The sequence below is a fragment of the Corallibacter sp. genome, from assembly GCF_048381695.1.
GTDB classification, from domain to species: Bacteria; Bacteroidota; Bacteroidia; order Flavobacteriales; family Flavobacteriaceae; genus Corallibacter; species Corallibacter vietnamensis.
On sequence record NZ_JBLXHI010000011.1, the window covers coordinates 1 to 57,671 of the forward strand.

Sequence of the window (57,671 nt, forward strand, 5' to 3'; positions counted from 1 at the left end):
TATTTGAAGTTATTAGAACTCATTTTCACGAAACATATAAAATGATTAATTCTGTTAAATTTTAAAGAATAATTTAATTACTAGCATCTAAATTACTTGGATCTATTAATAATGCTACTCATTATATAAGTATATAAAGTTCTATTCTAAACTTAATCTATTAAATACCACTCAAAAACATTATCTAGTATTTAGGTTTGTTAATAGTTATGATAACATACCTTATAACTTGTTAATAAGTGTTCACAAGTCTTTAAAACTAAAATTAGGTTTATTCATTAATTTTTTCAAACAAAAATAGAGATGAGATAACCAAATAAGTTAGTTGTTTTTTTCGCCGAAGTTATTAAACATCATTTGTAGTGAAATGAACAAGATTTTAAAATAAACATATCAGTCATTTCTATTAACATTCGTTATTAACAGTTGTTAATAGCTTTTTAATTTAGCTTAAAAATGAAGCGTTTAGATGTAAACTTAATGTTAACTAAAATGTTGTAAAATGTAAATTACGATTAATCAAAATAAAACTTCAAAAAGTTATACTAGCTATTAACAGACTATAATAACCATTATTTTATTTTTTAAATTTTAAAAGAAAAATGATAATATGTATATATATGTTGATAACATCGTTTTTTAGCAATAATGACTAATTATTAGAATTAAAAATCTAATAGATTTATACTTCTTAGATTTTCTTGTTTTTAAAAATAAATTTCCAACGTTTAAATTATCGCTATTTAAAAGTGTTTACTAAATACGTTAAAAATAAACTTCTGGTTTATATGCAGTAGAAATAGAAACTACCTAAAGAAAAAGGCGATAAAAAGTTGATTATAGACTAGTTTTAATACTATACTTTTAAAGCAAAGCTCTGTGAAATTTACAGTGCTTTTCCATTAATTTAACGTTCTATAAACATCATTAAAAAATTAAAACGTAACTTTGTAGCAAACTTAATAACCTCTCTTCGCCTTAATTAAGTTTTAAATTAGAATTCCTATCACTTATAGGAAATGAATATGATTACAAATTAAATGACAAAAAAGAAACACAGGAAACCTTCACATAACAAGATTTCCAACCTTACAAATACAATTCTTAGTATTTTAAAAAAAGAAAGAAACTCAACTTTTAACTATAAACAAATTGCAGCTAAACTAGGCGTTAATGATGCTAGTAGTCGCAACCAAATTATAAAGAAACTTCAACAACTTAAAGCAAAACAAGAGATTGAAGAAGTAGAACGTGGTAAATTTAAAGCTATAGTAAATACAGAATATCATACAGGTATTTTAGATTTAGCAGCTAAAGGAAACGGTTATATTATTTGCGATGATTTTGAAGAAGATATCTTCATCGCTTCAAACAATATTAATAAAGCTTTAAATGGAGACGAAGTAGAGTTCTATGCCTATAAACGAAAACATAGAGGCAAACAAGAAGGAGAAATTACTAACATTATAAAACGTGCAAAAACGGAATATGTTGGTACCATTCAAATTCATGAGAAAAAGAATTTTGCCTTTGTTGTAGCAGATAGCAATAAAATGTATACTGATATTTTTGTACCTATCAATAAAATTAATAAAGCCGAAGATGGTGATAAAGTATTGGTTGCTCTAGAAGATTGGCCAGAAAAATCAGATTCACCAAACGGTAAAGTTATTGAAGTACTTGGTAAACCAGGTGAACATGGTACTGAGATTAACTCTATTATGGCAGAATATGGATTACCAATGGAGTTTCCGCACGAAGTTGAAGCATATGCTAACAATATTGATTTAGAAATTAAACCTGAAGAAATAGCAAAACGTCGCGATATGCGTAAAGATTTAACCTTTACCATAGACCCTAAAGACGCTAAAGATTTTGATGATGCCTTATCCTTTAAAGTTCTAGATAATGGCTTATATGAGATTGGAATTCATATTGCAGACGTTTCTCACTATTTACAACCCGGAACGGTTTTAGATGATGAAGCTTACGAGCGTGCAACCTCTATTTATTTAGTAGATAGAGTAGTGCCTATGTTGCCAGAAGTTTTATCTAATGGAGCGTGTTCATTACGTCCACACGAAGAAAAATATACCTTTTCTGCAGTGTTTCAAATGAATGATAAATGCGAAATTAAAAACGAGTGGTTTGGTAGAACCGTAACCTACTCTGATGCGCGTTTTGCATACGAAGAAGCACAAGCTATTATTGAAAATAATGCAACAATTAATGAAGTTGATGTATTAAAACACAAAGAAAAAATTGATACAACTATTCCTGCTGAAGTATCGTTAACTGGAGAAGAATACCAAACTTCTGTAGAAGTAGCTCAAGCTACAATTAAAATGAACCAGCTGGCACGTAAAATGCGAAATGCACGTATGCGAGATGGTGCTATTTCTTTTGATAAGGTCGAAGTAAAATTCGATTTAGATGAAGAAGCAAATCCAGTAGGAGTATTTTTTAAGACTAGTAAGGATGCTAATAAAATGATTGAAGAGTTCATGTTATTAGCGAACAGAAAGGTGTCAGAATTTGTTGGAAAACAAAAGAAAACCTTTGTGTATCGTGTGCATGATGAACCAGATGAATCAAAATTAGCTCAGCTTCAAACTATTGTAGCGCGTTTTGGACATAAATTAAATTTTAAAGATAAAGGAAGTATTGCATCATCTTTAAATAACTTACTAAAAGATGTTGTTGGTAAAAAAGAACAAAATTTAGTAGATACACTTACTATAAGAACCATGTCTAAAGCCGAATATACCACACATAATATTGGTCATTACGGTTTGGCATTCGATTATTACAGTCACTTTACATCGCCAATTCGTCGTTATCCAGATGTGATGGCACATCGTTTATTACAACAGTATTTGGATGGCGAAAAATCTGCTAACGAAGAGATTTACGAAGAACGTTGTAAACATTCTAGTAATATGGAATATTTAGCTACAAAAGCAGAACGTGATTCTATTAAGTATATGCAAATTCGTTTTATGCAAGATCATCAAGACGAAGAGTTTTTAGGTGTAATTTCTGGAGTTACTGATTGGGGCATTTATATAGAAATAATTTCTAATAAATGTGAAGGTATGGTTAGTGTAAGGGATATGAAAGATGATCATTACCAATTTGATCAAGATCAATATGCTATGATTGGTAATAAATCAAAAACCATGTATCAACTCGGAGATGAAGTAATTGTAAAAGTTAAAAATGCAGATTTAACTAAAAAGCATTTAGATTTTTATATGGTTGGCAAACCAGAAATAAGCAATGAATAATTACAATTTTATACTGTTATGAAGAGGTTTTAAAAACTCATTAAAAACAATTAGAATTGTAACTTTACAGTATAAAACGTACTATTAAGAAAAATATTCAAATTATGATCCTGACCACAACCAATTCAATAGAAAACCATAACATAATAGATTACTTAGGCATAGTAACAGGAGTTGCAATTAATAAAGAAGCTATTTCAATGGGTTTTAGTATGTCTAAGTATTATACCAAACTGCAAAATAACATAGAAACTGTAAAAGAAGAAGCATTTCAAAGTTTACAAAATAATGCTGCAAAACTAAAAGCCAATGCAGTTGTTGGAATAAAAATAGAAATTGAACTCACAGCAAGTAATTATGCTATGGTTTCTGTAACAGGAACTGCTGTAAAAGTTGCCGTTTAATTATGCAAACAAGTACAAAAGCTAGTATTTATGTTTTCCTAATATTCTTAATCACTTATTTAATTTTAAGGTTTGGAATTCAAATGCTATTCGAAGATATTAACATCTATTTATTAACAGCTATTTCGGCTATATTAACTTTAATTTTATCACCACAAAGACGTATTGTAAGAAAGCGTTCTGGTGATGAAATTCAATTGAAATGGATATTTAGTAATAAGGTAATTGTCTTGAAATAAAATATTTAAGCACCTTCCTATATTTTTCGTTTAACCATTTATACCGTTTTACAAGGTGATGGACTAAAAACGTATGTAATATCAGTTGAGTTTCTTACATTTGTGTAAACCGCAAGTTTTACATGTTAGACGATATCTTAACAGCCATTCCCTTCGGAATAATCTTAGCCTTTACCATTGGTCCTGTGTTTTTTGTTTTATTAGAAACCAGTGTTACTAAGGGGTTTAGAAGCGCTATTGTATTTGATCTTGGTGTTATTTTTGCAGATATTGTTTTTATCCTCGTTATTTTTAAAAGTACAGATACCCTTTTAGATAAAATAAAAGACGATCCAAAATTATTGGTTTTTGGAGGAACTTTATTAGTTATTTACGGACTCATTAGTTTTGTAAAAACTTCAAAATCATTCCGATCTATAGTTAGAGAACATCACAAAATTGTACTTCCCAAGAAAGATTATGGTAAGCTCTTTATTAAAGGGTTTTTACTCAATTTTATTAATATTGGTGTACTGTTAGGTTGGTTAGGTTTTATTGTCATTGGGACATCTATTACAACTTCAGATAATGGAGTTACCATATTTATTGTAACCATGTTAGTGTCTTATTTTTTAGCAGATCTTTTTAAGATTGCAGCTGCAAAACGTTTAAAAAGTAAATTAACACCTAGACGTATTTTTAAGACTAAAAAAATTGTATCTCTAATTATTTTAATTTTTGGTATTATACTTCTAAGTCAAGGCTTATTTCCAGAGCTTTATGAAAAAAGTATGGAACAAATTGAAAAGGTTAATCCTATAGATTAAGCATTTCCACAGATTTTGTTGGTGTATAAAATAAGTACTAAAGCTATTTTATAATATTATTAGTAAATTCAACGCCATTGTATTTCTGTTTTCTACTAATTCTTGGAATAAAATTAACCTCAATAGATATAATAAAGGCATCACACAATCCATCAATTATTTTACAACAGATGCTACTATTATTAAAGCGTATGAAATCGATGAAAATAAGCTACTTCAAAATGCCAACACAAAAGCAGCATTAGTTAAGAATAGCAATCATGTACCTAAAGTATTTTCATTTTTTCGCTGTTATTTATAAACACTCAAACGAAACTCATAGAAATTAAATTATCGTTTTGGAACTATCTTAATGTTGTAAAAAATAGCTGGCATGAGCTATCATCCTTCAAAAGGATGGTTTATAGTTTTTTAATAGGAGTCCTAATACTTGGGTATTTACTCATAAAAGTACTATCTATCCTGTTTAATGCGCTAACGCTTAGTATTAATTCATTTACAACCTTAGGTTTTGGGGAAATTCCTATTAAAGGAATCGGTAGATATTTAGCCATAGTAGAAGGCTTTATTGGTTGGATCTTTCTAACCTTATTCAGTGTGACTTTAATCTCTCAAATATTAAGTTAGATTAGTAAAACACCTTATAGAAGTTGAAGGTGTTTTGAGGTCATTAAAACGTTAGAATTCGAACCTCGTATCTATTAATCTAAGTTTCCTACTAAATTATAAATAGAAACGTCTCAACATAAATAGAAGGCTTTTTGAGGTCACTAAAGGTTAGGATTCGAATCGCGTATCTATTAATCTAAATTTTTTTAAAATTTAAAAATAAAAAAAGCTTCTAAGAAAACTTAGAAGCTTTTTGAGGTGTCGAGCGGATTCGAACCGCTGTAGATGGTGTTGCAGACCACTGCCTAGCCACTCGGCCACGACACCCTTTTTTTCCTTTGAAAAAGGAATCTCATCAATTTAAATTTGATTTAACGAGAGCGCAAATATAAAAATTATATATGTTTTAGCCTAAATAGCTTTACTTTTTTCGCTTCTGGCTCATTTTTATTGTAACCATTTCAACGTCACCACCTATTGGCGGATTAATTTTACTCACAGCAACTGTAGCTTTGGTAATTAATGCTTCTTCATTAAAAACACGATTCAAAATACGCTTAGCAACCGTTTCTAAAAGCTTAGATGGTTTAGCCATTTCTTCCCTCACAATTTTATTCAGTAATACATAATCTACAGTATCATTCAATTCATCAGATGCTGCGGAGGTTTTTAAATTAGCCTTTACTTCAATATCTACTCTGTAATCACTACCAATAGCGGTTTCTTCTTTTAAACAGCCATGATTAGCAAATACTCTTATATTTTCAACTTTTATAATTCCCATAAAGCAAAAATAATATAAAAGATAATAGAGCGAAGCAGTCTTTACGCTTTTCTAATTCGTAAACAAATCAAAAATATTACTCAATGCACCAGTTTTAGCTTTATAGAATTCAGTATACGTGCACTTTTTACAAGTAACAGATGTAAATTTTTTGTTTTAAATATCAAAGATATTTGAAAACGTGTCACCAGTGCTTTTCAATTGCTCTACTGTACAAGTAGTATTATGACATTTCGGACATTTGTAATTCATAATGGTATTAGATTTTTGATTTATACTATCATTATAAAAACATAAATAAATGTTACAATTTGTTTAATTTTACCACCTGGAATAATGATGTTGAGAATTTTAGCTGTATAAGGGTTTTACCTAACAGCTAATACTTAACAGCTAACACCTAAATAATGTCAGAAGAAACAAAGTCACTCAATTTTATTGAGCATATTATAGAAGAAGATTTAGCCAACGGTTTGTCAAAAGATAAATTGCGCTTTCGTTTTCCACCAGAGCCAAATGGGTATTTACACATTGGTCATACCAAAGCTATTGGTATTAGTTTTGGGTTAGGAGAGAAGTACAACGCACCTGTAAATTTAAGGTTCGATGATACCAATCCTGCCAAAGAAGAACAAGAATATGTAGATGCTATTAAAAAGGATGTCGCTTGGTTAGGTTATCAATGGGAAAATGAATTGTATTCTTCAGATTATTTTCAACAATTATACGATTGGGCAGTACAATTAATTAAAGATGGAAAGGCCTATGTAGATAGCCAGTCGTCTGAAGCTATGGCAGAACAAAAAGGGACACCAACACAACCTGGTGTAGATGGTCCATACAGAAATCGTTCTGTTGAAGAAAATTTAGACCTTTTTGAACGTATGAAAAATGGTGAGTTTGAAGAAGGTGCACATATTCTGCGTGCAAAAATAGACATGCAACATCCTAACATGTTAATGCGTGATCCTATTATGTATCGTGTTTTAAAGAAACATCATCACCGTACAGGTAATGATTGGTGTATTTATCCTATGTACGATTGGACACATGGAGAAAGCGATTATATAGAGCAAGTATCTCACAGTTTGTGTTCTTTAGAATTTAAGCCACATAGAGAACTTTATAACTGGTTTAAAGAGCATATCTATAACTATGCTTCAGATACGCTTCCAATGTTACCTAAACAACGCGAATTTGCACGTCTTAACCTTAGTTATACTATAATGAGTAAGCGTAAATTACTTAAATTAGTAGAAGAAGGTATTGTGTCTGGTTGGGATGATCCGCGAATGCCTACGATTTCAGGTTTACGTCGTAGAGGTTATACCCCAAATTCTATTAGAAAATTTATAGAAAAAGTTGGTGTAGCTAAACGCGAAAATGTCATTGATGTCTCGCTTTTAGAATTCTGTATTCGCGAAGATTTAAACAAAACAGCCAATCGTGTAATGGCGGTTTTAGATCCTATAAAAGTAGTGATCACTAATTATCCTGAAGATAAAGAGGAATGGTTAGAAGCTGAAAATAATCAAGAAGATGATTCAGCAGGCTATAGAAAAGTACCATTTTCTAGAGAAGTTTATATAGAACGAGACGATTTTAAAGAAGAAGCCGGAAACAAGTATTTTAGGTTAAAACTTGGAGGAGAAGTCCGATTAAAAAATGCTTATATCATTAAAGCGAATGATGTGGTAAAAGATCAAAATGGAGCTATTCTTGAAGTGCATTGTACCTATGATGAAGATACATCTAAAAAGGTTAAAGGAACCTTACATTGGGTGTCTATAAAGCATGCTATTATAGCCGAAATTAGAGAGTATGATCGTTTGTTTAGTCATGAATCTCCTGATAGTGATAAAGACAAAGATTTTATGGAATTTATAAATCCGAAATCTTTAACCATTAAAACAGGTTATTTAGAACCAAGTTTAGCAACAGTTGAAGTAGGAGAGCAGTTTCAGTTTCAACGTTTAGGTTATTTTAATGTTGATGATGATTCTACAGCTGAAAAATTGGTATTTAATAAAACTGTAGGATTAAGAGATAGTTGGGCTAAGCAAAAACCAAAACCTCAGAATAATCAAAATCAGAATAAAGCAAAACCGCAACAACAAAAACGTTCCGCAATTAGTGTAATTCAACAGTTTGGAAAAAAATATACCAATTTATCTGAAGAAAAGCAGTTAAAAGTTAAATCTGAAATACAAGAGCTAGCTAAAGATGTTTCTTACGATGATTTAGAGCCTTTATTTGGCACTGCAGTAAAAAAAGCAGGTACTCGTATCGCAGTTTTAATTGCGTTAAAAGAGTTGCTTAAAAATGGCTTAGAGCGAAATGATGCAATTAACGAGTTTATTGAGAAGGCTAAAGCGGATAAAAATGAGGTGTTAGTTGCTGAAGCTTCTGAAATTTAACAATTTTTTGAGAGATATTTTGTCTTAATATTCATAAATTTAGGGATATACCATACAATTATGAATATATCACAAAAATTACTTACAGAACTTTCAACAGTTACAAGAGACATTGAAGACAATTATCCTGAACTTCAAAAACATTTAGATGAAACTAGAAGTACATTGCCTCAAGGGGCTAATGGTACAGCAAGTATCAATGAAGAAGATTTGAAAAATTATTTAAATGAATTAAAAGAAATTCGAGATAAATATAAAGAAGAAGGACATTAGCACTTTATATGATTTTAATTTTATTAGAAACCTCATAAATCAAACTTATGAGGTTTTTTTGTACATTTAAATTCTAACTAACACATTAAAATTCATGGAATTACCAATTAACCCAATCGCTATTCCAATTGCAGCAGTAGCTGCTTTATTTGTAGGTGCTTTATGGTATAACCCAAAATTTGGATTCGGAATCGCTTGGATGCGAGAATCTGGAATGACAGAAGAGCGTATAAAAAGTGGAAATATTGCAATTATTTTTGGCTTAACACTAGTGTTTGCTACTATGTTGAGTTTTTTATTAATGCAATTTACTAATCATCAATGGGGAGCTTTAAGTATGGTAGGAGCAGAGCCAGAATTAGCAAAACCATCTTTTGAAGCGTTTATGGCCGATTATGGAGACACATTTAGAACGTTTAAGCATGGTGCCTTACATGGGGCTATGTTTGGAATACTAGGTGCACTTCCAATTATAGGAACTATCGCTTTATTTGAGCGTAAAAGCGCAAAATATATTTTTATAAATTCTGGTTACTGGATTGTAACGTTAGCAGTTATGGGAAGTATTATTTGTGGTATGTAATATGTGAATATAAAAAAACCTCTAAATATAATTTTAGAGGTTTTTTCATGCTATAATATTCTATTTAGAGTTTTTCAACTTTAACATCATCTTCTGGGATGTCTAGTGCAGTTTCAAAATTTGGTAATATATTATCTGCTAAAGCCTTATTTTTAAGTTGCTTTGCTTCAATAAACCACCAATGTTTACCAGTTTCATTATAGATACCTAAAAGATAGCTTTTAGAAGAAATACGTTGTTCAGACATTTTCATCTGATTATAACCTTCAACGACACAACGAAATTGATCTTGTTCTTTTACAATTTCAGAAACACTAATGATATCAGCTTTTTCAAATACAAAACCTTGTGCTTTCATACCATCAAAAGTTGTTTTTAAAACTTGCATAGCAGCATCTTTTCCTCCCATCATATCCAATACAGAAGGAAGTGTATAATTGAGAAGCGTTTCAAAATCCATATCTAATGTGGCTTTTGAAGTTGTTTTAGCATCCTTTAGAGCATCTGCTTTTGTTTGTGAAAACACATTTACACTTGTAGCTATTAAAACCAATAGCATTAATTTTTTTAATTTATTCATCGTTCTTTTTTTTGTTTTTAGCGGCTTTCATGGCTTCACCAATTTGGTTACTTGCAGTAAAACTAGCAACCATATCGTTTAGCATTTGACTTCCTGCTTGTGGTGAATTAGGTAATAATATTAAGTTACTATTGGTTTCTTGTCCAATAGCTTGTAATGTATCGTAATGTTGGGTAACAACAATTAATGCAGAAGCTTCTTGTGAGTTAATACCAACTCTATTTAAAACATCTACAGATTCTTCTAATCCTCGAGCAATTTCACGACGCTGGTCTGCAATACCTTGACCTTGTAAGCGCTTACTTTCAGCTTCTGCTTTTGCTTTTTCTACAATTAAAATACGTTGCGCATCACCTTCATATTGTGCAGCAGTTTTTTCTCTATCGGCAGCATTAATACGATTCATTGCTATTTTTACTTGTGGATCAGGATCAATATCGGTAACTAAAGTTCTAATAATGTCAAACCCATAGTCCATCATTGCATCATTTAATTCTGCTTTTACCGCTAAGGCAATATCGTCTTTTTTAACAAAGACATCATCTAATTTCATTTTTGGTACTTCAGCACGTACCACATCAAAGACATAACTCGTAATCTGTTCATGTGGATAATCGAGTTTATAAAAAGCATCATAAACACTTTCCGTTACAACTTTGTATTGCACAGAAACTTTTAGTTTTACAAATACATCATCCAAAGTTTTAGTCTCAATAATAACATCTAATTGTTGAATCTTTAAACTTAATTTTCCAGCAATTTTATCTACTAACGGAATTTTAAGTTTTAATCCAGAATGTCTAATACTGTGAAATTTACCAAAACGCTCTATAATGGCTGCTGTTTGTTGTTTCACCACAAAAAATGATGAAACTAAAATGATAAGTCCAAAGAATATAATTGGAACGAAAATAAATTGACCCATAGCACGTTTTTTTAAGGTTAAACAATACGAGACTCTAAAAGTAAATTATTTTACTTAGGTTTGCCTCTATCAGCTTTAAAAATAGCATGAAAAACATACAATCTCTCTTATTAGTACTTATTTGTTTAACATTTGTTACAAATAGTTTTGCTCAGCGCAAAAATTATAAAATTCAAAATGGCATTGGTTTACAAGGTGGAATTACCCAATTTGATATTCAAACAGATAATTTTGAAACTAAAAAAAATTCAGGTTATATAGGTGGAATGTCAGCATCTGTAGATATTCCGCATCGATGGTATAATGTGAGCTATAACATTCAATTATCTGAAAATTATGTAGATATTAAAGCGTTAGCATTAGGAAACTTAACTGAAGAATTTGTTGAGTACAAACTATTTGTTGCTAACATTTCGTTTTTATTTCATATAAAACTTATAAGTAATAATTTAACCTTAGATGTTGGTCCTATGTTACAATACAATAGTGAGTTAGAGCTTAAAGATGAAGCCAAAGAAGGATATTTTATTAAAGGTTACAACAATTTATTAACTGAAGATATAAGCGATATTTCAAACTTTAATGTTAATGGAGCTGTTGGTTTATCCTTAGGAGTAAGACGTTTATTGCTTAGAGCGCAGTATATGTATGGTTTTACCAATATGTTAGGTAATTTAAACAAGCAAGACCTTGATATTGGAACTAACAAAAAATTTAAAGGTAACCAGTCGCTATTAGCTTTAACAGCTATGATTACCTTTTAAACTTTTTTAAAATGTGTTATTAACAAAACGACGTATCGAAGTTGTTTTTAGATGTTTTTTACTAAAGCTTCAATACGATTAACCGTTTCTGTTTTCCCAATCATATACATAATATCAAAAACATCTGGTCCTTGTAAGGCACCAACTAAAGCGAGTCTTAAAGGCATCATTACTTTTCCAAAACCAATCTCGTTATCTGTAATCCAACCTTTAATATTGGTCTGAAGGTTTTCAACTGTAAAGTCATCAGTGGCATTAACAAGCTCAATAACTTTAGTCATAATGTCTGCGGTTCCTTCTTTAAGTGCTTTTTTAGAGGCCTTTTCATCGTAAGCTGTTGGAGCTGTAAAAAAGAAGTGACTTAAGTCCCAAAAATCACTAACAAACGTTGCTCGCTCTTTTATTAAACCAATACTTAAAGCAATATAATTAACATCAATGTCTGCTAATTCGGGTCTAATGGCTTTAAACTGCTCAGCCAAATCTAAATCTAATTGCTGTTGCATATACTGATGGTTAAACCACTTGGTTTTATCTGGATCAAAACGTGCACCAGCTTTATTTACTCTCGCTAAATCAAAATCAGCAACTAATTGCTCTAAACTAAATAACTCTTGTTCGGTTCCAGGATTCCACCCTAAAAAGGCTAAGAAATTAACCACAGCTTCAGGGAAATAGCCATCTTCTTTATAACCTCTAGAAATGGTTCCATCAGGTGCTGTATATTCTAAAGGAAATACAGGAAAGCCCATCTTATCACCATCACGCTTGCTTAGTTTTCCTTTTCCTGTTGGTTTTAAAATCAATGGTAAATGCGCAAATTCTGGTGCTTCCCAACCAAAGGCATTATATAATAATTGGTGTAATGCTAAAGATGGTAACCATTCTTCACCACGAATGACGTGTGTAATTTCCATTAAATGGTCATCTACAATATTGGCTAGGTGATAGGTTGGCATACCATCACTCTTAAACAATATTTTATCGTCTAAAACATTGGTGTCAATTTTTATATTACCACGAATAATATCTGTAAGATGTAAGGTTTCATCTTGTGGAGATTTAAAACGAATCACATAATCGTCACCAGCTTCAATTTTAGCTTGTGTTTCTGCTTCAGTTAATACCAAAGAGTTTACTAAACGGCCTTTTTCACGGTTATGCCAGTTATAGATAAAAGTTTTACCATCGGCTTCATGACCTTTGCGTTCTGCATCTAATTGTTCAGCCGTATCAAAAGCATAATAAGCTTTACCATTGGCAATTAATTCATCAGCATATTGCTTGTATAAATTTTTACGTTCGCTTTGTCTGTAAGGACCAAATTTTTCGTTTTTATTTGGGCCTTCATCAAAAGAAATGCCACACCAATCTAATGATTTAACAATGTAATCTTCAGCACCTTCAACATAACGGTTTTGGTCTGTATCTTCAATTCTAAGAACAAAATCACCACCATGTTTTTTGGCAAATAAATAGTTGAATAAAGCGGTTCTTACACCACCAATATGTAATGGTCCTGTTGGACTTGGTGCAAAACGCACACGTACTTTTTTAGACATAATTGTATATTAAAGCGCAAAGATAGTTTGATAGAATTTTAGAACAAAGAAAATAAGCACTTGTTAAGTTTTACCGTATTTAACAGTAAATTCTTCTATATTAACAGAATCTTATTAGTTTTCAACTATTTTCGATTAAAATAAATTTGTAGTTTAGTCAGTTAAAGGTAATATAGAGTGTAGTTTAGCATTTTTAGAGCATTATTATTGAAATACTATTAGCCAATAAAGGTAACTGATAGATTGTTAGTGCCTTTAGTTCCGACAGCGTTGGACGCAACGATTTTCAGAAATAATGAGCAATAATCATTATTGAACTATAAAATCAAGGATTGAAAAAATAAGGTTTAAAGTGAAATAGAATTATCAATGTATCAGCGAATGGTGCTTGCAATTTCCTAATAAATCGTTTTGATTTTTTGGTTCGTTTTGTATCAAGACTACTGCGAAGCACATCATGAGTTCATCTATATATAATAGAAATAGACGAATAAAATGAACAGAAAAAATAGAATACATATTAAATGAGCAATTTCGAAACCATAAAACAAAAGCTAGAGCAATTCATTAAAAGGTATTACACCAATGAACTACTAAAAGGTGCTATCTTATTTTTCGCTATTGGTTTACTATATCTTATAATTACATTATTCGTAGAATATGTGTTATGGCTTAATCCAACAGCTAGAACGATATTATTTTGGACGTTTATCGCAGTAGAATTAGCACTCTTCGTAAAGTTTATAGCCATTCCGTTGTCACATTTATTCAAATTAAGACAAGGCATCAATTTTGAAACGGCTTCAAAACTTATAGGAAATCATTTTCCAGAAGTGAACGATAAGTTATTAAATGTACTTCAACTTAATCAAAGCCCTCAACAATCGGATTTACTATTAGCAAGTATAGAGCAGAAGTCTCAAGAGTTACAACCCATTCCTTTTAAATCTGCGATTAACTTTAAATCAAATACCAAATATTTAAAATATGCAGCTATTCCTATTGCTATTTTATTGTTGTCGTTTGTTACCGGAAAAATAAATTGGTTTAGTGATAGTTACGAACGTGTTGTTAATTACAAAACGGCATACGAGCCACCAGCACCTTTTCAGTTTTTTGTATTGAATGAATCGCTTCAAGCTATTGAAAATAAAGATTTTAAGTTACAAGTTTCAACAGCAGGAAATGTGATTCCTGAGAATGCACAAATTAAATTTAATGGGCAATCGTATTTTTTACAACAAATAGCTGCTGGTGAATTTCAATACACATTCAATTTACCTAAAGAAGCTGTTGAGTTTACCTTATCAGCAAATGAAGTAACATCAAAGCCTTATAAGTTAAATGTAGTTAAAACACCAAATCTGGTTAATTTTGATATGGTTTTAGATTATCCTGCACATACTAAAAAGCAAGATGAGGTTTTAAAAAGTACAGGTTCTGCTGTGATTCCAGAAGGTACAAATGTGACCTGGAGAGCAAAAACAAAATCAACCACAGGAGTTCAAATTTATGCAGAAGATACTCTGAGTTTTAAACCAAGCCAAAATGGTAATTTTGAAGCCTCAAAACGCCTTTATAAAAACTATAATTACAGCATCACAACAAGCAACGATGATTTAAAAGATTACGAGAATTTAGCCTACAATATTAATGTGGTTAAAGATATTTATCCAGAAATAAATATCAAGGTTCAAAAAGACTCAATAGATCAACAAAGCTTGTATTTCTATGGTCAAGTGAGTGATGATTATGGTTTAACCAAATTACAATTGGTGTATTATCCAACCGAAGATGAGTCTAATAAAATGGTTGAACCCATCACTATTTCTAAATCTAATTTTAGTGAGTTTGTAAGTGCGTTTCCTAATCAATTCAACTTAGAAGATGGTGTAAGTTACCAATTGTATTTCGAGGTTTTTGATAACGATGCATTACATAATTACAAACGCACCAAAAGTTCAACATTCAGTTACCGTAAACTAACAAAGGATGAAGAAGAGCAAAAACAGCTCAATGAGCAGAACGAAACGATAAAGGATATTAGTAAAACGTTCGATAAACTTAAAGAACAAGATAAAAAGCTCGAAGAATTATCTAAAACGCAAAAGGAAAAAGAAAGCCTCAATTTTAATGACAAAAAGAAATTTGAAGAGTTTCTAAAACGTCAGAAAAATCAGGAACAGTTGATGAAAAATTTCAACAAAAAACTACAAGATAATTTAGAAGAATTTCAAAAGGACGAAAAGAAAGACGACCAATTTAAAGAAGATTTAAAGGAACGTTTAAAGGAGAATGAAGAACAATTAAAGAAAGACGAAGAATTACTTAAAGAGCTTGAAAAATTAAAGGATAAAATTAATAAAGAAGAATTTACACAAAAGCTTGAAGAATTAGCCAAGCAAAACAAAAATAAGAAACGTAGCATGAAACAACTTTTAGAGTTGACCAAACGTTTTTATGTGATGAAGAAGGCTGAAAAGGTTTCTAGTGAATTAGAAAAACTATCTGAAAAGCAAGAAAAATTATCTGAAAAGGATAAAGAAAATACAAAAGAAGCTCAAGAAAAATTGAATGATGAGTTTGATAAACTTCAAAAAGATTTAGAAGATTTAAAGCGTGAAGATAGACAACTTCAAAAACCAATGAAGATTGCTAGAGATGAGTTTTTAGAAGATGAAATTAAATTTGACCAAAAAGAAGCCAAAGAAGCATTAGATAAAAAAGAAGAAAGCGAATCTAAAGCGCAAGAAAAAGAAGCTCAAGAGCAGCAAAAAAAGGCTAAAGAAAAGCAAAAGAAAGCTGCTAAGAAGATGAAAGAAATGAGCGAAATGCTAAAAATGGCAGCTGCTGGAGGTGGAGGAGGTGGTGACCAAGCATCTGAAGATGCAGATGCATTACGTCAAATATTAGAGAATCTTTTACTTTATTCGTTTGACCAAGAAGCTCTTATGGAAACTTTTGAGAGTATTGGTATTAATAATAACAACTACGGAAAGTACATTATTGAGCAAAGTAATTTAAGAGAGCATTTTGAACATATAGATGATAGTTTATTTGCTTTATCATTAAGACAACCTAAAATATCTGAAAAAGTGAATTCACAAATTACTGAGGTTTATTTTAATATTGATAAAGCCTTAGATCAACTTTCAGAAAATAGATTATACTCAGGTGTTGGTGCACAGCAATACGCAGTAACTTCTACCAATGAATTAGCGAGCTTTTTGAGTGATGTTTTAGATGATATGGAAATGGAAATGAATCCGTCAGCTGGACAAGGTGAAGGAGATTCACAATTACCAGATATCATTAAATCTCAGGAAGAGATTAATAAAGAAATGGAAGAAGGCGTAAAGAAAGGTGAAGAAGGTAAAGAGGGAGAGGAAGGAAAAGAAGGTGAAAAACCTGGTAAAGATGGTAAGGAAGGAAAAGAGGGGGAAGGAGAAAAGCCAGGGGAACAAGGTAAAGCTGGAAAAGATGGACAAGATGGAAAGAGTGGAGAGAATGGACAAAGCGGCCAAGAGCAAGGAAAAGGTGGTAAAGGTGGTAAAGCCGGAGAAAATGGTCAGCAAAAAGGGGAAGGTAACCAAAGTGGACAAAAAGAAGGTGGCAAGAATGGTAAAGATGGTAAAGGTGGAAAAAACGGTAAAAATGGAGGTGATGGTACAGATGGTGATGGAGAAGGAGAGAAAAACGATGGTTATGGTGAAGGAGGAAGTGAAGAACAAAATGGAGAACTATTTAAAATTTATCAGAAACAACAGTTATTACGACAGGCATTAGAAGATAAATTAGCCAAGGAAGGAAAAATTGAATCTGCAGGACAATTAATCAAGCAAATGGAAGATATTGAACTCGATTTATTGAATACAGGGTTTACAAGACAGACGCTTCAAAAAATGATGGATGTACAACACCAATTATTAAAAATGGAGAATGCAACGTTTATGCAAGGTCAAGATACCAAACGTAAATCTGAAACAAATAAAGAAGAATTCAATCAAAATAATCCGAGTCAAATTCCTACGGCAAAACAATATTTTAATACTACTGAAATGTTAAATCGTCAAGCATTACCTTTGCAAAATCATTTTAAGAAAAAAATCAGAGAGTATTTTAAGAAGGATACTGAATAATATGATTTAATGCTTTCCTGTAATTTTCAATACAAAGTAATAATTCTAACATCGTTTAGACATGAAAATATTAATGGCGTTTTTTATTTCGGTTTGTTCTTTTGCTAATCATCCCAGCTATGATCCTGTAAATAAAATTGAAATTGATGAAAAGTATAAAGTAGAAAGTACGTTTTCAGGTAATACAGTTGGTAATGATAGTTTTCATTTAATTATAGCTAAAAATGGAGATACCAAAGACTATGATGTTATTCCTTATCTGTTTAAAGACAATCACATTGTTAAACTAAAAACCTTTTCATTTGATAAACAGCCTGTAATCCTATCTTTTCACAATGCCAAAGATAAATTGTCATTACTCACGCAATCTAAAGTTGGTAGTTCTGAATTTATAAATATTATTGATGTTGATTTAATTTCAGGTAATTATGTTAAATCAGATAATATAGCAACGGAAGATTTTAAAGCATTAATTAGAAAAAAGGATAAAAACTTAATTGTATTTTCAGATAAGAAAAGTGTAAGAATTATAGAGGCTAAAGATGCAAATACAGTACAGACCATTACGGTGAGTTCTGACGCTTCTTCGGCTGAATTCTTAGCGTCGCTTTCAGAAAATAGTGTTGAGGCTATAAACAACGATGAATTTGTTTCTAACGGCTCTATAAGTGCTTTTAGAGCTTATAGCGATGGTGATAAAGTTATTATTACTGAAGAAAATACTAAAGAAGCAACAACTAATGCTCTTCAGATCCCCCTTAATCAAGGCAATGAAGTTAGTGCTCAATTTAAAACCTTTGGTGGTAAAACCAAGGATAGTAAAATAAAGAAAAGTACATCTTATATAAATAACGATAAATTATACCAACTTAAAATTGGTAAAGAAGAAGGGCAATTAAATGTTTTTGGTCTTAATGATGCGTATAATTCATCTGTAAATATTTTAGAGGTTAAACCTACAAAGCATGCAGAAGGATTTAAAAGTATTAAAGACTTTGTTAAAAACGCTTCTAAGAAGTTTAATGAACCTACAGTTACTATAAATAGTACTAAGAATGGTAAATTAAAGGTAAGGTTCGATTTTGTAAATAAAAACCTATACAATTACCACTATAATTGGTGGTGGCATCATCAATGGCACATGCAACAGATGCAGCATTTTCAAATGATTAATCAACAACAAATGCGGAACTCTATTCCTAGTTTTGGACCTTCTGAACCATTAGATTATTTTTTTGTAGCACAAGAGCATTCTTTTTTTGAAATTACTTTAGATCTTGCAGGTAAGATTGTAGAAGATAAAAATGATGAAAGTGTATACCCTTATTTAAACAAAAAGACCTACATCAAGCCTTTAAATGATAACAAAAAGTTGAAGCATACGTCTACTGTATTTACACAAGATAATTTTCGATATATCGCTTATGATAAGCGTAACAAATCGTTTAATATAATTAATAAAGCATTATAAATGATTAGTTTTAATTACGAAACCGAGTTTATCATAAACGATGAAGCCAGTTATTCTAAATGGATTTCAGAGACCATTTTAGAAGAAGATTGTAGAGAAGGAGAAATTAATTACATTTTTTGTTCTGATGATTATTTGCATAAATTGAATGTAGATTTTCTAAATCACGACACTTTAACTGACGTTATTAGTTTCGATTATTCCGTGGGAAAAGAACTACATGGCGAAATTTATATATCAGTAGACAGAGTCAAGGAAAATGCTTTAGATTTTAAAGTTTCTTTAGAAGAAGAAATGGCGCGTGTTATGATTCATGGTGTTTTACATTATTGTGGTTATAAGGATAAATCTGAAGCTGATGAAAAGCTTATGCGTTCAAAAGAAGATTACTACTTAGCCAAACGAAAGTAGACTTGTGTTTTCATTGTATATTTGCAGCCGCAAAAATTTTAATAGTATAATGTTCCACGTGGAACAAAAATAGATTTCAATATGTTTAATGAAGAGTATGATGTTATAGTTGTTGGTGCAGGTCACGCAGGAAGTGAAGCTGCAGCAGCTGCTGCAAATATGGGAAGCAAAACATTATTGATTACCATGAACCTTCAAAATATTGCACAGATGTCTTGCAATCCTGCAATGGGAGGTATTGCAAAAGGACAAATTGTAAGAGAAATTGATGCACTTGGAGGTTATAGCGGAATTGTATCAGATACATCTGCAATTCAATTTAAGATGCTTAATAAATCTAAAGGACCTGCAATGTGGAGTCCAAGAGTGCAATCCGATAGAATGCGTTTTGCTGAAGATTGGAGAATGCTCTTAGAAGGGACTGAAAATCTCGATTTTTATCAAGAAATGGTTTCTGGGTTATTAGTGGAAAACCATAAAGTTGTAGGTGTAAAAACATCGCTTGGTGTCGAAGTAAAAGCGAAATCTGTAGTGCTTACTAATGGGACATTTTTAAATGGACTAATTCATATTGGAGATAAAAACTTTGGTGGAGGTAGAGCAGGTGAAAGAGCAGCAACCGGAATTACAGAACAACTCGTTAATTTGGGTTTTGAATCTGGCCGAATGAAAACAGGAACACCTCCAAGAGTCGATGGTCGTTCTTTAGATTTTTCTAAAATGATAGAACAACCTGGAGATAAAGATCCGCAAAAGTTTTCCTATTTAGATGTTACAAAACCACTAACCCATCAGCGTTCTTGTCATATGTCTTATACCAGTGAATTGGTTCATGATTTATTACGCGAAGGGTTTGATCGCTCACCAATGTTTAATGGGCGAATTAAAAGTGTTGGACCAAGATATTGTCCATCTATTGAAGATAAGATTAATCGATTTGCAGATAAAGATAGGCACCAATTATTTGTAGAACCTGAAGGTTGGAATACTTGTGAATATTATATTAATGGTTTCTCAACTTCCTTGCCAGAAGATGTACAATTTAAAGCATTGCGTTCTGTAGTTGGTTTTGAAAATGTAAAGTTCTTTAGACCAGGTTATGCTATAGAATACGATTATTTTCCACCAACACAATTAAAACATACTTTAGAAACTAAGTTAGTAGAGGGCTTGTATTTTGCTGGACAAATTAATGGTACTACAGGTTATGAAGAAGCAGCATCTCAAGGTTTAATGGCTGGTATTAATGCAAGCTTAAAAGTACAAGAAAAAGAAGCGTTTACATTGCAACGTGATGAAGCTTATATAGGTGTTTTAATAGATGATTTAATTACTAAGGGTACAGAAGAGCCTTATAGAATGTTTACGTCACGTGCAGAGTATAGAACATTATTAAGGCAAGATAATGCAGATTTTAGATTAACACCTAAAGGTTATGCTTTAGGTTTGGCCTCTGAAAAACGATTAAAACGTATGGAAGAAAAGCAATCTAAATCTGAAGCCTTTGTTCAGTTTTTTAGAGATACTAGTGTTACTCCAGAAGAGGCAAATCCTGTTTTAGAATCAAAAAATTCAGCAGCTGTTAAACAACAAGATAAGATGTTTAAGTTGTATGCTAGACCAAATATTACTATAGATGATGTTCGTAAATTTGAGTCTGTAGAAAACTATATTCAGAATAATGATTTAGATACAGAGATTATTGAGCAGACTGAAATACAAGTTAAATATGCGGGCTATATTGAAAAGGAAAAGAACAATGCCGATAAATTAAATAGACTAGAAAACTTAAAAATCCCTGTAGGTTTTGATTATTCAAAACTAAAATCAATGAGCATAGAAGCGCGACAAAAATTAGAAAAAATACAACCTGTAACTATTTCTCAAGCGTCTCGAATTAGTGGAGTAAATCCAAATGATATTTCTGTTTTGTTGGTTTATTTAGGACGTTAATTCTTAAGAAAGTTGAAATCTCACAATGAATATTGTAATGTTCCACGTGAAACAATTGTATAAAACGCCCACTTGGTGCTTCGCTCGTTAGTTGCGAAACATGAATTATTTTGTTTCGAAACTAATCTTTGAGGGGTAATTTAAATATTCAAAATTGAACTAACTGAATATAAAAAATGGATTTATGGCAAATTCTTTGTTATTAGAAATCCGAAAAGTAGTGATAAAACCATTGTTCTCTTGAGGGGGTTTTAAGGGTGTAAAATTAGATAAGGTTAATGGCAGATCTTAATACTGAAAACATTGTTGATATAGAACCCTATAGTTTTACTAATTATTTGGTGAATTCCTTTCTTAGTATTTTTGGTTGGATGTTTGTTGCTTTTGTTCTTTCAATTTTTATTTCAGGTAATGCATCAAATCAAGTAACTATATTGTTGTTTTATATTGGTGTCGTTTTTGTATTACTAGCTTTAAATTTAATAGCAGGTTTTAGGCGACCTTATATTTACATATATAGTATGGTAATTGATAATGACATTGTCACAATAAAATATCTAAGACTTTTTAAAAGGCAATTAATGACTGTTAATATTAATGACCTAGAAGTAAGGTTAGAAAAACAAGGACAGAAAAATTTCGCTTTAATTATAGTTGGTTTAATAGGTGAACATACCTTTCATATCAAACAAACTGAAGTACATCAATGGAAAAAAAAAGTTATTAAGTACTACTTTTGAAAAATTATCTGACATAATTACACCAAGAACAATACACTAATTATTATATCATATTCTTAAATTGTGCCCAAAACAACAAGAACATATCTTACTCTAAAAGACCATTCTGTTTCCCAACAAGAGTTCCAATTATTATATAATAAGGAGCTCGATATGCTAGAAACATATCCACAGCCAGAAGGTGAAAAATTATCCGAATATTATAAAAGTGAAGACTATATTTCGCATACAGATACGAAGCGAAATCTATTGGAATTTGCTTATCACAAAGTGAGAGAAATTTCTTTAAAACGAAAATTGAAATTAATCAATTCGTTTCAATCCGAAACTAAAGTACTTTTAGATATTGGATGCGGAACAGGAGATTTTTTGCAAACGGCTTTAAATAATAATTGGAAGGTTACAGGAATTGAACCCAACGAAAGTGCGCGGCAAATTGCAAATTCTAAAACCAACAATTCTGTTTTTAGTACAGAAGAATTATTAAAATTGAAACCTCAGAGTTTTGATGTTATTACACTTTGGCATGTTTTAGAACATTTGCCAAATTTAGAAATGCATACGGCATTGTTAAAATCACTTTTAAAACCAAATGGTACTTTGGTCATTGCTGTTCCTAATTATAAAAGTTACGATGCGGAGTATTATAAAAACTTTTGGGCAGCATATGATGTGCCAAGACACCTTTGGCATTTTTCTAAAAATTCGATTTCAAAATTATTTAGCAAAGAACATATGGCATTGGTGAAACTGTTGCCAATGAAATTTGATGCCTATTATGTATGTCTACTTTCAGAAAAATATAAATCTGGTGTTATGAACCCAATCAAAGCATTTTGGATTGGATGGCAATCAAATCGTAAAGCAAATCGATCTAAAGAGTATTCTTCGCACATTTATGTCTTAAAGAACGCTAATTCTTAATATAAGCAACGCTATTTTTGTATCGCAGCTATAAATGTGTAATTATATTGTGAAATCTTAAAGTGTGCTTAAAACGCTTTATTTAGCTTCGTTTTTAATTGATTTTTAAAATAACAAGCAGAAAGTTCTATAGAAAACATCAATACATAAAAAATAGAGGAAATCACTAACTAACTTTTATACATTTGCAAAAATTAAATTAAAGTAGAAAAATGAAAGTTTGATGCTTTCACAAACAATTAAACAATAAAAATAAAATGAAGAAGTTAATTTTAGGCTTAACAGTTTTAGTTGCATTTGCATCTTGTCAAGAACAACAAAAAATTGCATTCATAGATAACGGTAAAGTTATTAATGAATATCAAATGAAAATAGATATTGAAGATAAATTCAAACTTAAAGACGAAGCTTTTAAAGCGAGAATGGATAGTATTGGTAAAGCTTTTCAGGCCGAAGCTCAAGCGTTTCAAGCAAAAGAGCAAACCTTATCTGCAAAAGCAAGACAAGAGATGTACCAAAGTCTAACTCAAAAACAACAAGGTTTACAACAACAATTTCAATACGAGCAGCAACAAATGCAACAAATGTTTAGTGTAGAAATGGATTCTGTAATTTCTAAAGTAAATACGTTTGTTAGTGATTATGGTAAAAAGAACGGTTATACATACATTTTAGGTAAAAATGAAGCTGGAAGCGTTATGTACGGAAGTGAGACTAATGATATTTCTGAAGCGGTAACTACAGCAATTAATGCTGCCTATAATGCTAAAGATTCTAAAAAAGAAGCAACAGAAACAGCTGAAGAGGTTAAATAAAAATAAAAAAAAGTATTTTTTTTAAAAGCCAAGCCTAAGACGCTTGGCTTTTTTTATGTAGTAAACGTGTTAATTTAATAGATAAATCGGTAAGCACAATTTTAGAGTTTCCGTTACGCTCAATATGGTAAATGGCATCTTGTAATTCGTCTGAAATTTCTAAAATATTTGAATCGTGAACAAAAGGAGCAAAATTTTCAAGTTTAAAGTTGTCTGATTTTGGCTCTAAATACACTAATTCGTCAGCTTTATAATTTAGTAATAAAGCTTGTCTAAAATAGTTTAAGCAAAAGCTTAAAAACTTCTTTTGCGTTTCACGTCCTGTTTTGGCAATTTCTTCGGACCATGAAATTAAATCGTGAATAGCTGCCTTATTTCCTCTAGCTTTAAAAGCAGAACGTACCCAGAGTACAAACCATTTTTCAAACTGAATATCTTCACTATCTTGATAAATTAAATCACAAGCTTTGTTATAGTTACCATTGGCTTGATGTGCAATTTTAGTTGCAACTGACTGCTCAATATGATAGTTTTTAATTAAAGCTTCAGAAATCGCTTCTTCTGCTAAAGGAGGAAAATGTAAAATCTGACAACGCGATCTAATGGTGTTAATGATCTGTTCTTCGTCTTCAGCAATGAGAATAAAGATTGTTTTTTCTGGTGGCTCTTCAATTAATTTTAATAATTTATTGGCACTAGATGTGTGCATTCTTTCAGCCATCCAAATTATCATGACCTTGTATCCGCCTTCATAAGACTTTAGTGTTAAGGATTTTACAATCTCTAAAGCTTCGTCAACACCAATTTGTCCTTGTTTATTGTCTACGCCTAAAAGTTTGTACCAATCAAAGAGGTTTCCATAAGGTTGCTGTTCTAAAAGTTGTCTCCATTCTTCGAGATAATATTTAGAAACCGGTTTGCTTTTTACTTTATCACTAGTTGTTACAGGAAAAGCAAAATGTAAATCGGGATGCGAATAATTCTTAAATTTTAAATTACAAGAGTCGTTTCCTCCTGTATTTTCACCGTTCTTGTTACTACATAGTATATACTGTGCATAAGCTAAAGCCATTGGTAACGTGCCAGAACCCTCTGGACCAACAAATAATTGCGCGTGTGCAATCCTACCAGCATCAACACTTGTAGTAAGGTGATTTTTTATGTGTTTTTGACCTAAAACTTCTGAAAATAACATAAAGCAAAACTATATAAAAAAATTATGTTTCTAATCTTTATATTTGTGTTTCAAAATTTATAAAATGAAGACACTAAACGATTTTAATTTTCAAAATAAAAAAGCATTAATCAGAGTAGATTTTAATGTGCCATTAAATGATGATTTCGAAGTAACAGATGCTACTAGAATTGTATCTGCAAAGCCTACAATTATTAAAATTTTAGAAGATGGCGGAAGTTGTGTTTTAATGTCGCATTTAGGGCGTCCAAAAGGTGTTCAAGAAGAGTTTTCTCTAAAACACATTATTCCAAAAATTGAAGATGTATTAGGAGTTGAAGTCAAATTTGCTAGCAACTGTGTTGGCGCAGAAGCAGAAGAAAAAGCAAAAGCTTTAGAACCAGGTGAAATATTATTACTTGAAAATTTACGTTTTCACGAAGAAGAGAAAGAAGGTAATAGAGATTTTGCAGAACAATTATCTAGATTAGGTGATATTTATGTAAATGATGCGTTTGGTACAGCACACAGAGCACATGCTTCTACAACAATTGTTGCTGAGTTTTTTCCAGAAAATAAATGTTTTGGAAGTCTTTTGGCTCAAGAAATAGAGAGTATTAAAAAAGTTTTAGAAGATGGTGAAAAACCTGTTTTAGCAGTTCTTGGAGGTGCAAAAGTATCTTCAAAAATTACAGTTATAGAGAACATATTAGATAAAGTAGATCATTTAATCATTGGAGGTGGAATGACATTTACTTTTATTAAAGCACAAGGTGGAAAAATTGGAGATTCCATTTGTGAAGATGATAAAATGGAATTAGCCTTAGATATTTTAAAACAAGCCGAAGCTAAAGGTGTAAAAATTCACTTACCAGTAGACGTCGTTGCTGCAGATGCATTTAGTGATACTGCAAACACACAAATTTGTGATGTAAAAGCTATTCCTGATGGATGGCAAGGTTTAGATGCTGGTCCAAAATCTATAGAAAATTTTGATGCCGTTGTAAACCAATGTAAAACGATTCTTTGGAATGGTCCTTTAGGTGTTTTTGAATTACAAAGTTTTGCTAATGGTACAATTGAACTTGGAAACTCCATAGCAAATGCAACTAAAAATGGAGCGTTTTCTTTAGTTGGCGGAGGTGATTCTGTAGCTGCTGTAAAACAGTTTGGTTTCGAAAATAAAGTTAGCTATGTTAGTACAGGTGGAGGAGCAATGCTAGAAAGCCTTGAAGGTAAAACCTTACCTGGAATAGCTGCTATATTAGATTAGTAGTAAAAAAACACTATTTTTAGCAGTTCCAGCGTTTATGATACGCTGAGCTTTTACGAATTAATTTTTCAATGTATATTGAAACGAGCTTGTTCAAAATTTTATCAGTTAGAGCACAGATAGAATATGAACAGTGTTTAACCATTCAAAAACATAAGATATAAACATATGACATTAAAAACGTTTTTATTAGCTTGTTTATGCTTGTCTGTTTGTAGTGGATATTCCCAAACTAAAACTGATAGTATTTCAAAAAAGTCGTCTGACGTTGTTTCAAATAAAGATTCGGTTATAGATGGTAAGCTTTTCGCTTCTGAAAAAAAGATTGACGTAGAAGTTGATACATTAGGAGTTAAAAATCTTAAAGATTTACCTCAGGTTGCAGAACTCGATAAAAAATGGTTAGATGAACTGTATAATAACTCTCTTTTTGATACCATATATAAATCGGTTACAGAGTTAGAGTATGAGCTTGTTTATTATCCAGAACTTTCTACAGATACTTTAAAAGCAAGATTAGAGCGGCTTAATGCGCGAACACCTTTTAATGTAGAATACAATCCATCATTAGAAAGTGTGATTAAAAGTTATCTTAAGCATAGACGGAATTCTTTGGAACGTTTAATGGGTTTAAGTCATTTTTATTTTCCAATGTTTGAGCAAGAATTTGACAATCAAAATATACCTTTAGAGATGAAGTATTTGGCGATTGTAGAATCAGCTTTAAAACCAAGAGCACGTTCACGAGTTGGAGCAACAGGTATTTGGCAGTTTATGTATGGCACCGGAAAGGAGCATGATTTAAATGTAAGCAGTTATGTAGATGATCGTAGCGATCCTATAAAATCTACAAAAGCAGCTGCAGAATATTTAAATAGAGTGTATCGTATTTTTAACGATTGGGATTTGGCTTTAGCCGCATATAATTCGGGACCCGGAAATGTAAATAAAGCCATTAGACGTTCTGGAGGATCTAAAAATTATTGGAATATTCGTCAGAATTTACCAAGAGAAACGGCAGGTTATGTACCAGCGTTTTTAGCAACAATGTATATTTTTGAATATGCAAAAGAACATGGTTTTAAGCCTGAACGTCCTGCATTTCAGCTAATTCAAACCGATACAGTACACGTGAAACAAATGATTTCTTTAAATCATGTTTCTGAAGCTACAGGAATTAAAATTGAAGAATTACAGTTTTTAAACCCGGCTTATAAATTAGATATAATCCCTAAAGTTAAAGGTAAGACATATGCTTTAAGATTGCCTAGAGAAGCAATAGGGACTTTTGTCACTAATGAAGATAAAATATACGCTTTTGCTAATGCCGAATTTAATCAGCGTGAAAAACCATTACCAGAAATTGTTAGTGATGACACTAAAATTAGATATCGTGTTCAAAATGGAGATTATCTAGGTAAAATTGCAAGAAAATATGGCGTTAGAGTTAGCCAATTAAAACAATGGAATGGTCTAAGAAGTAATAACCTTAAAATAGGGCAACGATTAACTATTTATCCTAGAAATCATGGTGCTTCAAGCAGTTCAAAGCCTGTAAAAAAAGTTGTTAATACAGCAGGAAAACAAACTTACAAAGTAAAGTCTGGAGATTCACTTTGGACCATTGCACAAAAATTTTCAGGAGTTTCTGTTCAAAATATTAAAGATTGGAACGATATTAGTGGTAATAAACTCAAGATAGGAATGACACTCGTTGTGTCTAAATAAAAACCAACAAAAACTTAAGCTTATGAGAGCGTTTTATACCGTGTTCTTTTGTGCGTTGCTATTAGCGTGTGGAGATTCAAAAAAAGAGGATAAACAATTGTACTTACCCGCTTCTAATGGGAATTTAAACACAATTTCTGTTGTTGTAGATAATATCTTATGGGAAGATAAAGTAGGGGAAAGCATAAGACATATTTTTGCTGCACCCTTAAATGGTTTACCTACAGAGGAACCAATGTTTAACATGAAACAAATTCCAACTCAGGTATTTGATGGTTTCGCAGCACGAAGTAGAATTGTACTTAAAATTGAAAAAGGCGATGTTGAAGCAACAACTAAAATTGTGAATAATGCCTATGCTAAATCACAAACTGTTGCTGTTGTTGCTGGTAAAACAGATAATGATATTATTGCGCAATTACAGGAAAATAAAGCTAAAATAATTGATGCATTTAATAAAGAAGAAGTAAAAGAGAAGCTAAGAAGAATTAACTTGTCATTATTGGAAGATAAAGACATGGAAAATACGTTTGGAATAACTATAGATATGCCTTCAGCTTATAAAATTGGTAAAGCAGACGATGATTTCTTTTGGATTAGAAAAAGTCTTAGTAATACCAAAACCATAGATTTAATGGTTTATGAAGTGCCTATGGAAACGATTTCTAAAGGAGATAGTACAATTATAGATATTATAAAAATGCGTGATAACATTACAAAAACTAAAATACCAGGAGAAGATGGTATTTATATGGCTGTAGAAGATGCTTACGCTCCTTCAATGTTCAAAACTATTATTGATAATAAACCCGCTTACGAAGTAAGAGGTATGTGGGAAATGAAAGGTTTTACAATGGCAGGACCTTTTATTACATATGCTATTGAAGATAAAATAAACAATCGTTATTTAGTTGCAGATGGCTATGTATATGCACCGTCATTACCAAAACGAGACTATATTTTTGAGCTAGAAGCTATGATTAAATCAATCACTATTAAGTAACAAAAAAGCCAACTTTTTAAAGTTGGCTTTTTTTATGTTTCTTGTTTTGAGGTCTCTATTCTTTATCGTCAGCAGACTCGTCTTTGTTTGCTTTTTTAAATTCTTTTAAACCACTACCTAAACCTTTCATTAGTTCAGGAATCTTTTTACCACCAAATAGTAATAAAACAACTACAGCAATTAGAATTACTTGAGGCCATCCAATCATTAAAGGTATAATGCTTAAACTCATAACTTATAATTTAGACCGCAAAGTTAGTAATTATAGTTTAATTATAGCGTTGTTCATTCTATTTTAACTTTGAGCTTATAATAAAGGCAAATGAGTGTTTTATTATTGTTATTATTATGTTATAATAAGCTTAGCTAACTTTAATATTTTATCATGGCGCTATTTAAGTATTTTAACTAATTTTGTTTTAATGGCAAAGAATAAAAAAAAGGAAAAGAAATTCACTAAAAAGTTACTTCACAAGTATCGTTTGGTCATACTAAATGAAGACACTTTTGAGGAGCGTTTTGCTATAAAGCTAACACGTCTCAACGTTTTTATTTTAACATCGCTTTCTGCTATATCACTCGTATTTTTCACGGTTTTATTAATTGCATTCACACCTTTAAGAGAATATATTCCAGGATATTCCTCTGCTAAGCTAAAAAAGAAAGCAACCATGTTAAATTATAAAACCGATTCTTTGGTACAAGAATTAGAGTTAAACAAACGCTATTATGCCTCTATAAGAAAAGTACTCACAGGAGATGTTGCTACTTTAGAATTTAATAGAGATTCAGTTATAGAAGCAGCTAAAAATGATCTTGATATTTTACAAGTACCTACAAATAGGGAAGATTCGTTGTTAAGAGAAAAAGTTGCTAAAGAAGATAAGTATAATTTGTTTGAAGTTTCTGGAGATCAGTCTAATTATGTGTTGTTTCCGCCAGTAAATGGTACCATTTCAGAAGGTTATAATTTAGAAGAAAAACATTATGCGGTAGATGTTGTTGTTGCAGTTAATACTCCTGTAAAAGCAACAGCAGATGGCACTGTTATTTTTGCAGAATGGACGGTAGAAACGGGCTATGTGGTCATTATAGAACATAATAGAGAGTTAATCTCTGTTTATAAGCACAACTCAGCAATTACAAAAGCTCAAGGAGATATTGTAAAATCTGGAGAAGTTATTGCCATGTCTGGTAATGCTGGTGAATTAACCACAGGACCACACCTTCATTTTGAGCTTTGGAGTAAAGGTTACCCAGTAAACCCAACTAACTTTATTAATTTCGAATAATGGCATCATTAAAAGCTGCGCTTTCAAAACCCTTTGCTAAATACGTCGCAAAGCGAATTAAAAAATGGTCATCTAAGCCTGTTGAAACGCAACAAAACGTTTTTCAAAATTTAATTGCTCAGGCCAAGCAAACGGCTTTTGGAAAAGACCATAATTTTAGTGCTATAGCTACTTATGAAGATTTTCAAGCTAATGTTCCTATTAGAGATTATGAAGAATTAAAGCCTTATGTAGAACGTGTTGTTAGTGGTGAAGAAGATGTTCTGTGGAAGGGTAAACCTATTTACTTTGCTAAAACTTCAGGAACAACCTCTGGAGCTAAATATATTCCAATTACAAAAGAAAGTATGCCAACGCATGTTGAAGCCGCTAGAAATGCGATTTTAATGTATATCTATGAAACAGGACATTCTAAATTTGTAGATGGCAAAATGATTTTTCTTCAAGGCAGTCCTATTTTAGAAGAAAAGAATGGTATAAAACTGGGGAGATTATCAGGGATTGTAGCGCATTATGTACCTAAATATCTTCAAAAAAATAGAATGCCAAGTTTAGAAACGAATTGTATTGATGATTGGGAAACTAAAGTTGAAGCTATTGTAGATGAGACCATAAATGAAGATATGAGTATCATTTCGGGAATTCCGTCTTGGGTACAAATGTATTTTGAAAAACTGATTGAAAAGTCAGGTAAAAATGTTGGAGATCTCTTTAAAAACTTTAATCTTTTCATTTTTGGAGGTGTCAATTATGAGCCTTATCGCGCAAAATTTGAAAACTTAATAGGAAGAAAAGTAGATAGTATAGAATTGTATCCCGCAAGTGAAGGTTTTTTCGCTTTTCAAGATAAACAGAATGAACGAGGTATGTTACTTCAATTAAATTCAGGTATATTTTATGAGTTTGTTGAAGCAGAACATTTTTTTGAAGATAATCCTAAACGGATCACTATTGGAGAAGTAAAGTTAAATGTAAATTATGTAATGATTATTTCTACTACAGCAGGACTTTGGGCATACAATATTGGAGACACTGTAGAGTTTACATCATTAAAACCCTATCGCGTGATTGTAAGTGGACGCATAAAACATTTTATTTCAGCATTTGGAGAGCATGTTATAGGAAAAGAAGTAGAGCAAGCTTTAAAAGAAGCTACAGCAAATACATCGATATCTGTAAATGAGTTTACGGTTGCACCTCAAATAAATCCAGAGGAAGGCTTACCATATCACGAATGGTTAATTGAGTTTGAAAATGAACCAGAAAATTTGCAAGATTTTATTATAGCTTTAGAGCAGTCTTTACAACAACAAAACAGTTATTATTTAGATTTAATTGAAGGAAAGGTGCTTAGACCTTTAAAAATCACTAAAATTGTGACTAACGGATTTCAGACGTATATGAAATCTATTGGGAAATTAGGAGGGCAAAATAAAATCCCTAGACTTTCTAACGATAGAAAGATAGCAGACATGATGTATCAACTAAATTTAGCGAAATAACGCTATATTTGTAGGTTAAAATAGAGTATGAGTACAACTAAGAAAAAACACGAAAGAACTAGAGCACAAGAAAGTTCTAGCGCTATAGAACGCATGTATATTACAATGCGTCACCTTTTTAATAGAGGATTTTATAAACCTATGGGTGTTTCTGGAGAAACATTACGAGAAGCGTTATTGCTTTTGCGTCCAGAAATATATGGTTCTATTGGGGATGAAAAAGCAGAGTTAGAGGGTTTGCTTTATGTTGTAGACCGCTTACCACAAGGTATTGAAGAGTGTACGTTTATCAATCTTACCAGTGATGAAGGTTATGCTAATTCGCATTTTAAAGCTATAATTCCACCTAAAAGAAGGCGTAATTGCTATCGTATAGATAATGAGCAAATGAATATCGAAATCACGAGAGGTCGCTCTGAGATTTATGATATTTTAACGCATCTTACGTTTTTGTTTGTAGAGTCTCATAAAATCAGTAAACGCGTTATTATCGATGAAGATGGTTCTACAGTTAGAGACTGGCAAAAACTAGAAAATGCTGTTAACTCTACTAAGAAACTAACCCAAAAAGAACGCGAAATTGCCATTACACATACCGCTAATATATTAGGTAGAACGTTTAATGAATTAACAGAAGCGTATCCAAAATTTGCTACTGAAAATCAACCAGAACGTTTATTACAAATTGTATATTGGTTGGGTAAATTGGCCATAGAAGAAACCATTAATAACAATAAGCGTACAATAACCTTTAGTCCTGTTTTAAGAGAACGATTAGGACACCATATTCACGGAGAAATTTGGGCAGATACGATTAAAGCTACGTTACACAAAAACGGTTTGTTAGAGCGCCCAATTCATATCATTAGTGCTAATATGCACAGTGTAATGAATTCCTTATTTGCTAAAGGAGCACTTAAGGGCGCTGATGCTAAAAAAGACATTTTTCAAACTTATGAAGCTTTAAGTGATTCTAAAAATTCTGCATTACGCAATAAAGTAGAAAAATCTGCGTTGCAGAACGGCATGATTTATATAAAAGACACGTCTGGAACCAACATAGATGTTCAAATTTTTGATACGGATAAAATTGATTTTTCTAAATCAGAATTTAAATACTTAGAAGAGGTAAAGGATAATAAAGCTGTAATATTTGTAATGGATTATGCTTTTGGAGAGCAAGCTTATGAGACTTTAGATGAGTTTTTAAAACCTATAAAAGTTGATGATAAAAATGTACACTTAGATGTGAAGTCTATTTCAATAATGGGAAAAGCGGGCATTTTAGAAGGAGGTAAAGGTGATGTTATGATTCCTAATGCACATATTTTTGAAGGTACAGCAGATAATTATCCCTTTAAAAATGAGTTGAGTAAGGATGATTTATCAGATTGTGGCGTTTCTGTTTATGAAGGTACAATGGTTACCGTTTTGGGAACTTCACTTCAAAATAAAGAGATTTTAAAATTCTTTAAAAAATCAACATGGAATGTTATTGGTTTAGAGATGGAAGGTGCACATTACCAAAAAGCAATACAAGCAGCTTCTAGAGTAAGAGGAAGCATTAATGAAGATGTAAAGGTAAGATATGCTTACTACGCTAGTGATAATCCATTAGAAACTGGTGGCACATTAGCCTCTGGAGGGTTAGGAACTTCTGGTGTAAAACCAACTTACGTGATTACAAAAAAAATACTAGAACAAATATTTAATTCATAACCAATGAGTGAAAAATTACCACAACAAAACGATAGTGAAGAGATAGATTTAGGACAATTTTTTAGTGCTATAGGAAATTTATTTCAAAGATTATTTAATTTTATAGGTAGCATATTCAAGGGGATTTTTTCTGCTATTATCTACACAATAAAGCCTCTTGTAGTACATTTTAAAGTGGTTGTAGTTATATTAACAGTAACGGTAATACTAGGTTACATTTATGAAAAGACAAATGATCCTGTTTATTATTCAGAGATGTTGGTAAAACCGTACTTTGATTCTAAATATCAATTATCTAGTAATATCAATTATTTTAATGCATTAATTAGTTCTAAAAACGTAAAAGAATTGTCTAGTATTTTTGAAATAGACACTCTAAGCGCTAAAGAATTAATAGGTTTTGATTTAGAAGCTGGTCCTGAGACGCAAAATGATTTATTTATTGAATATGATGAATATATTAAGTCTATTGATACATCTCTTGTAGATGAACTTACTTATAAAGATTATATAGATAAAAGAGATTTTATGTCAGGAAGAGTATTTGCTATAAAAGCAAAATCGAATGATATCTCTATTTTTCCAAGACTACAAGAAGGGTTTAGAAAGACTTTTGAGAATGAGTTTTCAAAGCATCAAAAGCGTGTAAGAGACACAATGGCCTATATAGATCGTTTATCTTTAACAACAGAATTATCACGTTTAGATAGCATTCAAAAAACATATTTGGCAGCGATAAGAGAGGAATCTAAAAATAGAAATCTAGTTTTTGGAACAGGAAGTATGCTTCCGCTTCAAGAAGAGAAAAGAGCGACTAAAGAATATGAGCTGTTTTTAAGAGAGCAAGGGATACGATATAAGTTAAATGAATTAAACCGAACGATAGCAGAGGAAAATACTTTTTTCGATATCCTAGCACCTTTTGATAAATTAGGGAAAAAAGATAAGAGTTTTGAGTACAGTTATCGTCTTTTATTTCCTGCGATAGCTTTAGTTCTTTTTACCCTATGGTTTTTAGTATTAAAAGCATTCAAATATATTAAAGATTATGAATAAAACAGTTTTAATAACAGGTGGAGCGGGCTTTATAGGATCTAATTTTATAGTCTATTTTTTAGAACGTTATAAAAACATTAAAGTTGTTAATTTAGATAAGCTCACTTATGCAGGTGAGCTTTCTAATTTAGAAAAACTAGAAGGAAATAGTAATTACGAGTTTATTAAAGGAGATATTTGCGATACAACGCTTGTAAACGATCTTTTTGTTAAACATCAATTTACTGATGTTATTCATTTTGCAGCAGAATCTCATGTAGATAATTCTATAAAACATCCAGATGCCTTTATTAATACTAATGTTTATGGCACTTTTAATTTATTAAATATAGCCAAAAACCATTGGATGGATGCTCCTTTTTCATTTAAAAAGGCATGCGAAACTAATAGATTTCATCATATTTCTACAGATGAGGTCTATGGTACTTTAGGTGAAACAGGTTTGTTTACAGAGGACACGCCTTATGCGCCTAATAGTCCGTATAGCGCTTCAAAAGCATCGTCTGATTTTATTGTAAGAAGCTATTTTCATACCTACGGAATGAATGTTGTAACCACTAACTGCAGTAATAATTATGGTCCAAAACAACACGATGAAAAGCTTATACCAACCATTATTAGAAAAGCCTTGAATAGCGAACCTATTCCAATCTATGGTGATGGAAAGAATATTAGAGATTGGTTGTATGTAGAAGATCATTGTAAAGGAATAGATATAGCGTTTCAGAATGGTAAAGCTGGAGAAACCTATAATATTGGTGGGAAAAATGAACGCGATAACTTATATATAGCACATAAAATTTGTGATATTTTAGACGATTTAAAACCCAAAAACAAAGCCTATTCGGAACAAATTACCTTTGTAAAGGACAGGCCAGGACATGATTTTAGGTATGCTATTGATGCCTCTAAAATTGAAACAGAATTAGGTTGGCAAGCTGATGAAAATTTTGAAACAGGAATCGTTAAAACCATTGAGTGGTACTTAAATAAATATAAAAACGAATAGAATTAGTACTCAGTTTTTTAAACTGAATGGTAATTTTTCAAAAATACACTGAGGATGAAAGGAATAATTTTAGCAGGAGGATCTGGTACAAGATTGCATCCATTAACTTTGGCGGTAAGTAAGCAGTTAATGCCTATTTATGATAAACCCATGATTTATTATCCTATTTCTACTTTGATGTGGTCTGGTATAAAGGATATTTTAATTATTTCTACACCTCAAGATTTACCTTTATTTAAAAAGCTGTTAGGAGATGGAAAGTCCTATGGTTGTAATTTTGAGTATGCCGTTCAAGAGTCACCAAACGGATTAGCAGAAGCCTTTATTATTGGAGAAGAATTTATTGGAGACGATAAGGTGGCGTTAATTCTTGGTGATAATATTTTTTATGGTACGGGTTTAGCAGATTTATTGCAACAAAATAATAATCCAGATGGAGGTATTATTTACGCTTATCATGTGCACGATCCCGAACGATACGGAGTTGTAGAGTTTGATGAAAATGACATAGCTGTTTCTATTGAAGAGAAGCCAAAAAAACCAAAATCAAATTATGCGGTTCCAGGTATTTATTTTTATGATAACTCAGTTGTAGACATCGCTAAAAATATAAAGCCTAGTAAACGTGGAGAATTAGAGATAACAGATGTTAATAAAACCTATTTAACCCAAGGAAAATTAAAAGTTAGTGTATTAGATAAAGGCACAGCGTGGCTAGATACAGGTACCTTTAAATCTTTAATGCAAGCATCTCAATTTGTACAAGTTATAGAAGAACGTCAAGGTTTAAAGATAGGGTCGATAGAAGAAGCCGCATATAGCATGGGTTATATTGATAAAAAACAATTTATAAAAGTGGTGAAACCATTAACAAAAAGTGGTTATGGAAAACACTTATTAAGTTTAGTCTCAGAATAAAATGATTGTAAAAGAAACCAAATTAAAAGGGTGTTTTATAATAGAACCTCAAGTATTTTCCGATAAACGTGGTTATTTTGTTGAAAATTACAACCAAAAAGCCTTTAATAAGGCGCTAGGTTTAGATATTAATTTCGTTCAAGATAATGAGTCAAAATCTTCAAAAGGAGTGCTTAGAGGCCTGCATTATCAATTAGGCGAGTATGCGCAAGCCAAATTAGTAAGAGTTGTTAAAGGTGCTGTATTAGATATTGCGGTAGATCTCAGAGAAGGTTCTAAAACGTTTGGGGAACATATTTCTATAGAGCTTTCAGAAAACAATAAAACCCAATTATTTGTACCAAGAGGTTTTGGACATGGTTTTATTGTTTTAGAAGATGAAACCATTTTTAGCTACAAATGTGATAATTACTATCATAAAGCATCAGAAGCTGGCGTCATATATAATGATAAAGATTTAAATATCAATTGGCAACTGCCTAGTTCAGATTTTATACTTTCAGAAAAAGACCTCATATTACCGATTTTAAAAGACGCTAAATTATGACACATGTACTTGTGACTGCGAAAGACGGTCAATTAGGACAATGCTTTCAAAGTTTGGCTGTTGAACATCCCAATATTCAATTTGTTTTTAAATCGTCATCTGATTTAGATATTACAAACACAGCCAATATCGAAGATGCACTTAAAGACCATACGTTTGACTATTGTATTAATTGTGCCGCTTATACAGCTGTAGATAAGGCCGAAGAAGCAATAGAGTTAGCAGATAAGGTAAATCATATAGGAGCAAAGCTATTAGCAGAATCTTGTAAGAAATTTAATGTCACTTTAATTCATGTCTCTACAGATTTTGTGTTTGATGGTAAAGCAACAGTACCGTATTTAGAAGATGATATTACGAATCCCTTGGGTGTGTATGGTAAAACGAAATTAGCAGGAGAACAAGCCATTTCTAATGTATTGGAAAACTATTTTATAATTAGAACATCGTGGTTGTACTCAGAATATGGTAATAATTTTTTAAAAACCATGTTGAGGTTATCTAAAGAGCGCAATGAAATAGGTGTTGTAGGTGACCAAGTAGGAAGTCCAACTTACGCAAGAGATTTAGCAGATATGATTCTAAGACTTATTGAGTCTAAAAATACTAGCTATGGTGTCTATCATTACAGTAATAAAGGTGTGGTAAGTTGGTATGATTTTGCTAAAGAAATTTTTAAACTAAGTGATAGCTCTATTACACTCAATAAAATTGAAACGAAAGATTACCCAACTCCCGCTGTACGACCTAAGTATAGTGTATTACATACTGAAAGAATAAGTAAACTATTAGATCTTAAAATTCCGAATTGGAAAGTTAGTTTAACACAAGCCATTTCTAATCTTTAACTGATTACAAAATATTTGATAAAAAATAATTGAGGAGCTTAATAACAAATTAAAGCTATTCATTATTTTATAATTATTAAGATTAGTATTATTGTATTCTTTTTATAAATACTGTCTTGTTGCTTTACTATAAGAAGGTTAATAAATATAATTTTATTAAGAAACCACCTTATTTCATATGTTATTTAATTCGCTAGATTTTGCTATATTTTTCCCAATCGTTTTTGCGCTCTATTGGCTTGTAGCTAGAAACCTTACCTTAAGAAATGTTCTAATTTTAGTTGCTAGTTATACCTTTTATGGTTGGTGGGATTGGCGTTTTTTATTTTTAATTGCGGTAAGTACTTTAGTAGATTTTTATGTAGGTAAAAAAATGCATAAAATAGAAAACAAGAAGAAGCGAAAACAATTACTGTTTGTTAGTTTATTGGTCAATCTAGGGTTTTTAGTTTATTTTAAGTACACCAACTTTTTTATTGAATCATTTGTAGATTCGTTTCGGTTGTTTGGTAAAGAACTTGAAGTTTCAACACTAAATATAATATTACCTGTAGGGATTAGTTTCTATACATTTCAAACGTTAAGCTACACCATAGACATTTATAGAAAACAGTTAAAGCCTACAAACGATATTATTGCGTTTAGTGCATTTGTGTCGTTTTTTCCACAATTAGTAGCTGGTCCAATTGAAAGAGCATCTCATTTATTACCTCAATTTTATAAAACGTATACGTTTAATTACAAACTTGTAAAGTCTGGTCTTCTACTTATGGCTTTTGGTTTATTTAAGAAAATGGTTATTGCAGATAGGGCTGCGCTTTACGTTAATCAGGTTTATAATAATGTAGATGATTATGGAGGTGTGGGCTACATTTATGCAACAGTACTCTTTGCATTTCAAATTTATTGTGATTTTTCTGGATACTCAGATATTGCTATTGGGTTAGGGAGAACAATGGGCTTTGATTTAATGAAGAATTTTGATAGTCCATATATTTCAAAATCTCTTACAGAGTTTTGGAGGCGTTGGCACATATCGTTATCAACTTGGTTTAGAGATTATTTATATATCCCTTTAGGTGGAAGTAAAAAAGGAAAGTACAGAACTTACGCTAATCTTTTTATTGTTTTTGTCGTGAGTGGTTTATGGCATGGTGCTGCAATGACGTTTATTATTTGGGGAGCGATACATGGTATTATTCTTATGGTAGAAAAAGGAACCTTTACATTTAGAAAAAGGTTGTTTAATAAAATAGGTTTGGACAAAAACAATTTTTCAAATCATCTTTTCTTCGGTTTCATTATTTTTACTATTGTTTGTTTTGGATGGGTATTTTTTAGAGCAAACTCACTAAGTGATTCTCTTCAAATAGTTTCGGGATTTTTTAGTGATTTTAATTTAGGAGATATGTTTAAAAAAGAAACCTATTTAATAGGTTTTAAACCGAATGAATTTAAGGTCATTACAATAGCTATTTTAATGTTATTTGCATTTGAATACTTTCATAAAAAACATAACAGTATAAAGTTTTTAAATAACCAATCAACATTATTTAGATGGTCATTTTACTTAAGTATTGTAATATTAATAATGCTCTTTGGTATTTATGGTGATAGAAATATTCAGGAATTTATTTATTTTCAATTTTAGAAATTTCATATGAAAAAATTAATTTTAAAGCTTTTGATATTCGTTGCTATTTTTGCTTTTTTGTTACTGTACTTCGATTCGTTTTTCATAGATAATGACCACTCATCTGTTAGTTCGTATCAAACATTATATGAGGAGGATAGGGAGTCTGTAAGTGTGGTCTTTTTAGGTAATTCTCACCAAGGTAAAGGGGTAGATGCAAATATTATAAATGCTAAGTGTAAGACAAATTCATTAAAAATTAATGGAGCAGGTATAAGTATAGCTCAAATTTACTTTAACCTATTAGAAACATTACAATATCAATCTCCTCAAATTGTTGCTATAGAAACTTGGGCACTTATTGATAAAGGAGTGAGATATAATAAGATTGCAGACTCAAGTGGAAATTTAATGGCTTCACCATTTAAAATGGAATACAATAAAAGATTTGGTAAAGTCAAGTACGAGGAGATCTCAAGTATTTATCCAGATAATAAATGGTTTCATATGTTTAACGCGTTTAGATTTCATAACAATTGGCAAGATAGCGAAATGTGGTCTAAGTCATTACAAGCAAAATTTAGCTTTTCAGCTAAAGAACGAAGCCACAATAAAAAAACAAACTGGCATTTATCTTCGGCAAGCATAAAAGCATTTAACGAAAAAAGCTTTAATACTCAAAATTTGGAGCTTACAAAACATGAAGAGGAATACATAAATAAGATTATTGATTTGTCAATAAGTCATGATTTTAAAATATTATTTTACACTGTTCCTGTATATAGAACTTATTACAATAAAACTAAAGAAGGATTTGATGTTGTAAACAAAGAGATTGAACGAATTACTAATGCACATAAAAATATAGATTTTCTTGATATAAATAAGAAAGTTTCAGGTTTTGATTACACCTGTGTTGTAAATGAAAAAGTATCATCTAATCAACATGCTAATTATAAAGGCCAAATTAAAACAAGTTCTACTTTGGCAAATTATCTAATGAATAACTACAACATAGACGAAAGTGATGTCTTTAAAAAAACATTCTTATCAACACCTGAAAACTTACTCTATAACGCAAATAAAGTTATAGAAGCTAAGACCTTTATTGGCTCTATAAATAAAATAAATGGTCAGTTTTATAAAGATATAGAAGGGGATAAAGTTGTCACTATTGCTGAAAGCGTACAAACAATAAATTTGGAAGGCTGGATGCATAAAGAAGGTGTCTCTAACTTGGCAGGAAATAAAGTAGTTGCCTTGAAGAAAAATACTAATTTCGTTTATATTGTATCAGGAAATCAAATAAAAGAAAGAAAAGATTATAAGTTGGTTGAAAAGTATGGTAAAGATTTTAAAAACAGTGGATATCGGGTAGAGTTGTCAAAAAACTTATTAGAAAAGGGTACGTATACTGTTTTTCATATTATTAGAGATAAAGAAAAAAAATATCATTTGAAGAATACCCACAAGCGTATAGTCATTGAATAATAGAACTATTTAATTCTGATTAATTTACTTTAACTTACCCCAAAAAAAATAGGTAAATACGCTGCTTTTATTCGTGTAATCAGATATTACTAATTTTAATTATATTAAAAAAGTCTATCGACTTTCTGCTTATAGTGGTTTAGTTTTAAGTCATTTAAAAGTAATGACATTTTTTGAAAATCAAATAAAAGATTATTTTTACGGATATTAAGTCGGTTTTATCTAGCTCTAATCTTAATTTATTACATTAAATAATAAAGAAATATGGTAAAAAGCTATTTTAAAAAAGAGACCAATTTATTTACTTACAAATCAATGATTGCCCCTTCATTAGATTATGAAATTTAATTCTATCACTTCAAAACTATTAAACTCTAGTCTTTTAGGGAGTAGTTTAAAGGTTCTTTTTATTAAAATTCTTGGTGTTTTGCTTCTTTTTGCTGTTTCACTATTTTTAACCAATTACTTTCCGCCAGAATTAGTTGGACAATATGACTTTGTCCGAACTCTTTTAATGATAATTGGAGGGCTATCCGTTTTAGGAATGGATCAATCTATAATTTATTACTCAGGTTTTTTTAAATCTCAAAATTCAATGGGCTCTTTGAGAGCCACTTATTTTAAAATGCTTACTCTCGTTTTACTTGCTAGCAGTATACTTTGGGTACTAAACAGTTTAATCCCTAATGATTTCATTAATGAACTATTTAATAAGCCAAAAGCATCATTACTTTTTAATAAAGTTATTTTAGCACTGTCTTTTTATGCTGTTACATTTTTAAATATAGACATGTTAAGAGCTTTAAATAAAACTATTTTATCTGAGTTGTTTAGAAATATTTTTAGACATCTGCCATTTTTGTTTTTAGCAGTTTATTTAGTTTATAACTCAAACGAAGCTTATTTAATTGATGCTTATTTATGGAGTTTTGCAAGTTTAGCTCTAGTTTCTTTTATTATTATTTACAGAAAATTTTTAAAATCGAAATTTGAGATTAAAATAGATAATTTAAGTTATAAGACTATTTTCTTAAAATCATATCCAATGGCTATAAGTGCGTTATCTTATTTTTTAATGCAGAGTATTGATGTTTTGTTATTAGCTAAATATAGTACGTTTGATAACGTTGCATTTTATGCTATAGCGGTGAAATTATCAACAATATCAACATTAGCGCTTTTGTCAATAAATATTATTGCAGGACCAAAGATAGCTGAATTCTATTCTAGCAACAGTATTGAAAAGTTAAGGCGCTTATTACAAAATAGTAATAGACTTATTTTAGTTTTAACATTGCCAGTATTAATTGTACTATCATTATTTTCAGAATGGATTTTAGGCTTATTTGGCAAGGAATATATTGTTGCTCAGAGTGCGTTATTAATATTATTAGGCGGACAATGTTTTAATTTTTTATTGGGGCCATTAGGGGTGTATATGAACATGACAGGTAAGCAAAACAAACTACAAAGAATTCTTATTTTAGGTTTATTAATCAATGTTGTTTTAAACATTATTTATATCCCTAAGTATGGAATGATTGGTGCTGCTTCATCAACTGTTGTAAGTATGATTATTTGGAAAATTCTAGCAACTATAATTATATATAGACAGGATAAAACAAAAACATTTATTTCATAAGATTAAAATTGTAGATAAAAAAAATAGTTAACTTTGAATTTATATGTAGCAAAGTGATTATAGGCTATAAATCAAGAAAAATATAAGGGAAAAGCGTAAAATAACTTTTAAAGTTATAGAGAAATATTAATGAAACAAGAATTCTTAACAACCAAATATGAATATTGCAATTAAGCTAAAAAATCTAATTTTAGTTATTTTTTTGTTAGGTGTATTTTTTATTCCATTTAATTCATTTAAGGGTTTTGCTATATTTGGTGTTTTAGGAGAATATAATAGAGATTCTTGTGTGCTTTTTTTTTTATTATGCTCGGTAATATTATTTACTACAGGAAAAATAAAAATACCTTATCATAATATTATTTTTCAGCTGCTAATTTTATTTATATTTTGGGTTATACTTTCTGTAGTTTTTAATAGTTATGATATGTTTGGCTATTATTACAAGCAAAGAACAGGTTTTGAGCGTTTTATAAGACAATTTGTTTCCTTACTTATTTCAGCTATTATTCTGTTTATAACCTTCTATAATATTATTGAAAAGTTTGATCTTAAGACTATTATCCTTAAAATAAGAACAATATTTCTTTATTCATTAGTTATAGTAGTTGTATATGGTAGTATAGAGTTTTTAATCATTAAATTCCATATGGATGGATTAAGAAGTACTTTACACCTATTTGATTATTTTCCTTTTACATCAGTTAATATAGATAAATGGACTCGCAGAATTTCCTCTGTTACTTTTGAACCTCCAGCGTTAGCAACATATTTATTAAGTATTGCAGGGTGGATGTTTAGTTACATACTTACAGGAAAAGGGTTTAAGCGTTTTTTACCTGGAATATTTGTCATTCTTTTTGCTTTTTTGTCAGAATCAAGGGCAGTATTTTTTATAATAATTATTCAAGTTTTTGTTTTTATTCTTTTTTTAATTAGAAAAAGAAAATTCAATAGTTTATTTGCTAAAATATTTCTTGTATCTGTATTTGCTGGTGCTGCAGTTGTAACATTCTTTCTCAAATCCACAGTAGAATATGTCTATGATGAATTAACATCTTTTAAAATTGATGACAGTGTACATTCTACATCTAATAAAACTCGATTTGGGATACAAACAGCTATGTTTGAGGTTTTTAAAGAGAGTCCAATCGTAGGTGCAGGATATGGCTTACAGGCTTTTGAGTCAACAAAGAAATACCCAAAATGGGCAACCGAAGATAATTGGGAGTTTAGACTTAAACATTTAAATGAAAATCATCCATCATTTCCACCAGGATTTAACTTATATCTTAGAATTTTAGCAGAAACAGGAATTATAGGATTTTTTATATTAATTACTTTTTTTATAAGTATTTTAATGTGGTGTTACAATAAAACGTTTAAAAACCCTAGTGGTAGCACTGTTATTCCTCTTATATTAATGATTTCAATGGTAGGATATATTTTTAATTGGTTAAAAACAGACACATTTAGGGTTTATGGTTTTTGGTTATGTTTAGCAATTATAATGGTAATGATAAAACAAAACAAACAATTAATTAATGAATCAAAGTAGAATTATCCTTGTAATGGCACATTACAATAACCCTAAAGGGTTAGAAGAATCATTGGTCTCGATAAATGAGAAAATTGATATTGATATTCTTGTAGTTGATGATGGAAGTGAGCATAAGCCAAATGAAGAAAGATTAAATCAAATTTATAATTCTGGTAAAATTTACTTTGAGTATTTAAAAGAAAATAAAGGAGTAGGCGTCGCAGCAAATCGTGGATTAGAAGTAGCTTTAAATAAGAACTATGAATTTATTGGTCGTTTTGATTGTGGGGATATTTTTATGAAAGATAAATGCTCTAAACAAATTAATTATTTAGACCAAAATAAAGAGGTGAAACTCATAGGTACTTGGGCAAATGTTATTGATGAGCATGGAAATTTTTTACACGAATTAAAGCCCCCAACAGATTATGAAACGTTAAAGAAAAAAATGTACTTAAATAGTATGTTTTTAAATCCATCAGTAATATTCTATTCTAAAATTTTAGACAAGGTTGGTAATTATCCTTTTAAGTACAGGAGAGCATCACAGGATTATGCGTTTTTTTTCAAAGCACTTAAGCATTATAAGGTTGAAAATTACCCAGAAATATTAATGTATTATGTTTCTGATCCTAATTCCATTTCAACAAAGAAAAGAAGGCTTCAAGTGTTTAATAGAATTCGTATAATTTTAGATAATTTCCACTTTGGTTTCTATCCCATTTATGGATTATTTAGAAATATTCTATTACTATTTGTATCTAGAAAAGTGACAACAGAATTGAAGAAAAAATTTAAACTGAATTGAAGTTCTTACATAAAATATATCATTATCTGTTTTACGCATTGGTGTTTACCATTCCGTTTGAAGATGATATTAGAGCTGTCCCAAATATTCTTATTGGAATATTATTTGTCTTACTTCCTTTTGTAGAGAAACAGTTTGTTAAAAAACTCCTAGCAAACAAGGTATACATAATAGTTATAGCATTAATACTTTTTACTGTATTATCATCTTTAATTATAGGTACAATTTCAGAGGATATGTACGTTATAAAAAAACTGTTTATTTCAATTGCAGTTTTAGTTTTATCGATCCCTATAAAAAAGAGTTTTAAGATACAGTTGTTCTTTATACTATCAGTAACCTTAGGTAATTTTATTTCTGTATTTAGCCTTGTAAACTATGCGTCGGAAGTTGGAGCGTTTGAAATTGCATCAGGACAACATATTAATGATTTGCTATTTATAGAGCGCTTATATTTTGGATTTATTAACTCTTTAAGTATTGCTTTTTCTTTAAAAATATGGTCTAAAGTACCTAAGAAATATAGATTATTTCTTGTGTTTAATATGTTATTAAGTGCTTGTATGCTGTTTCTAGTGGTTTCTAGAATGGCAATTATAACTGTTTTATTAATATTTATGATAAAGGTTTTTTATGAGACTAATTTAAAAAAATCACTAATTACAGTTGCACTTATATTAGGTACAGTTGCTGCGTTTTTCTTATTCAATGATAATTTAGCTAAACGCTTTTTATATGTTGATAAGAAAAATGATTTCTTTTATAAAATAAGGGAATGGGAGCCAAGATATGTCATTTGGAATTGTGCTTTCTCGCATTTGGTGAATAGTTCTGAACATAAATTACTTATAGGTGACGGTTTTGGTATGACACAAGAAAACCTTAATAACTGCTATATTAATTCGATGACCAAAAAAGAGCGTATAGCGTATTTTCTTGAAACGCGATTTAATACACATAATCAGTATTTAGATTTATTGTTAAGTAAAGGACTTATTGGGTTAGCTATTTTTTTGTTTTTAATTTTTAGCCTTATAAGGTTAAACAATAAGGATATTAATCAATTAAATATTCTTTTGGTATTGGTATTATTTGCTTTAATTGAAAATTTATTTCATAGACAAATAGGAGTATATTTGTTCGCGCTAATTTTAATAGTGTTAACCCCAAATAAATCAGAAGATAATTTATTAGATGAGTAGAAAAAAAATTGTACATATTCTTCATTCAATAGGTGGAGTAGATACCTCCTTGAGAGTGCTAATAAAATCTATTGACTCTTCAAAATTCGAGAATATTGTAATTCATGGTACAAAAGATAATTCTAACTTTTTAGATGATTCTAATAATTATGTAAAGGAATATAAAATACCTATAGAGCGAGATATAAACGTATTAAAAGATTTTAAGTCAATTATTAAGGCTTACAAAATAATTAGAAAAGAAAAACCAGATTTAATTCACGCTCATAGTGCCAAAGGCGGACTCGTAGGAAACACAATAGGCTTTTTATTAAACACTATTAATGTTTTGCACACTCCACAGGCTTATTCTTTTTTAAGTGCCAGTAATAGTCTTAAACGCCGTTTTCTAGTGTTAATAGAAAGGATTCTTAAAAACAAAAAGTCAATTTTGTTGGCTTCATCTAATTCTGAATTAGAAAGAGGTATTATGGAAATAAAATATAAGAAATCTGAAACGGCACTTTTTAATAATTGTATTTCTCCAATCACGCTAGATCCTGAGTTTAGTGATATATCAAGTTATAATCTTCCTGATGAATATATCTGTACTGTTGGAAGACCATCATATCAAAAAAACATTGAGTTGATGATTGAGGTATTAAAGGAGGTTAAAAAAGAGATTCCTAAGATCCATTTGGTAATTATGGGAATAGGTGTTGTAAGTCCCAATACAGAAAATGTAAAACGTTTAATAAAAGCATACGATTTAGAAGCCAACACTACGTTGATTGAGTGGACAGAACGCGAGAGAATTTTTCATATCGTTTCCAAATCTAAATTATATATTACCACGGCCAGATACGAAGGCTTGCCATATGCGGTTATTGAGAGTCTAGCCTTATCTAAATCAATTATCGCAACAGATTGTGACGGCAATAGAGATTTGGTTTTTGATGGTGAAAATGGATTTTTAGTTGATGCAGATGATATTAGTTTAATGAGCAAGAGAACGATAGAATTATTTCAAAATGAGTCTAAAAGATTAGAATTTCAAAAGAAGTCGCTAGAGATTTTTAATCAAAACTTTAATTTAGAAACTAATATTAAAAATTTAGAAGCACTGTATTCTAAATATTGTATTAAATAACTAAGCGTTTTTATTAATGGTAATAACGTAAACGGACGATTTAAAGAATCGGTTTTTTTATAAGGAAGTTTTGTTAAGTTATTGATTTATACATTTTTTTTAGCATTTGAAATATATACTCAAATTTATTTATATTACGTAGATTCAATTATATTTGCCGCATAAATATCAGTTGCTACACAGATTAGAGGATTATTATGAATGATAGATTTTATACACAATTATTAAGACCTGTCCTGTATATTATCGATTTGCTATTTGTATGTTTTTTGTTAGTTACGTTTTTAACGTCAGACATCAACATTATAATTATACCAATTCTTTTTTGGATTATACTTTCTTTGTTTTCACCTTTTAAAAATGGAAACAAAACCTTAAGAATTATCAGAATTATATCTGTAACTCTAATTGTTAGGATTTCTTTGTTCATATTGTTAATTCTATCTTATTTCTATATAATTGATTATAAGGTAGATATTGTAAAAATAATTAAGTTTTACTTTTTATTATTTTTTGTTCTCTGTTTTTGGCGAATACTCACCTTTGTTTTAATCAAGCGATATTTACACTATAAAGGCATTTACTATAATAATGTTGTTATTATTGGTTACAACGATTCAACTAAAAAGTTAGAAGATTTTTTTGAGAATAATAAAGATCATAATTATAAATACAAAGGGTTCTTTACAAATAAAGAGACAAACAAAAAATTAGGAGATATAGCAAAATCGTTTAATTATATAATTGAGAATAATATAGACGAAATATACTGTTCTGTAAAAGAATTGTCTGATGAGCAAATGAGTGAATTGGTTTATTTTGCCGACAATAACTTAAAAACATTAAAGCTTATTCCTAACAATAAATACGTTTTTTCAAAAAAATTAAAGTTCGAAAATCATGACCTTATTCCAATATTCTCATTAAGCAATATACCTCTTAAGGATAACTTAAATATAGTTATTAAAAGGACTTTTGATATTGTATTTTCACTCATAGTTATAGTCGGTTTTCTATCATGGTTTACTCCTCTTATTGCATTAATGATCTTATTAGAATCAAGAGGAGATGTTTTCTTTAGGCAATTGAGATACGGAGCCGATTTTAAACTTTTTGCTTGTTATAAATTTCGCTCAATGAGTGCCAATAGAGAATCTGACAGTCTTCAGGCGTCAAAAAATGACATGAGAATAACAAGGGTTGGAAAATTTATAAGAAAAACAAGTATTGATGAGTTGCCTCAATTTTATAATGTATTGTTTGGAAGCATGTCTGTTGTTGGGCCAAGACCACTCTTATTAAGTCATACAAACGATTATAAAAATAAAATAAATAAATTCATGGTTAGGCATACTGTTAAACCAGGTATAACAGGCTTAGCTCAAGTTAGTGGCTATAGAGGAAATATTGAAAAGGATTCTGATATGCAAAATAGAGTGAAATACGATATTTTTTATATAGAAAACTGGTCCATGTTTTTAGATATTAAAATTATTATTAAAACGGTTATAAATGTAATTAAAGGTGAAGAAAAAGCCTATTAAATAAGGCACATCATTAACATTGTAGATATACTACCAAGATTAACTTCAATAACAAATCCTAAGAGACTTATTAATACAATGAAAAAATATGGAGTTTAAACGCGGAAGATATTCATGGGTATTGAGGCCAATATTAATAGTATACGACCTTATAATTATAAATACATTTGCTTTTATCTTTTTAGATTTTAATAGTGAAAAATTATACTTTTTCTCTTATGAATTGCTCAATGATAAGAACATACTCTACCTTTTATACTCTATAGTATTTTGGCTTTTATCTACCTATTTACTTAAATTTTATAAAGTGTATAGGTACACTTCTGTAATAAATATTCTGTCGCTTATTATAAAGCAATTCTTTGCTTATACGCTTCTTGTTTATGCCTTTGAAGGTTTTTTTAGAAGTATTAATATTGAGATAACCTTAACGTTAAAATATTTAGCCTATGCCTTTATTGCAATAAGTTTTGTTAAGCTGTTAAGCTATTATATTTTAAAGTCATTCAGGATATATTTAAAAGGTAATTTAAGAAATATTATCCTAATAGGTAGTGGTGATAATGTACACGAGTTAAAGAAAATATTTAAAGAAAAGAAAGAGTTAGGCTATAACATAAATGCAATTTTTAGCGATTCTGAAGATGATGATACGTCTGGCTCTATTGCAGATAGTTTTGACTATTTAGAAAACAATAACGATCATATAGATGAGATTTATTGCTCAATTTATGATTTATCAGAAAAAGAGATAAACGAATACGTTAGGTATGCAAATTTGAATCATTGTAATATTAAGTTCATACCTAATACCAAAAAATTATTCACCAAACGATTTAAAACAGACTATTATAACTACATACCAGTTTTATCTATTCAAGAAGTAGCACTTAACAATGAAATAAATAAATTTTTAAAACGAACGTTTGATGTTGTGTTTTCGTTGTTAATCATAGTTTTTATACTGTCTTGGCTTTCTGTTATTTTATTTATTTTAATTAAGTTAGAGTCTAAAGGGCCGTTATTTTATAAACATAAAAGAACGGGAATAAACTATAAAGCCTTCTACTGTTACAAGTATAGGTCGCTTACCGTAACAAAGGAGTCTAGAGGAACTTATGTAAGTCCAGACGATAAGCGCCTAACAGTTATAGGAAAGTTTATTAGGAGAACAAGTATAGACGAATTACCTCAGTTTATAAATGTTTTAAAGGGAGACATGTCTGTTGTAGGACCAAGACCACATATGCTATCATATACCGATGATTATTCAAAGAAGATTAATAAATATAATTTTATTTATAGACACAATGTGAAACCAGGTGTAACCGGTTTAGCACAAATTAAAGGGTATAGAGGCGAAATTAAACACGATAAGGATATCATAAACAGAGTGAAATACGATATTTTTTATATAGAGAACTGGTCACTTTTACTAGATTTAAAAATCATTGCCCAAACGATTATTAACGTTATTAAAGGCGATGAAAAAGCGTATTAAATGACATTTTTAAGTGCCATAAGCTGTTTTTTGAAATCAAATTGAAGTCGAGCTGTTTCTTGAATAGATACGCTTAGCGCATAGTTGAGCTCTTCAGAGGTGATAGAGGCCAATATTTTATTTAAATGACTGTAATCGCCTTCATTTGCAATCCAGCCAAGCTTATGTTTTGTAATCACATCCTCGCCTTCACCACCTCCAAAATATAACATTGGCAAGCCTAATTTAGCGTATTCAAAAATCTTAGACGGTACAGATCCGTAAATTCTATTTAACAACGGAATAATGGTAATATCATATTTTAAAAGGACTTGGTGTAACTCCGCTCGGTTTACTCTACCATGAAAATAAAGAGGTAAGTCTTTATTAGAGTCAATTAAGTTTTTAATAGCTTCCTCTTCTGCACCAGACCCGTAAATATGAAATTCAATAGTCTCATAATTAATTTCTTTACAGAGCTTATGGATACCTTGAGCCACACCTAAAAGGCCTGCATAAACCATTTTTATTTTACCCTTAGATGAGGTGTTTTCTATAAGTTTAGGGTATTTAATTTCTGGGAAATTTCGGTATAGAAATAGCTCTGGCTTTGTGGTTATAGTTTTAATATGGGTTAGTATTTCATTACTTTGTCCTAAGATGAGGTCTGCTTTTTTGTAGTTAAAGGCTTCAAGTTTTTTTAGAAGCCTATATGCAAAACCTTCTTTTAAAGCTCCTAATTCTAATCCTGCGCTTGGCCATAAATCACTTACATTTAAAATTAGTTTTCTTTTCTTAGATCTCAAAAAGAACATACAAGTAAAGGACACTAAAAGCGGTGGAGACTGTACTATAACTTTATTCGGAATCTTATGCCATATAAAAAACCAAATCAAACTAAAGCTGTAAGATAACATGGCTATTAAACGCAGAAATTTATTTTTAGAAACTGAAGCATAAATCCATAAACGATTAATTGTAATGCCATTTTCTTCAGTTTTTAAACTGAATTTTCCCTTGTAAGCTGCAAAAATTTTTCCGGTTGGGTAATTAGGTAACGGAGTAACAATATTGACATCATAATCATTTTTTAAGCCTTCTGCCAAATGATAAATACGATTAGAAGCTGCACCAATCTCTGGCGGAAAGTAACTCGTTATAATCATTAATTTTTTCACTAATACTCTATTTTAAATGTGATGTGAACTGTTTTAACTTACCAGACTTTGAGCGCTTTAGTTTTTTAACACGTTCAAAATTAATAGTTATATTAGGCTCTAAATAACGAATCACTTCATTCTTAATCGTTGTTTTTTTAGCTTCAGAAAGTTCAATTTTACTAACGTAACTAATTTTAAAGCTATCTAAAAGCGTCTGCTCTACAACAAATTCTGAAACATTGCCATCGTTTTCAATGACGCTTTTGGTAATGTAATAAAACGTGAGACCTGCTGCTTTTTTGCCACTAGGCAAAACAATAATGTCATTGGTTCTTCCAATAAGCTTCTTTAAAATGGGTTTCTTAATGGTACTCTTTTCAGATAACATACCTATATCACCAATATCGTAGCGTATAAAGGGGTGTGCTTTGTTGTAAAGCGATGTAATTACAATTCTCCCTTCTTCTCCGTACGGTAAAACAACATCATTCTCATCTAAAATTTCTACATAAAGCGTTTCGCTATTAAGTTGCCATTCATCAGTCGTATTCTGAAATGCAATAAGGTCTAATTCAGAAGCTCCATATTCATTTATAACTGGCAGTCCAAATTGTGTTTCAAGTAGCAATTTATCATCATCAAATAACATTTCGGAAGTTACAATACAAGCTCGTAAAGTCGGGCATACAGATTTTAACAGAATGTTTTTACGCTTTAAATACTTTGCAAATTGTACAATTGAGCTCGTATAACCATTAATATAATCGAATTGGGTAGTTTTAAATTTTGCTAAAGTGTTTTCAAATGCAGTATCACTTAAATCAAATACCGAAAACCGAAAACGATTACTAAAATAATCTTTCAAACGTTCCTTGTAATACCCCTTTTTATCTAAAGGAATACCATAAAAACGGGCTTGCATAGATCTGTTAAAATCAATATTGTACCAACCAAACCGATTTATTATTTCAGCCCAAGTTAGTGCATGGCACCATTTATCTTTCGCAAAAATAAAAGGGTCACCAGAGCTACCAGACGTTTTATTTACATAGACGTTTTTAGTCGTATACCCATCACTTAAACGCTGCTCTAAAGGCTGTTGCAAATGCTTCTTTGTAATAATTGGTACAGAATTCCAAACGTTAAGATCAATTGTTTTTCCAAGCGTTTTATAAAAAGAGTTATGTTTTAAATGGTAAGAAATAATGGCTTTTTTCTGTTCTTCAACATAAGTTTCAAATTCAGAATTAGTTTTAGCCTGAATTTCAGACAAAGTCAATTTTGCCTTGTCAATTTTAAAGCCATTTATTTTTAAAGAAAAATCAAATAATCGCAAGATGTTTTTTTGCATTTAAGGTTTTGAATTCATCAAAGTGAGTTCTTTGGTAAAATAATTGTTTTTTAAACTTAAAACCAATTATTTTTGTCTAAACAATTTTAAGCATGAATATTTTAGTACTTGGCTCTGGAGGAAGAGAACACGCATTTGCATGGAAATTAGCAAAAAGTAATCGTTGTAAGGCGCTTTTTGTAGCACCAGGAAACTCAGGAACCAACGCCATTGCAACAAATTTAAATATTGGTGTTACTGATTTTGAGGCCATTAAAGCAGCCGTTTTAGAACATCAAGTTGATTTAGTTGTAGTCGGACCAGAGGATCCATTAGTACAAGGTATTCATGATTTCTTTTTAGAAGATGAGGCCTTAAAAAATGTAGCAGTTATTGGGCCCCAACAGGCAGCCGCTGAACTAGAAGGAAGTAAAGAGTTTGCTAAAGAATTTATGGTACGTCATAATATTCCAACGGCAGCATATGAAAGTTTTACTAAGGATAATGTTGACGATGGTTACAATTTTTTAGAAACTTTAAAGCCTCCTTATGTTTTAAAAGCAGATGGTTTAGCAGCAGGAAAAGGTGTTTTAATCTTAAATGATTTACAGGAGGCTAAAGACGAACTAAAAAGTATGCTTGTTGATGCTAAATTTGGAGAGGCTAGTACTAAAGTGGTTATCGAAGAATTTTTAGATGGTATTGAGTTGAGTTGTTTTGTCTTAACAGACGGAAAAGATTATAAAATTCTACCAACAGCAAAAGATTACAAACGTGTAGGAGAAGGTGATACTGGTTTAAATACAGGAGGTATGGGAGCCGTTTCTCCTGTGCCATTTGCAACGCAAGAATTTTTAGATAAAATAGAAAATCAAGTTGTAAAACCTACGGTTGAAGGGTTAAAGAAAGATAAATTACCTTATGTTGGCTTTATTTTTATTGGTTTAATTAAAGTTGGAGATAATCCTAAAGTAATAGAGTATAACGTTAGAATGGGAGATCCTGAAACTGAAGTAGTCTTACCAAGATTAAAAACAGATTTAGTTGATATTTTTGAAGCTATGGCTAATCAAACCTTATCTAAAGTGAATATTGAAATTGATGAGCGTGCAGCAACAACTGTAATGTTGGTTTCTGGTGGCTATCCTGAAGCTTATGAGAAAGGTAAAGAAATTTCAGGATTAGAAAATGTTACAGATTCTATAGCATTTCATGCAGGAGCTATAGAAAAAGACGGTAAAGTGGTGACCTCAGGAGGTCGTGTTATGGCAATTACATCGTACGGAAACACGTACAATGAAGCCATAAAAAAATCTTATCAAAGTATAGATAAACTACATTTTGATAAGATGAATTATCGTAAAGATATTGGTTTCGATTTATAGATAAGAGTGAGAAGAAATACTTTTATCTTCTTCGTTGTTATCATTGTACTTTTTGAGTTCTAGCATCCAATAAACAAATGCAACAAAGCCAATAGCTATAAAAATCCATGAGAATATATTAGCAGAAAACCAGCTTTCTAACTCTAATGCTCTTAAGGCATCAAAAGGTGCAAATAACACATTAACAAATAAATCAGCTATTCCGTTAAAGAAATCATTCATAACTTTATAAATTTACACCAATTCTAATTTTGAATTGGTTTCTAAATAACAAAAATACAAAAAGAGTTAATGATTACAAGCATTTTTAGTAAATCTAAGCCGATAAATTTCGTAATAATTGCGCTTTATATCATTTTGCTTTTTGTAATTACAAATTATACCTTTCTGTTTTCAGACTTAAATAGTTCTCTTACAGCATTTTTTAAATTAGGAATTACTCTGTTTTTAGTCTTTTTACTCGATTTTATTGTAGCAAAAAACAACCTAACTCAGGGTAATAGCTATGCCATAATGACTTTTGGTTTGCTTTTTGGAATGTTACCACAAACGATGACAAATTTAGATTTACTATTGTCTAATTTGTTTGTGCTTTTGGCTTTAAGGCGCTTAATAAGTTTGCATTCTAAATTAAGTGTTAAAAAGAAATTGTTTGATGCCGCGTTTTGGATTGCTGTTGCTGCTTTGTTTTACTTTTGGGCAATACTCTTTTTTGCGCTAGTGATTGTCGCTCTGATTTACCATTCTCAAAATGACTTTAAAAATGTAATCATTCCATTTGTTGGTATTGCAACTGTTTTTGTTTTACTCTTGGTGTATAATATTGTAATCTATGATGAATTTATAAGGTCTTCAGACTTTATAAGATATGCAAGTTTAGATTTTACAGCTTATAACAGTAAGGAAAGTATACTTAAATTTACGGTGTTATTTTCCTCTTTTATTTGGACGCTTATTTATTATTTTAGAACCTTACCAGACAAAAATAAAAAGTTAAAACCGTCTTATTTTATCATAGCTTATGCTTCAATAATAGCTGTTTTAGTGGCTATTATTGCGCCATTAAAAGACGGAAGTGAATATCTGTTTTTGTTTATGCCATTTTCTATCATCATGGCAAAATACATTGAAATTATTACAGAGCGTTGGTTTAAGGAGGTATTTGTGGCGCTTTTAATACTAACTCCAATTATCAGTCTATTGCTGTAGTTTATTGCCAAAAGCTAAATCACCAGCATCACCCAATCCCGGAATAATATATCCTTTATCATTAAGCTTCTCATCAATAGTTGCAATCCAAAGGTTAACGTTATCATCAAAAGCTTCATTAACAAAATCAATACCTGGTTGTGCACCAATAACACTTACCAAATGAATTTCCTTTGGAGTGCCAAATGGCTTTAAGGCTTCAAAAGTAGCTACCATAGATTGTCCCGTGGCTAGCATAGGATCTGCTAAAATTAAAGTTTTACCTTCTAAACTTGGGCAAGCTAAATACTCAACAACGATCTCAAAACTTTCAGGATGGTGTTTGTGTTGTCTATAAGCCGAAATAAAAGCATTCTCAGCAGCATCAAAATAATTGAGTAAGCCATTATGAAGCGGTACACCTGCTCTTAAAATAGAACATAATACAATATCATTGTGATGTAAAACTGTTTCAGAAGTGCCAAGAGGAGTTTCTATAGTGCACGTCTCAAATTGAAGAGATTTGCTTAATTCATAGCCAATAATCTCACCAATACGTTCAATATTTCTTCGGAAACGCATACTGTCTTTCTGGATGGTTTTATCTCTTAATTCAGACATAAACGTGTTTAAAATTGAAGGCGTATCAGAAAGGTTGTGAATTTGCATATTATGAGAATTAGTTCAGTCGTTAAAGTTAATAATTCCTACTATATTTGTAAACATTAAATCAATTTCATTATGTTTTCACAAAAAGCAAACGCTATATTTCAAGAGGTTATTAAAACGTATAAAGTTTTAAATACAGTAGATCAACCTTTTACAAATAAGTACGATAAAAATGACGATCTCATAGCGCATTTATTATATAGAAAATCTTGGATAGATACTGTTCAATGGGCATACGAGGATATTATTAGAGACCCAAATATAGATCCAGTGGCAGCTTTAAAGTTGAAACGAATGATTGATGCTTCTAACCAAGATAGAACAGATACGGTTGAATATATCGATAGTTATTTTCTAGATAAATATAAAGATGTAACTGTAAAACCAAATGCCAAAATCAACTCTGAAAGTCCAGCTTGGGCCATAGATCGTTTGTCTATTTTAGCATTAAAAATTTACCATATGCACCTTGAAACGGTTAGAGATGATGCCAGTGATGCGCATAAAGCAGCCTGCCAAAAAAAACTAGACGTGTTACTAGACCAACGTGTAGATTTAAGCACAGCAATTGATGATTTGCTTAATGATATTTCAAATGGAGACAAATACATGAAAGTGTACAAGCAAATGAAAATGTACAATGACGATGAACTAAACCCTGTTTTGCGAGGACAGAAATAAATCGTACCTAAGACCTTGCAGATTTCTGTGTCTAAAATCTTATAGGTCTATTAACAATGCCAAAACCAAAACACATACTCGTCCTTAGGTTTTCTGCCATGGGAGACGTAGCCATGACAGTACCTGTGTTGCGAGCTTTGACGGCACAACATCCCGAATTAAAGATAACAGTAGTTACCAGAGCCTTTTTTAAACCTTTTTTTCAAGATTTAGAAAATGTAAGGTTCTATGAAGCGGATTTAAAAGGTAAACACAAAGGGGTTTTAGGACTTTATAAACTATCTAAAGCATTAAGAAAACTTCATTTTGATGCGGTTGCCGATCTGCACAACGTTTTACGAAGTAAAATTTTAAAATTCTTTTTCTCAGGAAAAAAAGTGGTGCAATTAGATAAAGGTAGAGCCGAAAAGAAAGCTCTGACTTCAGGTGTGTCTTTTAAGCAATTAAAAACCACACACCAACGTTATGCTGATGTTTTTGAAGACCTAGGTTTCACAGTAGATTTATCTAATCCAGTATTCCCAAAACCAAAAGTCTTAACGGAACAACTAAGTGCTTTTATTTCAAACAAAAGTTTCAAAACTATTGGTATTGCTCCTTTTGCGGCATACCGCAGTAAAATGTATCCTTTAGAACAAATGGAAAGCACCATTGAGACGCTTTCTAAAGACTATAATATAGTTTTATTTGGAGGTGGTGCTAAAGAAATAGCGCTTTTAAATCAGCTTGAAGCTAAATACTCTAATGTAAAATCTGTTGCAGGACAATTGAATTTAGAGGAAGAATTAATGCTTATTTCAAATTTAGACCTCATGCTAGCTATGGATTCTGGTAATGCACATTTGGCGGCAATGTTGGGTAAAAAAGTGATTACAATCTGGGGAGTAACACATCCTTTTGCTGGATTTGCACCATTTAATCAACCTGTAGATTTTGCACTTACTGCAGACAGAACACAGTTTCCATTACTACCAACGTCTATTTACGGTAATAAATTTCCAGAAGGTTATGAAAAGGCGGCAAGTAGTGTTTCT

The 57,671-nt window shown here is 30.8% G+C and carries 50 protein-coding genes, 1 tRNA gene and 1 pseudogene (1 of these 52 running past the window's edge); 40 read left to right on the forward strand and 12 right to left on the reverse strand.

The genetic code is table 11. The features are described 5' to 3' along the window. Window positions 1-1,040: 1,040 nt before the first annotated feature. From rnr to ACN5J3_RS12510, 5 genes are all read left to right on the forward strand, one after another. Complete coding sequence (gene rnr, locus ACN5J3_RS12490; RefSeq protein WP_334468592.1) at window positions 1,041-3,287, forward strand: ribonuclease R; 2,247 nt, start codon at window positions 1,041-1,043, stop codon at window positions 3,285-3,287. Window positions 3,288-3,391: 104 nt separating this feature from the next. Then, window positions 3,392-3,691, forward strand: coding sequence for a YbjQ family protein (locus ACN5J3_RS12495; protein WP_334468594.1), 300 nt, complete (start codon window positions 3,392-3,394; stop codon window positions 3,689-3,691). A 2-nt stretch (window positions 3,692-3,693) separates the two neighbouring features. Beyond that, window positions 3,694-3,930, forward strand: coding sequence for a hypothetical protein (locus tag ACN5J3_RS12500; protein WP_334468596.1), 237 nt, complete (start codon window positions 3,694-3,696; stop codon window positions 3,928-3,930). Window positions 3,931-4,052: 122 nt separating this feature from the next. Continuing rightward, window positions 4,053-4,736, forward strand: a complete 684-nt coding sequence (locus tag ACN5J3_RS12505) for a LysE family translocator (protein WP_215926363.1) — start codon at window positions 4,053-4,055, stop codon at window positions 4,734-4,736. Between the two features lie 396 nt (window positions 4,737-5,132). Beyond that, window positions 5,133-5,363 (forward strand): ion channel, encoded by a 231-nt coding sequence (locus ACN5J3_RS12510; protein WP_334468599.1) that lies wholly within the window; start codon window positions 5,133-5,135, stop codon window positions 5,361-5,363. A 238-nt stretch (window positions 5,364-5,601) separates the two neighbouring features. On the opposite strand, the gene ACN5J3_RS12515 is transcribed toward ACN5J3_RS12510, so the two are convergent. The 3 genes and pseudogenes from ACN5J3_RS12515 to ACN5J3_RS12525 form a co-directional block, all read right to left on the reverse strand. Next, window positions 5,602-5,672 (reverse strand) — tRNA-Cys (locus ACN5J3_RS12515). Between the two features lie 94 nt (window positions 5,673-5,766). Next, a complete protein-coding gene (folB, locus tag ACN5J3_RS12520; protein ID WP_418511963.1) occupies window positions 5,767-6,129 on the reverse strand; it encodes a dihydroneopterin aldolase in 363 nt (120 codons plus the stop codon). Window positions 6,130-6,180: 51 nt separating this feature from the next. Continuing rightward, window positions 6,181-6,381 (reverse strand): annotated as a pseudogene (locus ACN5J3_RS12525) (zinc ribbon domain-containing protein). 155 nt (window positions 6,382-6,536) lie between these two features. Here ACN5J3_RS12525 and ACN5J3_RS12530 point away from each other — a divergent pair. The 3 genes from ACN5J3_RS12530 (at window position 6,537) to ACN5J3_RS12540 (ending at window position 9,402) form a co-directional block, all read left to right on the forward strand. Next, window positions 6,537-8,546: a glutamine--tRNA ligase/YqeY domain fusion protein gene (locus tag ACN5J3_RS12530; protein WP_418511964.1), complete on the forward strand. Its 2,010-nt coding sequence runs from the start codon at window positions 6,537-6,539 to the stop codon at window positions 8,544-8,546. Window positions 8,547-8,606: 60 nt separating this feature from the next. Further along, window positions 8,607-8,819, forward strand: coding sequence for a hypothetical protein (locus ACN5J3_RS12535; RefSeq protein WP_252723660.1), 213 nt, complete (start codon window positions 8,607-8,609; stop codon window positions 8,817-8,819). Between the two features lie 94 nt (window positions 8,820-8,913). Next, window positions 8,914-9,402, forward strand: coding sequence for a DUF1761 domain-containing protein (locus tag ACN5J3_RS12540; RefSeq protein ID WP_215926372.1), 489 nt, complete (start codon window positions 8,914-8,916; stop codon window positions 9,400-9,402). A gap of 64 nt (window positions 9,403-9,466) precedes the next feature. Here the strand turns inward: ACN5J3_RS12540 and ACN5J3_RS12545 are convergent, their stop codons facing one another. Continuing rightward, on the reverse strand, window positions 9,467-9,982 hold the full coding sequence (locus ACN5J3_RS12545; RefSeq protein ID WP_344715555.1) for a hypothetical protein: 516 nt from the start codon (window positions 9,980-9,982) through the stop codon (window positions 9,467-9,469). Next, window positions 9,975-10,907: an SPFH domain-containing protein gene (locus tag ACN5J3_RS12550; protein WP_334468608.1), complete on the reverse strand. Its 933-nt coding sequence runs from the start codon at window positions 10,905-10,907 to the stop codon at window positions 9,975-9,977. The genes ACN5J3_RS12545 and ACN5J3_RS12550 overlap by 8 nt, the downstream gene beginning before the upstream one ends. An 86-nt stretch (window positions 10,908-10,993) precedes the next feature. On the opposite strand from ACN5J3_RS12550, the gene ACN5J3_RS12555 reads away from it, so the two are divergent. Further along, window positions 10,994-11,671 (forward strand): hypothetical protein, encoded by a 678-nt coding sequence (locus tag ACN5J3_RS12555; protein WP_344715556.1) that lies wholly within the window; start codon window positions 10,994-10,996, stop codon window positions 11,669-11,671. 47 nt (window positions 11,672-11,718) lie between these two features. Here ACN5J3_RS12555 and gltX read toward each other — a convergent pair whose 3' ends face one another. Continuing rightward, window positions 11,719-13,233 carry a glutamate--tRNA ligase gene (gltX, locus tag ACN5J3_RS12560; protein ID WP_418511967.1) on the reverse strand — a complete coding sequence of 505 codons (1,515 nt, stop codon included), beginning with the start codon at window positions 13,231-13,233 and terminating at the stop codon, window positions 11,719-11,721. Window positions 13,234-13,757: 524 nt separating this feature from the next. Here gltX and ACN5J3_RS12565 point away from each other — a divergent pair. The 7 genes from ACN5J3_RS12565 to ACN5J3_RS12595 all read left to right on the forward strand — a co-directional run bounded on the left by ACN5J3_RS12565 (window position 13,758) and on the right by ACN5J3_RS12595 (window position 23,686). Next, entirely contained in the window at window positions 13,758-17,372 is a 3,615-nt protein-coding gene (locus ACN5J3_RS12565) for a DUF4175 family protein (RefSeq protein WP_418511968.1), read from the forward strand. A 61-nt stretch (window positions 17,373-17,433) separates the two neighbouring features. Beyond that, window positions 17,434-18,843 carry a hypothetical protein gene (locus ACN5J3_RS12570; protein WP_418511969.1) on the forward strand — a complete coding sequence of 470 codons (1,410 nt, stop codon included), beginning with the start codon at window positions 17,434-17,436 and terminating at the stop codon, window positions 18,841-18,843. Then, entirely contained in the window at window positions 18,844-19,254 is a 411-nt protein-coding gene (gene ybeY, locus ACN5J3_RS12575) for an rRNA maturation RNase YbeY (RefSeq protein ID WP_418511970.1), read from the forward strand. 81 nt (window positions 19,255-19,335) lie between these two features. Continuing rightward, window positions 19,336-21,207 (forward strand): tRNA uridine-5-carboxymethylaminomethyl(34) synthesis enzyme MnmG, encoded by a 1,872-nt coding sequence (gene mnmG / locus ACN5J3_RS12580; RefSeq protein ID WP_418511971.1) that lies wholly within the window; start codon window positions 19,336-19,338, stop codon window positions 21,205-21,207. Window positions 21,208-21,485: 278 nt separating this feature from the next. Then, on the forward strand, window positions 21,486-21,947 hold the full coding sequence (locus tag ACN5J3_RS12585) for a hypothetical protein (RefSeq protein WP_418511972.1): 462 nt from the start codon (window positions 21,486-21,488) through the stop codon (window positions 21,945-21,947). A gap of 63 nt (window positions 21,948-22,010) precedes the next feature. Next, window positions 22,011-22,871 (forward strand): class I SAM-dependent methyltransferase, encoded by an 861-nt coding sequence (locus ACN5J3_RS12590; RefSeq protein ID WP_344715568.1) that lies wholly within the window; start codon window positions 22,011-22,013, stop codon window positions 22,869-22,871. 257 nt (window positions 22,872-23,128) lie between these two features. Beyond that, the gene (locus ACN5J3_RS12595; protein ID WP_334468622.1) at window positions 23,129-23,686 is read left to right on the forward strand and encodes an OmpH family outer membrane protein; all 558 of its coding nucleotides are present in this window, start codon (window positions 23,129-23,131) and stop codon (window positions 23,684-23,686) included. 34 nt (window positions 23,687-23,720) lie between these two features. On the opposite strand, the gene ACN5J3_RS12600 is transcribed toward ACN5J3_RS12595, so the two are convergent. Then, entirely contained in the window at window positions 23,721-24,881 is a 1,161-nt protein-coding gene (locus tag ACN5J3_RS12600) for a DNA polymerase III subunit delta' (protein WP_334468624.1), read from the reverse strand. 64 nt (window positions 24,882-24,945) lie between these two features. Between ACN5J3_RS12600 and ACN5J3_RS12605 the strand changes: the two genes are divergently transcribed. The 3 genes from ACN5J3_RS12605 to ACN5J3_RS12615 all read left to right on the forward strand — a co-directional run bounded on the left by ACN5J3_RS12605 (window position 24,946) and on the right by ACN5J3_RS12615 (window position 28,864). Beyond that, a complete protein-coding gene (locus ACN5J3_RS12605; RefSeq protein WP_215926398.1) occupies window positions 24,946-26,133 on the forward strand; it encodes a phosphoglycerate kinase in 1,188 nt (395 codons plus the stop codon). Window positions 26,134-26,301: 168 nt separating this feature from the next. Beyond that, window positions 26,302-27,861 (forward strand): LysM peptidoglycan-binding domain-containing protein, encoded by a 1,560-nt coding sequence (locus ACN5J3_RS12610; RefSeq protein ID WP_418511973.1) that lies wholly within the window; start codon window positions 26,302-26,304, stop codon window positions 27,859-27,861. Between the two features lie 22 nt (window positions 27,862-27,883). Next, the gene (locus ACN5J3_RS12615; RefSeq protein WP_418511975.1) at window positions 27,884-28,864 is read left to right on the forward strand and encodes a DUF4837 family protein; all 981 of its coding nucleotides are present in this window, start codon (window positions 27,884-27,886) and stop codon (window positions 28,862-28,864) included. Between the two features lie 55 nt (window positions 28,865-28,919). On the opposite strand, the gene ACN5J3_RS12620 is transcribed toward ACN5J3_RS12615, so the two are convergent. Then, complete coding sequence (locus ACN5J3_RS12620; RefSeq protein WP_215926404.1) at window positions 28,920-29,096, reverse strand: twin-arginine translocase TatA/TatE family subunit; 177 nt, start codon at window positions 29,094-29,096, stop codon at window positions 28,920-28,922. A 190-nt stretch (window positions 29,097-29,286) separates the two neighbouring features. Between ACN5J3_RS12620 and ACN5J3_RS12625 the strand changes: the two genes are divergently transcribed. The 17 genes from ACN5J3_RS12625 to ACN5J3_RS12705 all read left to right on the forward strand — a co-directional run bounded on the left by ACN5J3_RS12625 (window position 29,287) and on the right by ACN5J3_RS12705 (window position 50,245). Further along, window positions 29,287-30,156, forward strand: a complete 870-nt coding sequence (locus ACN5J3_RS12625; RefSeq protein ID WP_215926406.1) for a M23 family metallopeptidase — start codon at window positions 29,287-29,289, stop codon at window positions 30,154-30,156. After that, window positions 30,156-31,658, forward strand: coding sequence for a GH3 auxin-responsive promoter family protein (locus tag ACN5J3_RS12630; protein ID WP_344715573.1), 1,503 nt, complete (start codon window positions 30,156-30,158; stop codon window positions 31,656-31,658). The genes ACN5J3_RS12625 and ACN5J3_RS12630 overlap by 1 nt, the downstream gene beginning before the upstream one ends. Before the next feature lie 27 nt (window positions 31,659-31,685). Then, on the forward strand, window positions 31,686-33,377 hold the full coding sequence (locus ACN5J3_RS12635; RefSeq protein ID WP_215926410.1) for a DUF6909 family protein: 1,692 nt from the start codon (window positions 31,686-31,688) through the stop codon (window positions 33,375-33,377). Window positions 33,378-33,380: 3 nt separating this feature from the next. Further along, the gene (locus ACN5J3_RS12640) at window positions 33,381-34,433 is read left to right on the forward strand and encodes a hypothetical protein (protein WP_344715575.1); all 1,053 of its coding nucleotides are present in this window, start codon (window positions 33,381-33,383) and stop codon (window positions 34,431-34,433) included. Continuing rightward, window positions 34,426-35,442: a dTDP-glucose 4,6-dehydratase gene (gene rfbB, locus ACN5J3_RS12645; RefSeq protein ID WP_344715578.1), complete on the forward strand. Its 1,017-nt coding sequence runs from the start codon at window positions 34,426-34,428 to the stop codon at window positions 35,440-35,442. Before ACN5J3_RS12640 ends, rfbB begins: the two co-directional genes overlap by 8 nt. A gap of 54 nt (window positions 35,443-35,496) precedes the next feature. Next, the gene (gene rfbA / locus ACN5J3_RS12650; RefSeq protein WP_334468643.1) at window positions 35,497-36,360 is read left to right on the forward strand and encodes a glucose-1-phosphate thymidylyltransferase RfbA; all 864 of its coding nucleotides are present in this window, start codon (window positions 35,497-35,499) and stop codon (window positions 36,358-36,360) included. Between the two features lies 1 nt (window position 36,361). Next, window positions 36,362-36,907: a dTDP-4-dehydrorhamnose 3,5-epimerase gene (gene rfbC / locus ACN5J3_RS12655; protein ID WP_418511977.1), complete on the forward strand. Its 546-nt coding sequence runs from the start codon at window positions 36,362-36,364 to the stop codon at window positions 36,905-36,907. Then, window positions 36,904-37,755, forward strand: a complete 852-nt coding sequence (gene rfbD / locus ACN5J3_RS12660; RefSeq protein ID WP_418511978.1) for a dTDP-4-dehydrorhamnose reductase — start codon at window positions 36,904-36,906, stop codon at window positions 37,753-37,755. Before rfbC ends, rfbD begins: the two co-directional genes overlap by 4 nt. Before the next feature lie 178 nt (window positions 37,756-37,933). Beyond that, window positions 37,934-39,406, forward strand: a complete 1,473-nt coding sequence (locus tag ACN5J3_RS12665; protein ID WP_418511979.1) for an MBOAT family O-acyltransferase — start codon at window positions 37,934-37,936, stop codon at window positions 39,404-39,406. A 9-nt stretch (window positions 39,407-39,415) separates the two neighbouring features. Next, window positions 39,416-40,879, forward strand: coding sequence for a hypothetical protein (locus ACN5J3_RS12670; protein ID WP_334468651.1), 1,464 nt, complete (start codon window positions 39,416-39,418; stop codon window positions 40,877-40,879). Window positions 40,880-41,216: 337 nt separating this feature from the next. Then, window positions 41,217-42,521, forward strand: coding sequence for a flippase (locus ACN5J3_RS12675; protein WP_418511980.1), 1,305 nt, complete (start codon window positions 41,217-41,219; stop codon window positions 42,519-42,521). A gap of 157 nt (window positions 42,522-42,678) precedes the next feature. Next, window positions 42,679-44,079: an O-antigen ligase family protein gene (locus ACN5J3_RS12680; protein WP_334468656.1), complete on the forward strand. Its 1,401-nt coding sequence runs from the start codon at window positions 42,679-42,681 to the stop codon at window positions 44,077-44,079. A 13-nt stretch (window positions 44,080-44,092) separates the two neighbouring features. Then, window positions 44,093-44,869 (forward strand): glycosyltransferase, encoded by a 777-nt coding sequence (locus ACN5J3_RS12685; RefSeq protein WP_418511981.1) that lies wholly within the window; start codon window positions 44,093-44,095, stop codon window positions 44,867-44,869. After that, the gene (locus ACN5J3_RS12690; RefSeq protein WP_334468660.1) at window positions 44,866-46,071 is read left to right on the forward strand and encodes an O-antigen ligase family protein; all 1,206 of its coding nucleotides are present in this window, start codon (window positions 44,866-44,868) and stop codon (window positions 46,069-46,071) included. The genes ACN5J3_RS12685 and ACN5J3_RS12690 overlap by 4 nt, the downstream gene beginning before the upstream one ends. Further along, on the forward strand, window positions 46,064-47,200 hold the full coding sequence (locus ACN5J3_RS12695) for a glycosyltransferase (RefSeq protein WP_334468662.1): 1,137 nt from the start codon (window positions 46,064-46,066) through the stop codon (window positions 47,198-47,200). The genes ACN5J3_RS12690 and ACN5J3_RS12695 overlap by 8 nt, the downstream gene beginning before the upstream one ends. A 197-nt stretch (window positions 47,201-47,397) precedes the next feature. After that, on the forward strand, window positions 47,398-48,744 hold the full coding sequence (locus tag ACN5J3_RS12700; protein ID WP_344715588.1) for an exopolysaccharide biosynthesis polyprenyl glycosylphosphotransferase: 1,347 nt from the start codon (window positions 47,398-47,400) through the stop codon (window positions 48,742-48,744). Between the two features lie 88 nt (window positions 48,745-48,832). Then, window positions 48,833-50,245: an exopolysaccharide biosynthesis polyprenyl glycosylphosphotransferase gene (locus tag ACN5J3_RS12705; RefSeq protein WP_344715590.1), complete on the forward strand. Its 1,413-nt coding sequence runs from the start codon at window positions 48,833-48,835 to the stop codon at window positions 50,243-50,245. On the opposite strand, the gene ACN5J3_RS12710 is transcribed toward ACN5J3_RS12705, so the two are convergent. Both ACN5J3_RS12710 and ACN5J3_RS12715 read right to left on the reverse strand, forming a co-directional pair. Further along, window positions 50,242-51,402, reverse strand: a complete 1,161-nt coding sequence (locus tag ACN5J3_RS12710) for a glycosyltransferase family 4 protein (protein ID WP_334468669.1) — start codon at window positions 51,400-51,402, stop codon at window positions 50,242-50,244. The genes ACN5J3_RS12705 and ACN5J3_RS12710 overlap by 4 nt on opposite strands. Before the next feature lie 7 nt (window positions 51,403-51,409). Continuing rightward, complete coding sequence (locus ACN5J3_RS12715) at window positions 51,410-52,735, reverse strand: phenylacetate--CoA ligase family protein (RefSeq protein ID WP_344715593.1); 1,326 nt, start codon at window positions 52,733-52,735, stop codon at window positions 51,410-51,412. 92 nt (window positions 52,736-52,827) lie between these two features. On the opposite strand from ACN5J3_RS12715, the gene purD reads away from it, so the two are divergent. Further along, window positions 52,828-54,099: a phosphoribosylamine--glycine ligase gene (gene purD, locus ACN5J3_RS12720; protein WP_418511982.1), complete on the forward strand. Its 1,272-nt coding sequence runs from the start codon at window positions 52,828-52,830 to the stop codon at window positions 54,097-54,099. Here the strand turns inward: purD and ACN5J3_RS12725 are convergent. After that, the gene (locus ACN5J3_RS12725; RefSeq protein ID WP_215926449.1) at window positions 54,094-54,321 is read right to left on the reverse strand and encodes a DUF6341 family protein; all 228 of its coding nucleotides are present in this window, start codon (window positions 54,319-54,321) and stop codon (window positions 54,094-54,096) included. The two genes, purD and ACN5J3_RS12725, sit on opposite strands and share 6 nt — an antisense overlap. A gap of 69 nt (window positions 54,322-54,390) precedes the next feature. Here ACN5J3_RS12725 and ACN5J3_RS12730 point away from each other — a divergent pair, with 69 nt between their 5' ends. Continuing rightward, entirely contained in the window at window positions 54,391-55,308 is a 918-nt protein-coding gene (locus ACN5J3_RS12730) for a DUF6427 family protein (protein ID WP_334468676.1), read from the forward strand. Here the strand turns inward: ACN5J3_RS12730 and upp are convergent. Next, on the reverse strand, window positions 55,297-55,956 hold the full coding sequence (upp, locus tag ACN5J3_RS12735; protein WP_215926453.1) for a uracil phosphoribosyltransferase: 660 nt from the start codon (window positions 55,954-55,956) through the stop codon (window positions 55,297-55,299). The two genes, ACN5J3_RS12730 and upp, sit on opposite strands and share 12 nt — an antisense overlap. Window positions 55,957-56,028: 72 nt before the next feature. On the opposite strand from upp, the gene ACN5J3_RS12740 reads away from it, so the two are divergent. Continuing rightward, the gene (locus tag ACN5J3_RS12740) at window positions 56,029-56,637 is read left to right on the forward strand and encodes a DUF4254 domain-containing protein (RefSeq protein WP_215926455.1); all 609 of its coding nucleotides are present in this window, start codon (window positions 56,029-56,031) and stop codon (window positions 56,635-56,637) included. A gap of 56 nt (window positions 56,638-56,693) precedes the next feature. Next, window positions 56,694-57,671, forward strand: the 5' portion of a protein-coding gene (locus ACN5J3_RS12745) for a glycosyltransferase family 9 protein (RefSeq protein ID WP_334468681.1). The gene runs 39 nt beyond the window's last position; 978 of the gene's 1,017 nt are visible here — the first part of the coding sequence; its start codon is at window positions 56,694-56,696; its stop codon lies beyond the right edge, outside the window.

Coding starts and splice junctions, on each gene's coding strand:
- ACN5J3_RS12705 (WP_344715590.1), top strand. CDS start 48,833: ATGGAGTTTAAACGCGGAAGATATTCATGGGTATTGAGGCCAATATTA.
- ACN5J3_RS12555 (WP_344715556.1), top strand. CDS start 10,994: ATGAAAAACATACAATCTCTCTTATTAGTACTTATTTGTTTAACATTT.
- purD (WP_418511982.1), top strand. CDS start 52,828: ATGAATATTTTAGTACTTGGCTCTGGAGGAAGAGAACACGCATTTGCA.
- ACN5J3_RS12665 (WP_418511979.1), top strand. CDS start 37,934: ATGTTATTTAATTCGCTAGATTTTGCTATATTTTTCCCAATCGTTTTT.
- ACN5J3_RS12605 (WP_215926398.1), top strand. CDS start 24,946: ATGAAGACACTAAACGATTTTAATTTTCAAAATAAAAAAGCATTAATC.
- rfbC (WP_418511977.1), top strand. CDS start 36,362: ATGATTGTAAAAGAAACCAAATTAAAAGGGTGTTTTATAATAGAACCT.
- ACN5J3_RS12570 (WP_418511969.1), top strand. CDS start 17,434: ATGAAAATATTAATGGCGTTTTTTATTTCGGTTTGTTCTTTTGCTAAT.
- ACN5J3_RS12695 (WP_334468662.1), top strand. CDS start 46,064: ATGAGTAGAAAAAAAATTGTACATATTCTTCATTCAATAGGTGGAGTA.
- rnr (WP_334468592.1), top strand. CDS start 1,041: ATGACAAAAAAGAAACACAGGAAACCTTCACATAACAAGATTTCCAAC.
- ACN5J3_RS12685 (WP_418511981.1), top strand. CDS start 44,093: ATGGCACATTACAATAACCCTAAAGGGTTAGAAGAATCATTGGTCTCG.
- ACN5J3_RS12535 (WP_252723660.1), top strand. CDS start 8,607: ATGAATATATCACAAAAATTACTTACAGAACTTTCAACAGTTACAAGA.
- ACN5J3_RS12585 (WP_418511972.1), top strand. CDS start 21,486: ATGGCAGATCTTAATACTGAAAACATTGTTGATATAGAACCCTATAGT.
- rfbB (WP_344715578.1), top strand. CDS start 34,426: ATGAATAAAACAGTTTTAATAACAGGTGGAGCGGGCTTTATAGGATCT.
- ybeY (WP_418511970.1), top strand. CDS start 18,844: ATGATTAGTTTTAATTACGAAACCGAGTTTATCATAAACGATGAAGCC.
- ACN5J3_RS12545 (WP_344715555.1), bottom strand. CDS start 9,982: ATGAATAAATTAAAAAAATTAATGCTATTGGTTTTAATAGCTACAAGT.
- upp (WP_215926453.1), bottom strand. CDS start 55,956: ATGCAAATTCACAACCTTTCTGATACGCCTTCAATTTTAAACACGTTT.
- ACN5J3_RS12740 (WP_215926455.1), top strand. CDS start 56,029: ATGTTTTCACAAAAAGCAAACGCTATATTTCAAGAGGTTATTAAAACG.
- ACN5J3_RS12565 (WP_418511968.1), top strand. CDS start 13,758: ATGAGCAATTTCGAAACCATAAAACAAAAGCTAGAGCAATTCATTAAA.
- ACN5J3_RS12530 (WP_418511964.1), top strand. CDS start 6,537: ATGTCAGAAGAAACAAAGTCACTCAATTTTATTGAGCATATTATAGAA.
- ACN5J3_RS12550 (WP_334468608.1), bottom strand. CDS start 10,907: ATGGGTCAATTTATTTTCGTTCCAATTATATTCTTTGGACTTATCATT.
- ACN5J3_RS12500 (WP_334468596.1), top strand. CDS start 3,694: ATGCAAACAAGTACAAAAGCTAGTATTTATGTTTTCCTAATATTCTTA.
- ACN5J3_RS12725 (WP_215926449.1), bottom strand. CDS start 54,321: ATGAATGATTTCTTTAACGGAATAGCTGATTTATTTGTTAATGTGTTA.
- ACN5J3_RS12510 (WP_334468599.1), top strand. CDS start 5,133: ATGGTTTATAGTTTTTTAATAGGAGTCCTAATACTTGGGTATTTACTC.
- ACN5J3_RS12635 (WP_215926410.1), top strand. CDS start 31,686: ATGAGTACAACTAAGAAAAAACACGAAAGAACTAGAGCACAAGAAAGT.
- ACN5J3_RS12615 (WP_418511975.1), top strand. CDS start 27,884: ATGAGAGCGTTTTATACCGTGTTCTTTTGTGCGTTGCTATTAGCGTGT.
- ACN5J3_RS12670 (WP_334468651.1), top strand. CDS start 39,416: ATGAAAAAATTAATTTTAAAGCTTTTGATATTCGTTGCTATTTTTGCT.
- ACN5J3_RS12600 (WP_334468624.1), bottom strand. CDS start 24,881: ATGTTATTTTCAGAAGTTTTAGGTCAAAAACACATAAAAAATCACCTT.
- ACN5J3_RS12620 (WP_215926404.1), bottom strand. CDS start 29,096: ATGAGTTTAAGCATTATACCTTTAATGATTGGATGGCCTCAAGTAATT.
- ACN5J3_RS12630 (WP_344715573.1), top strand. CDS start 30,156: ATGGCATCATTAAAAGCTGCGCTTTCAAAACCCTTTGCTAAATACGTC.
- ACN5J3_RS12640 (WP_344715575.1), top strand. CDS start 33,381: ATGAGTGAAAAATTACCACAACAAAACGATAGTGAAGAGATAGATTTA.
- ACN5J3_RS12495 (WP_334468594.1), top strand. CDS start 3,392: ATGATCCTGACCACAACCAATTCAATAGAAAACCATAACATAATAGAT.
- gltX (WP_418511967.1), bottom strand. CDS start 13,233: ATGTCTAAAAAAGTACGTGTGCGTTTTGCACCAAGTCCAACAGGACCA.
- rfbD (WP_418511978.1), top strand. CDS start 36,904: ATGACACATGTACTTGTGACTGCGAAAGACGGTCAATTAGGACAATGC.
- ACN5J3_RS12715 (WP_344715593.1), bottom strand. CDS start 52,735: ATGCAAAAAAACATCTTGCGATTATTTGATTTTTCTTTAAAAATAAAT.
- ACN5J3_RS12595 (WP_334468622.1), top strand. CDS start 23,129: ATGAAGAAGTTAATTTTAGGCTTAACAGTTTTAGTTGCATTTGCATCT.
- ACN5J3_RS12700 (WP_344715588.1), top strand. CDS start 47,398: ATGAATGATAGATTTTATACACAATTATTAAGACCTGTCCTGTATATT.
- ACN5J3_RS12610 (WP_418511973.1), top strand. CDS start 26,302: ATGACATTAAAAACGTTTTTATTAGCTTGTTTATGCTTGTCTGTTTGT.
- ACN5J3_RS12680 (WP_334468656.1), top strand. CDS start 42,679: ATGAATATTGCAATTAAGCTAAAAAATCTAATTTTAGTTATTTTTTTG.
- ACN5J3_RS12505 (WP_215926363.1), top strand. CDS start 4,053: ATGTTAGACGATATCTTAACAGCCATTCCCTTCGGAATAATCTTAGCC.
- ACN5J3_RS12540 (WP_215926372.1), top strand. CDS start 8,914: ATGGAATTACCAATTAACCCAATCGCTATTCCAATTGCAGCAGTAGCT.
- ACN5J3_RS12625 (WP_215926406.1), top strand. CDS start 29,287: ATGGCAAAGAATAAAAAAAAGGAAAAGAAATTCACTAAAAAGTTACTT.
- ACN5J3_RS12730 (WP_334468676.1), top strand. CDS start 54,391: ATGATTACAAGCATTTTTAGTAAATCTAAGCCGATAAATTTCGTAATA.
- ACN5J3_RS12675 (WP_418511980.1), top strand. CDS start 41,217: ATGAAATTTAATTCTATCACTTCAAAACTATTAAACTCTAGTCTTTTA.
- folB (WP_418511963.1), bottom strand. CDS start 6,129: ATGGGAATTATAAAAGTTGAAAATATAAGAGTATTTGCTAATCATGGC.
- rfbA (WP_334468643.1), top strand. CDS start 35,497: ATGAAAGGAATAATTTTAGCAGGAGGATCTGGTACAAGATTGCATCCA.
- mnmG (WP_418511971.1), top strand. CDS start 19,336: ATGTTTAATGAAGAGTATGATGTTATAGTTGTTGGTGCAGGTCACGCA.